Origin of the sequence: Ferrimonas aestuarii, assembly GCF_005116665.1 — a bacterium.
In the GTDB taxonomy this organism is placed as follows: Bacteria; Pseudomonadota; Gammaproteobacteria; order Enterobacterales; family Shewanellaceae; genus Ferrimonas; species Ferrimonas aestuarii.
Map to the genome: position 1 here is coordinate 115,343 of NZ_SWCJ01000006.1, position 53,602 is coordinate 168,944.

The following is a 53,602-nucleotide window of genomic DNA, read 5'->3' on the forward strand; positions in this document are numbered from 1 at the left end:
GTGATGCGGCTACCGATGACGACAACGACGGCCAGACCGACAACACTTTGGGCGCACCAACGAGCTACGCCGACGTAACCTACATCACCGGTGGTTACTTCAAGAAACTGCGCTGGTTCGATAACAATGGTCACATCGTGACCGGTACTGACGTGCAGTTTAACCTGTACGGCGAAGGCGATGACGTCATGAGTGGCTACCACGATAACGACATCGACATGATGTATGACTGCGGTAATTGTCACAATACCGGCTGGCGTCCATATGCCACTGGCAGCTACGAACATCGCCAAGATGATCTAGCTGGCATGGGTGGTAACTTTGCCTTCGCTGGCGTTCAATGTGAAGCCTGCCACGGCGCCGCCTCTGAACACGTTAAGGCTCCATCAAAAGACAACATCACCAAAGTCGCCACCCCACGTACTACGGCGTCTCTGCAAAGCGATTCAATGGGCTATGGTGAAGCGATGCACTGCGCAGAATGCCATACTCGTGATGGCAACCGAGAGGGCGGCGACCTAGGTAATAACTACGTCAACGGCTACACCACCGCTTTCCCTGACGGTGAAGAGTTTGGTGGTCGCATTGCGGTGAAAGGCGGCCTGCCTCGTCACCATCAGGGCCACGATGAGATGATGGGCATTGACCCAGATACCGGCGTCGCCATGGGCAAGCACTACAACGCTGGCATGAGCTGCTCTAGCTGTCACAACCCGCACCAATCCACCGTGAATATGGGCGCTGCGGACGGCCTACACGACACTGCCGTCAAAGCCTGTAGCACCTGCCACGCCGGTAAGGAGATGTCGGATCAAGGCATGCTAGGTCTGCACGCCAGCATGGATTGCACCACCTGTCATATGCCTGAAGTGGTTAAGAACGCCACCTCGACACTAACCAAAGCGGGCGTGACTTTCGGTGACCAGATGATCCACACCATGGAGATCGACCTATTCAATGACAAAGGCCAGATCACCGAAGACGGTAAGTTTATGTACCCTTACCTTCAAGACGGCTTTGCCTGTGGTGAGTGTCACGCCGAAGGCAGCAAGTTAGACCGCTTGGTCGAGCTTGGCGGCAAGATGCACAAGTAACTCACCCTATCATCATTATTTAATAGTGAAGCCGCCTTCGGGCGGCTTTTTTAGGTCTCTGATATACTGCCAACCCCGCTTCTTCAGACCAGCTCAAGCCGATGCTCGACCAACAACTGCGCCAGCTACTGTATGACGATGCCGATAGAATGGCAGCGCTCAGCGCGCTGCGCCAGTTATCACTGCCTGATGCCTATATCGGCGCTGGCTTTGTACGTAACCTAGTGTGGGACCATTTGCATGGCTATCAGGCCACCGTTCTAAATGATGTGGATGTGGTCTACTTTGACCCCAAACTGCGCTGGCAAGACTTGGAACTGGAAACTTCGCTGACCAAGCTGATACCAAACCTAAATTGGCAGGTAAAAAACCAAGCACTGATGCACCAAAAGCACGGTGATGCACCCTATCACAATACCGAAGATGCCATCCGTCGCTGGCCCGAACTGGAAACCGCCATCGCCGTCAGGCTCAATGATGACGACGATTTCGAGATTCTCGCCCCATTCGGGTTATCCTCCTTATTTGCTGGGCAGCTCACCCCTAATCCAGCTCGAGAGTATCAACTGTTTCTCAATCGAGTTCGCACCAAGAACTGGCTTACTCACTGGCCTAGATTATCTCTTGTGGAAGCCCAGCAGGGGGATATCAACCCGACAGTGCCAAAGCAAAACGCGTAGCTGGCCAACTCACCACAAACTTAGCACCGCCAAGGGACGACTCTTGCACCTCGATGCTGGCGTCCATTCGCGCCGCCGCGGCTTTGGCAATGGCCAGCCCCAATCCAAGCCCCCCCGTGCGTCGATTCCGGCTCTGATCCAAGCGAGCATAGGGCAAAAAGACGGTATCTCGATCCGCCTCAGGGATCCCTGAGCCATCATCTTCCACCACCAATACGCAGCGTTTTCCTAAGCAGCGGGTGTCTACGCTAACCTTGCTGGCAGCGTGGTTCACCGCATTTTTTATCAAATTGTCGAACACCAAACGCAGATAGACCGAGCTGCAGCTAAGCATCAACTTTTGACTCTGCTGCAGCTCAATGTGCCGCTGCTCAGGCATGGCCATCTCCCGCAACCGAGTTTGTAACCATGGGGTCAAGGTTATCGATAGCGGCGGGGTTTCATCGCCACCATCCACGGAAGCATTGAGTTTCGAGAACTCCACAACCTGATTCACCAACTCATTGACGTCGTCCACGTAGCGATCAATGTCTGCAGTCAACTGCTTGAGCTCCGGTTGCTCGGTGCGCTGCTGAATAAGACCAGTCGCCAGCTGAATTCGGCTTAGGGGGGTTCGAACCTCATGGGGAATAGCTTGGGCAAAAATATCTCGTTCACGCACCAGATTTTCAACATCGGTGGCCATCAAGTTGAAGCTGTGGGCCAGCTCATCCAGCGGCTTCTGCATGTTTTCATCGGCACGTACCTGAAGCTCCCCGTCGCCAAAGCGGCGCTGATAGCCAATAAGAGATCGAATCTGATCCTGAAGGTTTCGCACTACCAACATAATGGTGATGCCAATCAGCACCATGGCCATCACCACCAGAAACGGATACACACCAACGCCCAGCTCAAACTGTGACTCAAACTTGGACATGAACTTATGCTCTTCCGGCGTACGCTCTTCATCCAGTTTTTGGTAGATCGCCAAACTGGCATCGCTACTAGGGGAGATAAACACCGCCATCAGCTCCCCCTCTTCCAACTCGTAGTAATCCACCCCTTTGATGGCCTTGATGTAGTTACAGTTTTGACAGGGAAAGTAGCGCTCATCGCCGCTGAGCACCTTGAAAGAAAAGTCCAGCGTCAGAGGGTAGGCCAGCATATCTAGATCTTTCTGGCTGCCCTCATGCACCGCCTGAGAGACCTGCTGATGAAGGTAGTTGGCCTCATACACAAACAGCGAGAAATCACCGTCACGGTACAGGGACTCCACCACATACAGAGTAAGTAGTACCGTCAAACACACCACAAACAGAATACTGAGGTAGAGGCGCGTAAACAGCGTGAATTTAGGTATCCGCATTGATCAATTTATACCCCTGATTCCTCACGGTAATGATGGTTTGGTAGGGGGCTCGGTTATCACCAAGCTTCTTCCTAAGGGCGGAGATACGCATATCGATGGAACGGTCGCACAGGTCATAATCGATGCCACGGAGCGAGCGACAACACTGAGTTCGACTGACCACATCGCCAATATTCTCTATCAACAAGGTCAGCATCTGGTACTCAGACTCAGTCAGTGTCAGAGGCTGACCTCTAAACTGCACTCTTTGACTATGACGACACACCTCAAACTGAGATTTCGGCATCGGCCGGTGGCGACGTAATAGCGCGTCAATGCGAGCGGTTAAGACATGAGGCCGCAGGGGCTTACCCATGAAATCGTCGGCCCCCAGCTTCAATAAGCTCACCTCACTGACGTCATCGTCACAGGCAGTCAGCACCATAATGGCACCGGTGTAGAATTTGCGAGCCCGTTTACAGACCTCGATGCCACTCAACCCCGGTAACATCAGATCCAACACCACCAGATCTGGATTTTGCAGCTGAATGGCCGCCAATGCTTCGGTGCCGTTGTCGATCACCGCCACATTGAACCCTTCCGCTTCCAGATACATGGCAACCAAACGTGCGATCTCTTGATCGTCCTCAACCAGTAATATGTTTCCCTTAGTCACCTCGCCCCCAGCAGATCAATGCAATGATGATTTAATACTGTGCATCGACCTGCTAATTTAGGGGAAAGTTCACCTTTTTGTTACAGAAAATGTCATAAACGATCCCTTTATCACGTTACAGACTATTCACCGCAACCGTGGTATCACTGAAGACTAAAGACTCGATATCCACCAAGGTGTTATTACCATCACGGCCATCCACCATATCTTTGACACTGACCTCTTTACCATTTTTGCTGACTTCATATTCCGACGATGGACCAGAGAACAGCACTTTGTTGGTACCGGTGTTACCCCAAATATGGTTGTCGCGACCGTTCACTATCACATTGCTGTTTTTGCTGCCGGTTAAGCGCAGGTCTTTCAGGTATTGAGCATGATGGGTGTAGCCCAATGCCGCGTTGAATTTGAGGCTAAAGTCTCCCTCAAAACTGTCATCAATACGGGCGGTGTAGGTGAGATAAGGGTGGAAGAATTTGTTGTTCAGCAATTCTGCGCCACGGGGATCTTTGGTTGGGATCTGTTCACGAGTCTTGGCGACATACAGATTCCACATGCCATATTGCCCCTCGTGGGCTCCCCAAAGGCCATAGTAACTGTCGATGACAGAAGCCAGATACTCCTGGGACAGGCTATTTTCTTCAGTTAGCTCCTTAACCCAGCCCGCAGACTCCTCACCCCAAGCCCACTTTTTGTCCGTCAACGCGTACTCTTGCGCCGTACGGATCTCTGCTTGGTAATCTGGCAGTGCCCCATTGAATTGAGGGTTCTGATCTACGCCGATGCCATAGTCATGCACCAGATGTAGGATCTCCTCAAAGGTGGCATCTCGGTGATCGTAGTTTTGGTTGATGTACCAAGGGTGACCCTCTACTTGAATCTCTCCCGCATACAGGGGCTGTCCCTCGACCTCTGAAGCTGGGTTAGTGCCATCATCGACGCCATTGAGCAGCAACAAGATGGCGCCATTGTCTGCCATTTTATTGGCCACCGCGCTCTTATCAGCACCGTATTGAGAGCCGGGGTAATTAGTAAGATAGTGCTCAAGCACGTTCCGTGCGCGAACAATCTGGTTATCGGTCAGGGCATCCTGAACCACGATGTGAATCGCACCGCCATTGGGGGTGTCCACCTTGGTATAGCGGTCGAATTTCAACGCCTTGGTATAAGTAGACTGCAATGCTGTGGGGACTTCAGTAATCCCTAACTCATTGTCCGGTTTTGGTGTCGGCCCAGGAGTTGGGGTAGGCGTGGTGGAAGATGAAGAACTGCCTCCGCAACCATACAGCGCTGCCAAGACCATGGCTCCCATAGTTAACCCAATGACTTTCTTCATAATAATCCTTAAGAAAAAATGATGACGATCATTAAAGTAAACCAAGCACTGGATGGATGCTGTAAGGCTAAGTAAGCGACCCAGATTCGGGAACAACAGCCGCCAGCGGATGGGCTTTGAAGCGCTTACAAACGCTTACATAGCGAAAATCCCTAAACGTGCGGCGAACTGTCCCAATACGGCGGAGTACCGAACTGTTCAATGTAATAATCAATAAAGGCGCGCACCTTGGGCGCCAATAACTGCGAGCTAGGGTAGACCGCCCACACTGCGACATCTGATGCCAAAGGGTAATCCTCTAGCACGGGCACCAACTCACCACTTCTCAAGTGTTGATGCACATTCCAAGTGGCCTGCATTGCGATACCTACGCCGGCGACGCAGGCCTGCCTCATGGCCGTGCCATTATCGGTGCGAAAACTGCCCCTAGGCCGAATGGTTACCACCTCGGCATCATTCTGAAACTGCCACGTATCAATTCCGGTCAGCACAATGCAGTTATGTTGTGCCAGTTCCTCAAGTGACCTAGGCGTTCCATGTTTCGCCAGATACTCGGGGGAAGCACACAGCATGCGTTTATCTCGGGCCAACTTGCGAGCGATCAAGCTGGAATCTTTTAATGCCGAGTTACGAATGGCGATATCAAAACCGCCCTCAACCAGATCCACCACGGTATCGGTCAGTCGAAAGTCCACGGTTAGTTCTGGGTATCTACCCAGAAAGCCTTTTAGTTTTGGCATCATGTGCATGGTGGCAAATGACGCCGGTGCCGACACTCTCAGCGTACCTTTAGGCATGATGTTGCCCACACCTATCGAGGCTCGAGCCACCTCTACCTGAGCCAATACCTCCTGGGCATGAGGCAAAAAGGTCAGCCCCTCTTCGGTCAGTGACACTTTGCGAGTGGTGCGATGCACCAAACGCACTCCTAAGGCTGCTTCCAACTTATTGATGTGGGTACTGGCCACCGCAGGCGACAGCCCTAACTCCTGCCCCGCTGCACTGATGTTATGGGTGGCGGCAAGGCGCACGAACAGTCGTAGGTGCTCAAGATTCATCGTCTATTTTCTTCGTTTTGAATAAAGTGATTCGTCTGTAGCCGATATTATCAAAATGGCGGCGGGATAATAGACTTGGGTTATCGAGAATCACCGGTCACTCATGAGGAACATCAGGCCATGACGAAAACCATTTTGCTTACTGGGGCTACCGATGGCATCGGCTTGGTTACCGCAGAGATGCTGTTATCCCAAGGCCACAAGGCACTGCTACACGGTCGTAACCCCAATAAACTGCAGCAAGTTGAGCAACAACTAAAGCGTCGTCACCCTGATGCTCAAATTGAAATCTACCTTGCAGACCTTAGCGATCTGAAGCAAGTGGTCGCCATGGCTGACACCATTGCAGCTCAGCATGAACACTTAGATGTGCTGATCAATAATGCCGGTGTCTACCAACTGGCGAATCCAATCAGCCCTGAGGGTCAAGACTACCGTTTTATCGTAAATACACTGGCGCCTTATCTGCTTACCCAAAAGCTGCTGCCACTCATGAACGCGGCGTCTCGGGTGGTTAACCTCTCTTCCGCGGCGCAAGCACCTGTTTCACTGGAAGCGTTGCAAGGAAAACGTCCACTCTCCGATAACGCCGCCTACGCTCAAAGCAAACTGGCGATCACCATGTGGACCCGAGCGCTAAGCCAGCAGGTCGCTCCGATGATCGTGGCGGTGAACCCTAAGTCGTTCTTGGGCAGCAAGATGGTAAAAGAGGCCTATGGCGTTGTGGGTGGCGACCTTAGCATTGGCGCAGACATCCTGATTCGTGCCGCCCTATCAGAGGAATTTGCAGACGCCTCTGGCAAGTATTTTGATAACGACAGTGGCAACTTTGCTCCGCCCCACCCAGACGCTCTAGATAGTCATAAATGCGCTGCATTGATGGCTACGATTGAATCACTACTTAAGGACCGTTGATCGGTGAGGCTTGCTTTTCACCAGAGTGCCATCGATCTCGTTTTCCGTTTAATCGAGCGTGTGTTTTCAGCTTCGAGGCATCCTGAGGCGCCCCTAAGACAACTTCGGCTCCAGTATTGGAGCCGAGCAGTCGGTTAATAAGCGACAGGGTTTTGTCCCACCTCAATGTATTTGGGTGACTTATGTAGATACTTCCAGCGCCAGTAATACAACAGGTACAGCAAGTTAACTGCAAAGCTAAAGGCGGACACCGCTAACAGAGAGCCATCGGTTCGATAGGTGGGCACGGTGTGCACTTCCACGAAGGTCTTGAACGAAAAGCCGTACATCATGAAGATCGACAAAGTGAAAATTCGCGCCTGCATCCAGGTCCCTTTCTTAATGAAGATGGCTGGCAAGGTCGCCGCTGACAGCACCGCAATCTGAATCGAGGTCAGATCGGGGAAGCTGTTGTACACAAAAGTGATGTTCCAGACGTCATACACCAAAATGAAAATCAGCGTCATGCCGGGCCACAGCACATCTCGCTCTGGGGAGTCATCAGGATCAATGCCTGCCCAACGGGTCACCGCTAGCACACAAAAGATCCCAGCGAAGCCATTGAGAATATTTGGCAAATGACCGATGGAAAAGTCCTGCCCGACGGCTTCAAGGATGTTGATGATGAACAGCGCCGCAATGGTGAAACGCACCCACTTTTTACGGAACATCTGAGTGGTCGCCATCAAAATAAAGAACCAGCCATGAACAATCGGCGAGTAAAGCTTGGCCCATTTAAACCAAGCATCAATACCCACACCCATCCAATAAGGCAGCAGCACAATAGGTGCTACGGCAAACAGAGTGATCATCACCACTTTGGATTTTCGGGACAGTTCGTACACCAAGATACTGCCGATAAAGAACAGGATCAGATGCGTCCATGATGCCAGCGCGTTATTTTTGGTGATATTCACCGGCTTGCCTTCAACCACTATGTTCATGGTATCCGCATCGATGAAGGTGGCGATGCCAGTTTCAAATTCATGAATCTGGTCGCTTTTTTTAGACAGGATATGCAACTGGTCGCCTTCCAAACGCCAATGCTTTTCATCAATCACATTACGATCTGAATTTTGCAGCTCAATGGTAACTCGACCATCTCGGTAGAAATCCAGCAGATACAGACCATCGCCACTGCCCACTGGCCCTTCGGTGATAATCTGCCAGCGGCCCATCTGAAATGGGTCGACGTCGCTAGGCTCCGCTGCGGTTGCGCAGCCCAGAGTCATAATGATCAAATTGATGCATGCTATAAGCGTACAACTGAATCTTCTAAACACCTTCGCCTCCTTGGAAATTAGGTGAATTCAAGTTGTTCGCTTCCTCACTCCGTTGATCCCTACCCTAACCAAGCCCAGCCGACGATTACGTTACACGATCCTCAGCGAGGTGGATAAAAAGAAGCCAAATCAGCGTACTCCCCAACCAAATTAGAGTTATTGGTCTAGATCAAAAGCAGGTCACAATGTGGCTGTTTTTGTGAATCTCATCATCGTCACAGGGCCGCCGAATTAAGAGGCCGGTTTTAACCCCAACGACAACCGAGCGCCATGGAGCTGTGGCGCTTGGCCAATCTCCAGCGGCGTGTCCATCCACTGAGCAATGCGAGCGACAATGGCTAAGCCCATTCCATGCCCCGCATTGCCTCGACTCTGACGGCCACGCACGAAGGGCTTAAGCACTTTGGTTCGCTCGGCCTCATCGATTCCGTCGCCATCATCATCCACATGCAACCACAGGCGTTGGTCAGCGTTAGAGGTGGAAAGCACCACTTGCTGTCGACCAAACCGTAGGGCGTTACTTAGCAAATTGTTGACCTGCATCTTCAGATAACGAGGATCCGCCAACACCTCTCGATCGCGGCATGACGCCTCGAACCGAATCGTCATCTCCGTATCTTGATGCTCGGCCACACACTGCTCAACCAACTGAACAAGACTGACCTTTTGCCAGTCTGGAGTAATATTGGCTTCATCCAAGCGCGCGTATTGCAGCAGCAACGCCACCAACTCCTCCATGGCATCCAGATCTCTGCCCAGCCGCTGCAGATAACGCTGGCGCTGGCTGTCACTCTGCACCTCTTCTAAGGCTTCTAGGCCAAATCTAAGCCGAGCGATGGGCGTTTTGAGATCGTGAGAAACCGCCCGACTGAGCAACTTATTGTCTTCCAAAAGCTGCTGAATTCGGTCCGCCATGCGGTTAAATTCCTGCTCAATGGGGGCAATGTAGGAGATCCGTCCTGGGCTTACCCGCTGCTCCAATTGACCCATACCAAACGCCTGAGCCACTCTACTGAGGTTCACCAAGCTGCGAATCAGAGGCGAAACCCACAACAGCAAAATCAGTACAATGCCCGCATAAAACAGCACGGTAAACAGCTGATCAACGCCGCTCTCCTGTTCAGGGAATTGCAGACCCGTACTGATGCTCAGCACCCGTTGGGTATGGGGAAGGTGATAATGAAGCGAGATCCCCTCATCAGACTCCAGCACCAAAGGCTCCCCCGCCAGAAACCCCGGCTCGAGACTTGGTGGTAGCGCAAATGCCTTGAGTTCGGTGAATGACAACTGCTCAGGATTGTGCCGATTCCAACTGACAGCCGTGAGTTGCGACTGCTGTAAATCGTCATCCAGCGCTCGAGCCAACGACTCCCCTAAACGCTTCACCGCCGCCAGTTGCGCTGCCGAAGTCGGCCGATCTTGATCCTGTGAATAAACCGATGCCAACTCACTGATCGACCAACCCAAACCAGCGATGGCGACTAACACCACCAGCAACAGCGACAGGGTTAATCGCTTCACGCCTGCTCCTCACAGAAGAGATAACCTTTGCCGCGAACCGTTTTGATGATGTATGGCTGGGGCGGTGCTTCCTGCAACCGACGACGTAGACGAGATGCGCGGATGTCGATAGACCGATCCAAACCGTCGTACTCGATGCCACGTAATTTCTGGGTCAGCTCTTCACGGCTAACCACTTCACCGGCACGACTGGCCAGCAGCCACAGCAGATCAAATTCATTATCGTGAAGATCCACCTTTTCCCCAGACACCGTAACCACTTTGGCCACCGCATCCAGCTCCAGTTGATCGAACTTTAACAGCTCTTTGGCAGGCGCATCACTGGTGCGGCGCAGCAGCGCTTTGATGCGAGCCAACAACACCTTGGGGCGAACAGGCTTGGTCAGGTAGTCATCGGCCCCCACATCCAGCCCCATGATCTCGTCGCCCTCTTCACTGCATGCGGTCATGAACAGCACCGGGCCTTGATAGAACTGACGAGCCTCACGGCAAACTTCGAAGCCATCTTTTACCGGCATCATCACATCCAGCAGCACCAGATCCGGCGTCTCTTCCGCAATCATGGTCAAGGCATAATCTCCCTGAGAGGCCACCGAGACGCTGTAGCCGTGCTCAATCAGGTAGTCACTGATCCACTCAGCTAGCGAGTGATCATCCTCAACCACCAGAATATGATTGCTCATCAGAATAATCTCCAGCCAGAACGACTTTGCCGAGGCGCCTTATACACCCAGGTCACCTCAACTTTCACCTCCGCCAGCGGCGAGTTTTCTCCCTCACGGATCAAACTGTAGCGGGTGGTTTTATCCCCTTCAAAAGCCAGCAGGTAGCGCTGTCGATTGCGGCCATCCCAACACAGCAGTTGCTGGCGATCTTGAGCCTGCATCAGGCAATAGCGCCCCCGTTCTGGCGTTTTCCAGCTGAACTCCACGTCCTGATAGCAGATCTGGCCTTTGTGTAGGGCGATACAGCGTTCCGGAGTCGCGGTAAAGTGCACCTGTGTCTCGGTGGCCTGAGCATTCATGGTCAGCAGTAATAGCGTGCCCCATAGGGAGCGAATGAATAATGTCATCATCGCCCCCTAAAACACGTAGCTGATGGAAACGCTCGCCATGGAGCTGTGATCATCAACCACAAACGGGCTGTCACTGACTTCACCGGGTATCGACCAGAAGCGATAAAAGCCACGGAATACCAGGTTCTGAGTGATGGGGTACGCCGCCCCCACCTCAACACCAAAACTCAAAGAGGCGTCCGGCTTGTATTCGGGAAAGAGTGTGGTGGCTTCCTCGCGACTGACACCATAAAGGTGCTGATTCAGGGTCGCCGAGGCATACTCAACGCTGCCCAAGATATGAAAGTTCCAGTTTCTCACCTGCCAAGATTTGCCCAGACGGGCAGAGCCAAACACCCCTTGGTCATCGTAGTAGTCGGTCATCAGGCGCAGCTGCAACACATACTGGTTATCCCAGTAACGGGTAGCGCGAATGCCGGCCCCAACGTAGAGCGAGTCCTCTTCGGAAAGCAGATAGAGGTTGCGCTCAAATTCATCCAATTGAGACGGGTCGACACCATCGAGGCGGCTGTAGGATCCCATCAAATTGGCGGCCAACAGGTCCAGCGACCAGTTTTCTGAATTCCAGAAATTGAACCCCAGATTGATGCCATCTTGAGACTGATGGATCATCTCGGCAAACAGTCCCTTGTATTGATACACACCGCTGATCAGCAGCGACGGGATCAGGCTGTCTTCGTCCTCCAAACGGACGTCCGAACTCGACCCCAGGTAACTTAGTGAAGCGCCTAACTCAAAGTAACCGCCGTCTCCACTGTGCGCTGCGCCACCAGCAACACTTTCCACAATGTCACCAGCGAAGGCACTCGGTATCGTCATTGAAGTCGCCAATAACAGCGCCTGTATTGTTCTGCTGCCGCTCATATTCCCCCACCGGATCCGGCGATCCTAACTGCTCCATTTCGGTTACAACAACCGAATCGATAGTGACTATTCTACTCACAAATCAGAAACATCCTACGCTAGGATACATTCGGATACAGAGTTCAGTTCCGCGGGTGGATAAAGTGAGATCCAACACACAGTTAACCACCTGAGGAATTCACATGAAACAGATTGCACTTTTAGCTACCGCCGCGCTTCTCTCTGGCCACGCTTTTGCCGACGGTGATACCTACATCCGCAACGGCAACATCTACAGCCATCAAGGCCAGTATTTTGCTGGTGCGGGCGTGGTAACTGGCAGCAAATTCTACAAAGGACAGGATCACCAAACCGCAGCTTACTTAAATGGTGGCTACCACGGTGACGACTTCAACGCCGACCTATCCGGCATCAACTACCGCTTCTTCGGTAACAACGACAGCGCCCTGAATTTTAGTGTGTTTGCCGTTGCCAACCCGGGGATCGACTCCGATGATGCCGACATCCTAAAAGGGATGGATGACCGAGACATCAGCGCCGATTTGGGTATCAACGCCGACCTGCACCTAGCAAATGGCACCCTGAGCACCAAATTTCAGCACGATGTCACCGGTAAATATAAAGGTTATCAAGCAGACCTGACCTACTTCCACCCAGTGTCTCTCGGGTTTGGCGACCTCGTGCCTTTCGCTGGAGTGCATTACGCCAGCAAGGATTACGTCAACTACTACACCGGCGTTAAAGCGTCGGAAGCCGTTAAAGGCCGCCCAGCCTATCGAGGCGACGGTGACTTCAGTTACCACGCTGGGTATCAGATGGTCGTGCCAGTAACCAAGCATCTGGATGTGGTCCATAGCGCAGCTTACACCCGACTGGGCAGTGAAATGGGTGACTCACCACTTATCGACAGTAAGAACCAGTGGGCCACCTCTTTGGGCGTAACCTACAGCTTCTAATTGGATACAGGAGACCATCATGAAACGCTTGATGCAGCTGACACTGAGCTTGGGATTGGCGCTACTGATCAGTGCTTGTGCCACCTCTTACGACACCGAAAAGTCATTTTGGACCTTTGGTGAAGGCTTCGACACCGTACAGATCGCCCCCGACAGTTGGCAGATTAGCTTCGTGGGTAATAATGCCACCGACCGAGCACTGGCACGCCGTTACGTGCTGTTTAAATCGGCGGAGCTGTGCCAGCAGGCAGGTTACCCCTACTTCACCTTCACCAGTGAGCGGGTCGACCGAGATTCCGTTGGCCAAACGGGAATTGGAACTGACATCGACAAAGATTTCCTATTTGGCACCAGCAGCATCGAGAAACAGACCTCATTGATGGTCGAAGTGACTGGCCTTAAAGAGCAATCGAAAACCAGCCAAACTCGGATCTACTCCACCGACTACATCCTCAACCACATTCAGGTTGAAGGCTAACCGCCAAAACAATAAAGCCGCATCACTGCGGCTTGTTTCGATCTCAACAACAAAGAATGCATTCCCCTCACTGTGCACTGCCGTATGCCACCATGTTGTGGCACAATGCGCCGGTCAAATATCACAAGTGACTGAAAATTATTTAGTTAATACACGCACTTTTGCTACAAATCGTCGCAAATGCCGTTCAGTCACGGTAACGCTTCGTCAGCCTTGGGCTGAACGACACCCCGTTACCACACCAAACCGGAGTATCAATGAAATACCTAAGCAATACGGTTTTGCTCACCACCGCAATGCTGCTGTCGGCACCAAGCTGGGCGTACGATCTGTCCATTGAGATTTTTGAGGATGAGGAGCTAACCCTACTCAAAACCGCCGAAACCAGCGATGACGCCGAGGTGCTGAAAGCCGCCTCCGATCTGCTGATATACCAGTCCATGTACCAAGAAAACACCGATCGCGGCTATCAATACCTAAAGCAAGTTGCGGAAACTGGCGATCAAGAGGCGATGGTGGCCCTCGCCGACGCCTACTACGACAACGACGAATATGATCTGTCTTTGGCTTGGTATCACAAAGCCGAAGCGGGCCAAGATCCCTACGTCCTTTATAGCCTTGGGGTGATGTACTTCGACGGCGAAGGCACTGAGGCGGACATGGAGAAAGGCACTCAATACTATCTGCAAGCGGCCAAAGGCGGCAGCAGTGACGCCATGTACCAACTGGCGTTCTCCTACGACAATGGCGATGGCATCAAACAGAGCTATGAAAAATCCGCTTATTGGTTTGGTCAGGCGGCCGCTCTCGGCGACGTCAGTGCCGCTTACAACCTTGGCGTGGCCTACCTAAACGGTGAAGGTGTAGACAAGAGCTGCCCGAAGGCGATGGAGCTGTTCACAACCGCCATCAACGAAGAAAACCACGCGCTGTCCAACGCAAAAATGGGGGACATCTTCTACTCCAATCGCTACAAGAAAGCCTGCGGCCTATCAAAATCTGATTACAACCGTAGCTTCAACTACTTCACCGAAGCCGCAGGCCAAGGGGATGCGTACAGCCAATACATGATGGCGCTCTCCTACCTCAAGGGCCACGGTGTTGAAAAGGACAAAATCAGCGCTCTGGCTTGGTTCTATGTGGCTGATGAGTACGGCGATGAGGATGCTGGTCGTGAAATCATCAAACTGAAACTGCTGATGTCTGGCGAAGACATTGCCAAAGCCGAACAGCTAAAAGAGCAGCTATTGGAAGAGATCTGGTAATCACCAAGGTTAACCAGCACACCCAGAGGGAGCGCCTAGCGCTCCCTTTTTTGTGCCACCACGACCGCAAGCGAAGAAACCACGTTCGTTTGAACTACACTGAAAATCCCACCATAACGCCCCAGTCACAATCATCAGAAACCCTGAATAACCATTGAAATAATAAGTGCTTAAGCTCTAGTATAGTGATCATAAAATCACCAGCGATTGCTGGTGATTCCTCAAAACTCGACATTTGCAGGATGCAATGATGGCCACTCGCTCTTCCCGTTCTCTGATGCTGATCTCCCTCGCTGCTCTCACCCTATTTGGCTGCCAAGAACCTCAAACCACCATCGAGCCCAAGCTGGTGGTGGTGGAACAGGTGCAGACCGCCACCGTTCCCCTGTATGGCAATTACGTTGGTGTCACCCGGGCCTCTTTGGACGTGGAGGTCAGGGCTAGAGTCAACGGCTTCGTGGAGGAACGCATCTTTGTGGAAGGCAGCGCCGTCAAAGCGGGGGATCCCCTCTACCAGATCGACGACAAACCCTATCTGGTGGTGGTCAATCGACTTAAGGCCAAACTGGCGTCCCAACGCAGCATCCTAGAGAAAGCCCAACGAGACGTGGACCGTCTGCGGCCCCTGTATGAGCAAGACGCCGCCAGCCAACTGGACTACGACAACGCCCTGTCGTCTTTGTCTCAAGCCAAGTCTAATCTGGCCGCATCCAAGGCGGATCTAGAAGAAGCGCAGCTGGAGCTAAGCTACACCAAAATACTCTCCCCCATTAACGGCCTTGTTAGCCGCTCAGAAGTCGACATCGGCGCGCTCGTCGGTAGCCAAGGGCAATCTTTATTGACGCGGGTGCGCCAAGTGGATCCCATCTACGTTAACTTCAATATGTCGGCGCTGGATTACCTTAACGCACGCCGCCGCATCACCAGTGAACGTGCCAAGCGAGAGGCGGAGACCGAAGGCAAAACCGTGGAAGGTTTCGTGCAGATCACTCTGCCCGATGGCAGCGAATATCGCTACTGGGGCGACGTCAGCTTTACCGACCCCTCGGTGAATCCAGACACCGGCACCTTCGAAGTGCGAGCAGTGTTGCCCAACCCAGATCGAGAGCTGCTACCTGGGCAATACACCAACGCCCGCATCAAGCTCTCCGAATTGGAGAACGCCATCGTTATCCCGCAAAAGGCCACTCGAGTGGATCAGGGTGGGGTTTACGTCATGGTGGTGCTACCAGACAACAAGGTGGAGCGACGCTTCATTGTGATTGAGCATCAAGGGCAAGAGGGCGTGGTAGTGAAAAGCGGCCTTCGCGCCGGCGAGTTGGTAATCGTGGAGGGCATGCACCGAGTGCAGCATGGCCAGCTAGCCCAACCCCTAACCGCCGAAGAGTATCAGTCCAAAGAGGACGCCAAAGAGAAAGCCCAGGCGCTGGAACAGCAGCAGATTGAGCAACAACAGGCACAGGAGCAAGAGTGATGGCTCAGTTCTTCGTTAATCGGCCGATATTTGCCAGCGTCATCTCCATCGTCATCGTATTGCTTGGGGTGGTGGCCATGTTCCAACTGCCCATCGATCAATACCCCTACATCACCCCACCTCAGGTGAAGATCTCCGCCTCCTATCCCGGCGCAACGTCGGTGACTGCGGCCGAGTCGGTGGCAACGCCGCTGGAGCAGGAGGTCAACGGGGTGCCGAACATGATCTACATGAGCTCGAAGAGCACCAACTCCGGCAGCACCAATGTCACCATCACCTTTGATGTGGGCACCAGTCCAGATCTGGCTGCGGTTGACGTACAAAATGCCAGCCAGCAGGCCTTTGGTAGCCTGCCCATCGACGTGCAAACCGAAGGAGTATCGGTCTCCAAAGAAGCCTCGGTAGAGCTGTTAAAGCTGGCGCTGACCTCCGACGATGAACGCTTCGATGAGATCTACCTCAGTAACTACGCCACCATCAACATCACCTCAGCCCTGAAACGAATCCCTGGGGTGGGTCGCACCCGAAATACCGGCTCCCGCAGCTACTCCATGCGCATCTGGCTAAAGCCGGACATGATGGCTGGCTACGGCCTAACCACCTCGGATGTGATCGGCGCCATCAAGGCACAAAACAAAGAGAGCCCAGCAGGCACCATCGGCACCCAACCCAACAGTGACCAGCTGTCACTGACACTGCCGATCACCGCCGCAGGACGCCTCTCCAGCGTGCAGCAGTTCAATGAAATCATCGTCCGCGCCGATGCCAATGGTTCCCTGATCCGGCTGCGAGACATCGCTCGCATCGAACTGGGTTCCTCCGCTTACACCCTGCAGTCTCAGCTTAATGGCGCCAACGCCACCATTGTTCAGGTGTACCTGCTGCCCGGCGCCAATGCACTTGAGGTGACTCAGAAGGTCAAGGAGACCATGGCAGAGCTGGCCACCAAATTCCCTGCGGGCGTGCAGTGGCAGGTGTTCTACGACGCCTCGGAATTTATCGAAGACTCCATCGATGAAGTGGTCAAAACCCTAGTGGAAGCCCTGATTCTGGTTGTGGCGGTGGTCTATCTGTTTCTGCAGAACTGGCGCGCCACCCTGATTCCGGCCATTGCCGTGCCCGTGTCTCTGGTTGGCACCTTGGCGGCGATGTTGGCCTTTGGCTTTACCATCAACACCGTCAGCTTACTGGCTCTGGTGCTGGCCATCGGCATCGTGGTGGATGACGCCATTGTGGTTGTGGAAAACGTGGAACGGCTGATGAAAGAGCAAGGACTCAGCGCTCCAGCAGCTACCCGAGCGGCCATGAAAGAGCTCTCCGGTGCCCTGATAGCCACCAGCTTAGTTCTGGCGGCGGTATTCGTGCCCGTGTCTTTCCTCGCTGGCATCACCGGCATCATGTATCGAGAGTTTGCGGTGGCGATCACTGTGTCGGTGCTACTCTCGACCCTAGTGGCTCTGACCTTAAGCCCCGCCCTGTGCGCCATCTTGCTCACCAATGAGGAAGCCAAACCCAACGCCCTATTCCGCTGGATAAACCGAGTGCTGGACAACGCCACCAACCGCTATGTCGCCCTAGTTGGCCTGACTCAGTCCAACGCCAAACGCAGCTATCTGGCCTTTGCCATCATGGTGGGCGGTGTGTACCTCATCATGAATCAGCTGCCCGCCAGCTTCATGCCCGATGAGGACCAAGGGCGCTTTTTCATCGACATGACTCTGCCAGATGGCTCTACGGTCAATCGTACCCAAGAGGTGCTAAAAAAGGCCGAGCAGCATGTGATGGCTCACCCAGCGGTCGCCTACTCCTTTACCCTCGCGGGGGAGAACCGCCGCTCCGGCTCCAACCAAGCCAACGGTCAATTTGAGGTGATCCTCACCCCTTGGGAGCAGCGCAAGACTCAAGGGGACACGGTCAAGAAGGTGATGCACCAGATCCAAAACGACCTGCATCAGGTGTTGGAGGCGGAATTTAGCCTGTATCTGCCGTCGGCAGTGCCCGGCTTGGGCAACGGCTCCGGCGTGGAGATGGAGCTGCAAGACACCTCAGGCAACAACTTTGAAGGGCTAATCGAAAACGCCAAAGAGTTGGTGGAACAACTCAAGCGCCAGCCAGAAGTCGCCCGCGCAGGACTGTCCCTGCAATCAGCGATCCCGCAGTTGCGGCTGTCGGTGGATGAGGCCAAGGCGATGGCCATCGGCGTTACAGTATCCGACATCTACAGCACCATCAAAACCTTCACCGACTCCTCCACGGTCAACGACTTCAACCTGTTTGGCCGGGTGTATCGAGTCAAGATCCAAGCGGAGCAGGAATACCGCCAGTTCCCGGATCAGATCAAAGACTTTTACGTGCGCTCGAGCAGCGGAGCCATGGTGCCCATCGGCGTGTTGGCCAAATATGACTACAGTGTTGGCCCAGCGGCGGTAACCCACTACAACATGTTCTCCAGCGCCTCCATCAACGTCACTCCAGCACCGGGGTACGCCACCGGCGATGTGATCAAAGCCATCGAGCGCGTCGCCAAGCCTTTGCTGCCCAACACCTTCCGCTACGAGTGGAGTGGCCTGACCTATCAGGAGGTGCAATCCGCCAACCAAACAGGCATCGCGGTCACCCTTGCCCTGGTGTTTGTGTTCCTGTTCCTCGCGGCACTTTATGAAAGTTGGACCATGCCAGTGGCGGTGCTGCTGATCGCCCCCGTCGCCATGTTGGGAGCGGCATCAGCCACCATGATCAGCGGCATGGAGAGCAACCTGTTCTTCCAAATCGCCTTTATCGCCCTCATCGGCATGGCCGCCAAGAACTCCATCCTGATTGTGGAGTTTGCCAATCAACTGCACCAACAGGGGCGCTCTCGCATCGACGCGGCGCTGGAAGCGGCGGCGCTACGATTCAGGCCAATTTTAATGACCTCCATGGCCTTCATACTCGGGGTCTTGCCCTTGGTGCTGTCCACTGGTCCTGGCGCGGTCAGCCGTCAATCCATCGCCATCCCCATTCTTGGCGGTATGATTCTGGCAACCAGCATTGGCATCGTGCTGGTGCCCCTGTTCTTTGTCACCTGCGCCGGTTGGCTGCGCTCCCGCAACCAGCCCGCAACTGCTACCGAAGAATCCACCGAGGAGGCACGCCCATGAGACTGTTGCCCCTAACCCTTATTGTGGCTCTTAGCGGCTGTGCCGTTGGCCCCGAGTATCAGCGACCTCAACTGCCGCTGCCGGAGCACTTCGATGCCACCCCAGGCACCGAATTACATCTAGGCACCTTACCTTGGCGTCAGTTCTTCCTTGACCCTCAGTTGCAGCAATTGATCGACAAGGCCCTGCAAGACAACTTAAGCCTTGAGCAAGCTCGCTCGCGATTGGTGGCGGCCAGAGAACAAACCACGGTCACCGACGCCGCGCTCTACCCAGAATTTAGCCTAGGGCTCAATGCAGAACGAGACAGTGAAAGTGGCTTAACCAACAGCGATCCGGAGATCTCCGATACCTTCAATCTGGATGGCATGATGAGCTGGGAGATTGATCTGTGGGGAGCCAATCGCCGCCGCAGCGAAGCCAGTTACGCTCAGCGGCTCAGCAGCGAACAGCAGTTGAATCTGTCTACCTTAAGCCTCATCAGTGACGTTGCCAGCCGCTACTATGAATGGCTGGACATTGAGCAGCGCTATCGCATCTCGGAGGAGACCGCCAGATTACGGCTTGAGGAGGTGAAGCTGGCCAAACTTCGAAAACAAAACGGCATGATCTCCGGCTTAGAGGTTCGTCAGGCCGAGGTAGAGTATCAATCGGCTCGCACCACCTTGCCCGAGCTGGACTTCGATCGCCACCAAAAACAGAACCAACTAAAGCGGCTTTTAGGCAGTTATGAACTGCAAACCCAATACCAATTGCCTCAAGGACTGAGTGCCCTTGGGGTGCCTCAGGCGCTGGAAATTGGCGTGCCTTCGGATCTACTCAGTCAGCGACCCGACGTCGCCATCGCCGAACAGCAGCTGATCGCCGCCAACGCGTCTCTTGGCGTGGCAGAAGCGGCGCTGCTGCCCAATTTTACCATCAGCGGAAAATACGGTTTTGAGAGCAACACGCTTTCGGACGTACTCGACAGTGAAGGGGTAACTTGGAGCCTCGTTGGCGGCCTCACGCAGCCACTGTTTAATGCTGGCAAACTCAATGCACAAAAGCGCATCGCTGCTGAAACGCTCAAGCAAGCACAATTGGCCTACCGCGATACGGTACTTACCGCCTACACCGAGGTCAGCGATGCCCTTGCCGGTGTACGCCGAGCTCAAACCGCCATGGAAGCCCAGCAGGAGTTGGTCAACGCGTCTCAAGAATACGTGCGTCTGGCTCGGCTCAGGTACAAAAATGGCGTAGCCACATCGCTGGATCTCATGGATGCCCAGCGGCAGTTATTCAGCGCCCAGTTGGCGTTAAGCCAACTGCAGCGGGACCAACTGCTGGCTCACATCAGCCTGTATCGGGCACTGGGGGGCGGCTTAAGCGGCTAGGGGAACTTGGCTGCTGCAGCCCATGTTTGCGATGTTTGCCCTAGTTGGACTCGATCCGATAACTGCCAGTCAGATACCTGCCTGGATAGTAAAAGCGAATTTTCACCCCGTCATCGCGCTCCGCAAACAACGACAGGCTGTCCGCTGGCTCAGCCTTCAGGGAACGCCAGTGGTGACCACGCAGCTCAGATTTTGCCATCAGCTGCTGATCGCGCTTAATGTCGCCATAATAGACGTTCCAAGCGCCAAGTTGCCCTTGCTGCTCACCCTCAAACAATGCCAATAAGCCAAAGCCGTAGCCACCGCTCATGTAAGGAACTGACGCTGCCACCTTCACTCCGCTGTCTACCACTTGGGTGATCTGGGTTGGTGCAAACTCTCCCCAGCAGTTTAGGCCGCCCTGTGTGGTCACCCCGCAGGCATCCACGGTGGTGTGGCCGCCGATAAGCTGGCGATATTCGCCCGGCACTTGATAAGCAACGCCGTTTCGCCCCCATTGCCAGATCTCTCCATCATTGGTCAGTGCCTGCAGCGCCGACTCCGTTGCGCTAATGGTCACCACACCCCGTTGCAGATGATGGTAGATCTTGAGCAAGCTAGGCCAGTCAGCCGCCTGCTCATCATGCCAGTTGGCCTCTTCAATCAGATAGCCACCCATTAGCCGAGAGCCCCAACTGATCAACTGACCATTACCCAAGAGCGCGGCCGTCGCCCCATGATTGTGAACCACCTCAACCGCGCCATTGTCCATCAGCTGCATCAACTCAAGATCACTGGGAATGCAGTTGCGCTTTTGCTCGTTCACCACCACCGCAGCATCGCCAAACTTCCGCTGAATCACCCAGCCACAGTGGGTCGGCCACACTTTATCGATGTTGCCCTGGAGGTAGATGTCATTGCCTTCAGGCAGCAACACATGGTGCTCAGGCAAAATAAAAGAACCATCTTGAAGTAAGCGCCCCGATTTGCGCTTTGGCGCATTAACCGAGTTGTGTTTTAACCAGCTCTGCGCTGGCTGGCTGCCCTGTTGCGCCGCACGCTGATACCAGGGATAAGCATACTTACGTTGCTGAGGATCCAACGCCAAACTCTGGGCTACCGCCAGCTGAGATGGCACATGACCGCCAATCGCCGCCTCCTTTTGCCATAACCGCTGAGCCTCAGAATCACCCCGATTTTGGCTATGCTGTGCCATCCATACCATGGCATCCACGCAACCTTGAGTTGCCGACATCCGCATGAGTCGAACTCGTTCAGACGGTTCTAAAGGTGCATCAAGGTACAGGTCATACATCCCCTGAGGATGACCGGAATAGGCCGCCAACTGCAGATAATGATTGGCCTGCTGCCGATCCTTGTCGGTACCTCGGCCGAGGAGGTAATGCTGATACAGCTGATAATTGATCTCGGCAGAGGGCTCAGTATTCAAGGCGATCTCCAGCGCGTCGTCATACCGGCCCTGTTGATAGTAGTGCTCCGCCAGCAGGGTCTCGGCATAGGCTCGCCACGCCGGAAGCTCCGAGCTGGCGTTTTTTAGGAGCGCCTCCCCTTGAGCCTGCTGCGCTTTGGAATCTGAACTCAAGTACAACTCAGCCAGATGCACATCGGCTTCGGTTACCCCGCGCTGAGTAACTCGGCGAAACAGACGTTCCGCCTGCTTGAGGTCTTTGGCTACCGTCCAACCATGGGCATAAGCCAACCCCAACCCAATGGCACCGTAGGGCGAAAGCTCGCCCTCTTTCTCTGCATCCACAAACGCCTCGACGCAGGTCTTCGACAACCGATAAGCGTAGGTGTTTAGGCAATGCCACGCCTGCACATCCAAGTGGTCTTCAGGAAGGTACAGTGACGCAACCTTAGGCAGTGCTGGCAGATTAATGCTGGGCTCACCCAAAACCCACAGATCCACCATCTTCAGCTGGGCCCATTCGTTGTTGAGATTGGCGGCCATGCGCAGATAGTGATAACCCTTGGCGCTATCGGCGTGGGGAAGCTCTCCTTCTAGATGCAGATAGGCCAGACGAGCCACCGCTTTCGGATAGGGCTTATCCTTAATGGCCAGCTCATACAGAGGCAGCAGCTTCTCCTGCTCCTCGGGAGAGGCGGAGTCGCTGTCGTAAAATGAGGCTAATACCAAATTTGCCCATGGACTGCGGTGGCGAGCGGCGGCGAGCTCCTGTTTCATCTGCAGACGCTGAGCGTCGGTTTTCGTCGGCAACCGCTGAAACTCGGTAAGTCGATCATCCAGTGCTTGCTGCTGCTCAACCACGGAAGCGCAGCCACTGATCAGCAAACTCAACGCCAGAAGAGCCCAAAGGAGATTAGGAAATTTCAAAACGGTGCCTTACGAATAGGGAAGTTAGAGGCCTAAAAACGTCAGCAAGGCGCACCGCGGTTAGCTCAAACCGCGGTGCACCTGCCTCCTCTAGGTAGGGCGACTCAGTCGTCGCAATAGTGATATTGCAGCTGACTCCAATCGGTGCCATCGCCATCTAGGGCGTCCAGCGGCAGACTCAGCAGTGAGCTGCCATGATCACGGTGCATTAGGTGCAGCAATGCCACCCGCCCCTCAGGCAGAAATGGCCGATGATAGTCACCCAATTGCGGCAGCAAACCGAAGTTATAGCTGTCTCGCTCAGCCTCCATGGCTTCAGTGGTTGGCGTTAGCAACTCAGGGAGGCGCTGCAACGCCTGTGCATCCACCACTTGGGGCAGCTGTCGATAGCCCTGCCACTTTAGGGCTTGTCCGGACACCTCTGTCCTTAGCCAGCCACTGCATAACTTCCGAGACGGCATCAACAGCCAACCGGTTTGATCCATGGGCAGTTGCGGCCAGAACAGCGCCAACGGTGAGCCCAAGTGTGGTTCATCGTCTTCGTCGCTCGGCGGCGTCACATAGACCTGCAATAGACCGCTGGTGGGCAGCGGGTGAGACAGGGCACTGTGGTTGAGCTCATCGAAGTTCAACTGCAACAGCAGCACTTTGCTGGGGTGAGCCTCAAGCTCGGCGGGCAATGAAAGCTGAGGCAGGTAGGGCTCACCGCCCCAATGACTCTGCCACGGCTGCAGCAACGGCTGACCATTGATGGCAAAACCACTGCCAAGCTGTGGTAACAGCCCCTTGAGGGCATCGATGGAGCGACGTTGGCTCAGCGCCTGATGAAACTTGCCTTGCCAATACTCAGCACCAGCCACTCCCTCTTCGCAGCCATATTGCCGCTCATGAGCCTGCATCAGCAGCAGATAAGGTGCGGCTCGATACTGTTTTTCTAATAACTGAGCCGAACTGTCGGTGGCCGCCGGATACAGCTCGGTAAGCTCCAGTCTGATGTCGTCATAGCGGCATAGCTGCGGATCCGCCCCCTGATTCAGCAACCACTCAATGGCTCTGGCACTGGGAGTCGGCTTGCTCAGCACCACCGCCAACGCCGTGCGCCCCTGCTTGTCACAGGCGTTAACATCACCACCTTCAGATAACAGCTGCTCGAGCGCTTCACGCTGCTCAGCAAAGCTGCTATCGCCTTTAATCTTTTTAAATGTTTGAAACCAGATGTCGCTCATCTACCACCCACCTATAGCGTTATTCACTGATTATAAAGGAGTTTTATAACTCAACAAAGGTGTCAAAGCGATGAGCCAAATTCAGCAGCAGACCAATGCAGGGCTATGGCGCAGAGGCGCTATTCCATCAGCTCATTAAGCATGGGGCCGGGATTATTCAAAAAGGCCTTGGTAATTTGGTAGTGTTCGGTGTCTTCGTATTTGATTGGCTCAATCCCACTCGTGCTGATCTGATAAATCAACGCGCCTGGGTACGCCATCAAGATTGGGGAATGGGTAGCGATAATAAACTGCGATTGTTGATTGATGAGCTGCGACATTCGGCTCAGCACTGCTAACTGCCTTGTTGGGGATAAGGCCGCTTCAGGCTCGTCGAGGATATAGAGGCCTTGCCCACCAAAGCGCTTAATCATCAGTGAAAGGAAAGACTCACCGTGTGACTGATGGTGCAAGGATTTCCCACCGTAGGAGTCTTTAATCAGCGGCCCAGCATAAGGGTCCTCATCGAGTTCATCGATGTTTGTCGCCACATTGTAGAAGCTCTCTGCTCTCAGAAAGAAACCATCTCGATATCGCTTATAAGACTTCGACATCCGCAAAAACTGGTTCAACTCAGAATGGGTATGTCGGGTACCAAAATTAAAATTTTTGGTTCCCCCTTCGGCGTTGAAACCCAAGCCGACGGCTATCGCTTCCAATAGGGTGGATTTACCACTGCCATTCTCACCAACAAAAATGGTTACCTCTTTTGCAAACTCAACCCTATCAAGGGTTTTGATCGCAGGAATAGAAAACGGATAGACATCAAAAGAGCTAACTTGGTCTCGCTTGAGGGTCATCTGTTGTAAATAGGGCAATGGATTCATATCGCAGGCTCGATTAATCGCTCACAATGCTCGAACACTCCAGAGGGTTCTCAAGCAAATCATTTCAGAGCCCGACCACCTTAACGATCGAGCTGACAATTAACATACAGCGACAATCTTTAAAAACAATGAGTTAGATCATTAGTTATGAATAAGAATTATTTACGCATTCTGCCCAGCAACGAATCCTGACGCCCACGCCCACTGGAAATTAAAGCCGCCGAGCCAACCGGTCACGTCCATCACTTCGCCAACGAAATAGAGCCCGGGTACCGATTTGCACTCCATGGTCTTGGAAGAGAGCTCGTCAGTATCCACTCCGCCAAGGGTAACTTCGGCGGTGCGGTAGCCTTCATCCCCAGCCGGTTTTAGCTGCCATGCATTAATGGCACTGGGAATCGCTTCCAGTGTGGCTTTATTCAGCTGACCCAAGGCCTGATTTTGCCAACCGTGATAGGCGATCAGCGCTTCCGCCAGACGCGCTGGGAAGTGCTCTGACAGCCAAGTTTGCAGTTGGCGTTTGGGGTTGGATTGGCGAGCCTCCGCCAGAGCGTCAGCCACATCTACCGATGGCAACAGGTCGATGGTGACCCCTTCGCCTGGCTGGCGATAGTTAGACGCTTGCAGTACTGAAGGGCCAGACACGCCACGGTGGGTGATCAGCAGCTGTTCGGTAAAGCTTGGGCCACGATTAGCGGCAATGCTGGTGGTCAAACTGATGCCGGAGAGCGGCTCGAAATGCTGCTTCTCTTGCGGCTGCAGGGTAAAAGGCACCAGGCCGGCACGGGTGGGTTTTAGCTTGAGGCCGAACTGCTCCGCCAGCTTGTAGCCGTATGGGGTAGCGCCCAGTTTCGGCATCGACAACCCGCCGGTGGCCACCACCAGAGATTCAGCCTGAATGCGGCCGATGCTGGTGGCAACGCTAAAACCGCCGTCGGATTGGCTGACCGAGTCAATCTCGGTGCGCAGGCGGATCTGCACCTGGCCGTTGTCGCACTCTTTGAGCAACATAGCAACGATCTCTTTGGCACTGTCGTTACAGAACAGCTGGCCATGATCCCGCTCGTGATACTCAATGCCATGGCGCATCACCATGTCGATAAAATCCCACTGGGTGTACTGCGCCAATGCGGATTTCACGAAATGTTTGTTGCTACACAGATAGTTAGCAGGCTCAACATAGAGGTTAGTGAAGTTGCAACGACCGCCACCACTGATGAGGATCTTCTTGCCCGCCTGCTTGGCGTGATCAATCACCATCACTTTGCGGCCTCGGGCGGCGGCAGTGGCGGCAGTCATCAATCCTGCGGCACCTGCGCCAATCACCAATACGTCGGTCTGCAAACTCATTACTCTATCCCACTACTCGAAAACAAAAAGGGATGCCCATGGCATCCCTCTATCATAACCTGCGGTGCTATTTTACTCCGACTTAGGGTCTCGAGACAGCAATTGTTTCGCCACCTCTTTTACCGGCTTACCTTGATACAGCACTTGATAAAGCTGTTCGGTAATCGGCATCTCAACCCCAACGCGCTGAGCCAACATAAACACCTCTTTGGTGTTGCGGTAGCCTTCGACCACCTGACCAATTTCGGTCATGGCGGTATCGACGTCTTTGCCTTGGCCTAAAGCCAAACCAAAACGGCGGTTACGGGATTGGTTGTCGGTACAGGTCAATACCAGATCGCCCAGACCGGCCATGCCCATGAAGGTGTTCTTATCGGCACCCAGAGCACAACCTAAGCGGCACAGCTCCACCAAACCTCGAGTGATCAAGGCGGTACGAGCATTGGCACCAAAACCGATGCCATCAGACATGCCAGCGCCAATGGCGATGACGTTCTTCACGGCACCACCGAGCTGCATACCAATGAAGTCGGTATTGCGATACACACGCAGCCAAGTGCCACAGTGCATCAGGTTGGCCATGTCTTCGGCAAACTCATCGTCGGTAGACGCTAGGGAGATTGCGGTGGGCAAACCTGCCGCCATCTCTTTGGCAAATGTCGGACCCGACATCACCGCCAGCGGCATCTTTTCGCCGAGGATTTCGCGAGCGACATCCTGCAGCAAACGACCCGATTCCGGCTCTAATCCTTTGGTGGCCCACACCACTCGCGCGTCATCACGCAGCAGTGGCTGAGCTTGTTTAAGCACCAGAGCGAATACATGACTAGGTACCACCACCAACACGTTGCGGCTGGCTTTAAGGGCGGTTTCAAGATCGGCTTCTACTTCCAATTGCTCGGGGAAATCGACGCCTGGGAGAAACTCCTCATTACGACGCTCCTGCTGCAACTTGGCCATGTGGTCAGGCAGGTGCCCCCACATAATGGTGCGGTGACCATTGCGGGCCAGAGAAATAGCAAGGGCGGTGCCATACGACCCCGCCCCTAAAACCGTTACTGCGGCTTGTTCAGTCAACTGAAAGCTCCTAATTAGGCTTCAGCTTGCTCACCAGCTTCTTGGGCGCGCTGCTGCATGTACTGAGCAAACATCGCGTCGAAGTTAACTGGAGCCAGGTTCAGTGGAGGGAAAGTACCACGGTTTACTTGGCTAGCGATCGCTTCGCGAGCGTATGGGAACAGGATGTTCGGGCAGCCAGCACCCAGAGCGTGGGCCAGCTGTGGCTCAGGCAGGTTAGCAATGGAGAAGATACCCGCTTGCTGTACTTCGCACAGGAACGCCACTTCGTCTTCAACTTTGGTGGTTACGGTGATGTTCAGAACCACTTCGTAAACGTCGTCAGCCAGCTTGTTGCTGCGAGTGTCCAGGTCCAGCTTAACTTCTGGCTTCCACTCTTTCTGGAAGATGGCTGGAGAGTTAGGAGTCTCGAAAGACACGTCTTTGGTGTATACGCGCTGAATTTGGAATTGTGGTGCCGCTTGCTGCTCGTTTGCTGCTGCGTTGTTCTCTGCTTCTGCCATTTTGTCTAATCCTAAAAAAAGTTTGTTTTATCGTTCTCGGCGTCCAGTACCTTAGGCGATAGTCGGCGGTCGCGCCTGTTGCCTGTTGCCAGTCCTTTGCCTTTCAATTTTGTGATTGCGCGACCCAAAGCTTACGCTTTAGCGCTTTTTGCGCACTACCAGCAAGTTAGCAGCTTTCCAGTCGGTCATGCCACCTTGCAAGCTGAAAACGTGTCCAAAGCCCGCTGAAACCAACATTTGCGCCGCTTGTACGGAGCTCATGCCAGCGTTACACACAACTATAATGGGAGCGTCTTTGTGCTTTTCAAGGGCAGACAGCTCATTATTTTTAATTTCTGATAACGGCAGGTGGATGGCGTTAGCGATGTGACCTTTGCGGAATTCGTCATCACCACGAACGTCTACAACCACCGCGTCCTCTTTGTTGATCATACGAACCGCTTCCGCAGCAGGTATGTTTTTCACTTTAGAGAACAGGGATTTAACCGTCATAAACACCACGGCGGCCAACAGACCCACCCACGCGGCACTCAACATTGGGTGACGGCTAAGAAAATCGATATATTCCTGCATGTATTCGCCTAGTTTATTTAAAGTCAGTCGGGCTGAAAATCGCCAGTATACCCCGTTTTAACCGCAAAGAAAGGCAACATACCCCTGATTTTGTGGCCAACACACGACTCCTTAATAGGGATTCTCATTACGAACTGGCAAAAAAAAATGGATACGTTGTAAACTGGTTGCAGTATTTTTCTCAAAAGCCTGTTTATCAGGCCGCAAGGAACCTCCATGACTAAGCGTAAAGCTCCCCTTGCCCTTCTAATCCTTGATGGATGGGGCCACCGTGTTGACGCCGACGATAACGCAATCAGCCGCGCCAACACCCCTAACATGGACCGCCTCTTTAGCGAGTACCCTTCCACCCTGATCTCCGGATCGGGTAAAGACGTTGGCTTGCCCGACGGTCAGATGGGTAACTCTGAAGTAGGCCACATTAACCTAGGTGCAGGACGCATCGTTTATCAAGAACTGACCCGTATCGGTAAAGCCATCGAAGACGGCGAGTTCAACCATAACCCAGCGCTGGTGAGTGCCATCGACAAAGCCGTTGCCAACGGCGGTGCCGTGCACCTGATGGGCCTGTTGTCTCCCGGTGGTGTGCACAGCCACGAAGACCACATCGAAGCCGCAGTGCGACTGGCCGCCAGCAAAGGCGCCACCGTTTATCTGCACGCCTTCCTTGATGGCCGCGATACGCCACCTCGCAGTGCTCACGATTCTCTAGTGCGATTCGACGCGCTGTTTGCCGAGCTCAATTGCGGTGCCATCGCCTCCATCGTAGGTCGTTACTACGCCATGGATCGCGACAACCGTTGGGATCGAGTTCAGACCGCTTACGACCTGCTGACCCAAGGCAAATCTGAAGCGCGCTTTAGCTCCGCCACCGATGCGCTGCAAGCCAGCTACGACAACGACCTGAACGACGAATTTGTTGCCGCCAGCGCCACCACCGAAAACGGTGCCATCAATGATGGCGACGCGGTGGTGTTCATGAACTTCCGTGCCGACCGTGCCCGCCAGCTGACTCGCGCCTTCGTCGATGCCGACTTCAACGGTTTTGAAAAAGAGAAAGCCCCGAAACTGGCTGACTTCGTGATGCTGACCGAATACGCCGCAGACATCAAAACCAGCTGCGCCTTCCCACCGGCTTCTCTGAAGAACACCTTCGGCGAACTGATGGCATCTCAAGGCAAAAAACAGCTGCGCATCTCAGAAACTGAGAAGTACGCTCACGTTACCTTCTTCTTCAATGGCGGCGTAGAAACCCCATTTGAAGGCGAAGAGCGCATTCTGATTAAGTCTCCAAACGTAGCCACCTACGACCTACAACCGGAGATGAGCAGCACCGAGCTGACCGATAAGCTGATCAACGCCATCGAAAACGGCGATTTTGATGCCATTATCTGCAACTACCCGAATGGTGACATGGTTGGCCACTCCGGTGATTTCAATGCCGCAGTGAAAGCCTGTGAAGCCGTTGATAGCTGCATCGGCCGAGTAGTGGAAGCGATCAAAAACGCCGGTGGCGAGTGCCTGATCACTGCCGACCACGGCAACGCCGAACAGATGAAGAACGCGGCTACGGGTCAAGCACACACTGCCCACACCAGCGAACCTGTGCCATTCATTTACGTGGGTCGCGATGCCGACGTGCGCAGTGGTGGCCGTCTGTCTGACGTAGCACCGACTATGCTGCACTTGATGGGTCTTGAGATCCCGCAAGAGATGACCGGTACGCCGATCATGCAGCTGAAAGGCTAATCGTAATCATGACGACGCCATGGCGACGCATCTGGCCTGCCCTTGTTGTGGCAGGCCTATTTTGTTTACCTGCTTCTGCCAGTCAGGAGGAGGTAGACAAACAACAGCAACAACTTAAGCAGTTGCAGCGGGAGATTGCCGAAAAGCAAGCCGAGCTGATTAAACAGCGCAGCAGCCGCAACAACACCACTCAAAAGTTAAAACAGGATGAGCGCGCCATTAGCAAACAGGCCGCAGCCATCAAAGCCAACCTCACCAAGCTCAACGGCTTGAATGCGGATCTGGCACAACTGACCAAACAACAAAACGCCTTAGAGCAAACCTACCAAGGCCAGCAGCAGCAGTTGGCAGCCCAGATCAAAGCCTCTTGGATCTCAGGCAAAGGCGAAGTAGGTCAACTACTGCTAAATCAAGACAGTGCCGATAAACAGCGCCTGCTTACCTATTATCAATACCTCAACCAAGCCCGCATCGATGCCATGGAGGCAATCAAAGCCACCAAAATCGCCTTAGAGGCCAACCACCAAGCGCAGCTAGAGCATCGAGACCAGCTTAAAAAGACCCAATCTAAATTGGACCGCCAGCAACTGGATCTGAAAAAGCAGAAACAACAGCGGCAACGCACTCTGGCCAAGATTGAAGACGAACTGCGCCAAAGTAATCGCAGCCTTAGTCGACTTGAAGTCGACAGTGAAGTGCTGTCTCAAGCGATTGAGGAAGCCCTCATCGCATTGGCCAATCAACCGCTAAAGTTGGACGGCTTGGCCAAGCTCAAGGGTAAGCTCGCGTGGCCGATATCTGGAAAAATCAGCAAAAAATTTGGCAGCCATCGTCAAGGCCAGCTGCGCTGGAATGGTTTGGTGATCAGCGCATTAGAGGGGCAAGATGTGAAAGCCGTTGCCCCAGGTCAGGTGGTGTTTGCCGACTGGCTGCGTGGCTATGGCATGGTGGTGGTGGTCGACCACGGCAAAGAATACCTCAGCCTATATGGGCAGGCGCAAAGCCTGCTGAAAAACGTGGGTGACTCGGTCAAAGAGGGTGAAGTGATCGCCTTAAGTGGAAAATCCGGAGGCTTAGCCCAGAGCGGTCTATACTTTGAGATTCGCCATCAGGGGCTCGCTGTGAATCCCAGTCCTTACCTAAAACGTCTCTGACTTTAGACTACACTGAATCACAGCCCCTAAAAAAATGACCAGAGGGAAACGCCATGTCGCGTGTGTATGCCTTACTGGTCGGCATCCTTTTGACGCTGCCTGTCAGCGCAAAGGAGCACAGGGAGGTGGCGACGCCGACTGTCGAGGAAGTTCAACAGCTACTGTCATCGGTTCAAGATCTGGTTGAGTACTACTACGTAGACTCGGTGGATCGCCAAAAAATGGTTGAGGGAGCCCTTAAGGGGATGCTGACCTCATTGGATCCTCACTCAACCTATCTCTCTGAGCAAACCTTGGAACTGCTTAGAGAAGCCAACCGGGGCCACTATTATGGCTACGGCATAGAGGTGAGTGTGGAAGAGGGTCAGATTCAAGTGATCACCCCGCTGGCCCACAGTTCCGCCGCCCTAGCCGGCGTGATGCCCGGCGACATCCTGATGCAGGTGGACCACATCGTGGCAACCCCTGAATCTTTGGATGAACTCATCCACTACATCAAGGCGTCCAGCCAAGATGATAAAGCCCTGCAGGTTACTCTATCGCGCAACAGCACTGACGATCCCGTCATCGTGATGCTGGAGCCAAGTAACATCACCATCGACAGTGCTCAGTTCTTCGAGTTGGGTAACCAAGTGGCGTACGTTCAGATCACCAGTTTCAATCGACAAACCGCCACTCAGGTGGCGCAATTTGCTCGTCAAATGAAAGCGCTTGGCAATCAACAATTGGTGCTGGACCTGCGCAACAACCCAGGCGGGCTATTTGATTCTGCAGTGCAGATTGCTGATATGTTCCTGAGTAGTGGATTGATCGTGTCAACGCACGGACGCTTTTTGGACGCCAATAGCGACTACTACGCCTCAGATTCGATGCTATTCGATAATATTGAGGTGGTGATCCTAATCAACGAAGGCAGCGCATCAGCGGCAGAAATTCTGGCTGGAGCCCTGAAAGATCACGACCGCGCCACCTTGATGGGACAACAATCCTTCGGGAAAGGCACCGTACAAAGTTTGATTCCTCTACTCAGCGAGCAGGGCGCCATTAAACTCACAACCGCCCGCTACGCCACCCCAAGTGGTGAGTTTATCAATAAGGTCGGCATTACCCCTGACATCAATGTGTTGGTGGAGAAATCCACAAAGCCCCATATAATGACCGCTCAACAGGCTAAAGAAAATTGGCAGAAAGACAGCCAGCTATACGCCGCTTACGACTGGTTATTACAAGACAGGGATTGATGGAGTCGACCACTAAAGCATTACTAGCACTGGTTTTAAGCTTGTTGTCCGTTACCGTGAATGCGGCGAAATTGGCCCTAATCATTGATGATGTGGGCTATCGCCGCACCGACGTTGGGGTATTAAGTCTCCCCGTACCGGTAACCTTGAGCGTGCTGCCCCACACCCCTTGGGGTAACGAATTGGCCATCGAGGGCTGGCGTCGAGGCCATGAGATCATGCTGCACCTACCAATGGTGGCCGAAGCGGGCAACAAACTAGGCCCCAGCGCCATTACCGCGTCCATGGACGAGTGGCAGATTGCGCTGACCATTAAGCGCGCCCTTGCAGACATCCCTTTTGTAACCGGCCTGAATAATCACATGGGCAGTCAACTGACCCAGCAGCGACAAGTGATGGACAGGGTCATGACCGAGGTAAGTAAACAGAAACTCTACTTTATCGACAGCCTCACTACACCGGAGTCCACCGCGTTTGAAGCCGCGCAGAATGCCGGTATTCCCAGCTTGAAGCGGCATGTATTCCTCGACAATCAACTTGATGAGGCGTATCTGCAACAGCAACTACAACAGGCCATCGACATCTCAAGGCGTTATGGCAAAGCCATTCTGATTGGTCACCCCTACCCAGAAACGTTGGCATTCCTGGAAACGGCATTGCCCAAGCTCAAGCAGAAGGACATACAACTGGTCACGCCGTCGTCACTGCTCTCCAAGCAGCAGCGAGCCCGATTAAAAACGGTGGCTCCTGCCACCGCTTATCTGCACAAACTAAGCTCCGCCCTATAAGAGCTAAACCTGCTTAAGGGTTATCTGTTCCAGCTCAGTTAAAGTCCTCATGGCGAACTCATTGGAGTTACCACAGACCCAGTCGCACGCCTTAAAGTCACTGCACACCTGAGGCCGCTCCGGCTTACCAAAGACTTGGCACAGGTTGTTGTCGTCCAAGTGACGACAACGCTCGCCAGCGGGCTTATTCAGCGAACTGATGGATGGTGCGATGCAACAGGCGCCACAACCCAATCGACACTCCATATTCCTCTCCTAAAAACAGTTCGGGCCGGCAAAGCCGACCCGAAAAATTAGATGCTAAGGACAGAGACGTATCTCTTGTTTCCCTAGTCGTCCATCAACTGCTTCAGCTTCTTGATGGCGTTTTTCTCCAGCTGGCGAATTCGTTCTGCCGACACCTGATATTTGTCAGCCAACTCCTGCAGTGTCACTTTGCTGTCTTCAAGCCAGCGGGTGCGCAGAATCTCCTGGCTGCGCTCATCCAAGGTGCGCATGGCAGAGTAAAGGCGATCTCGAGCCTGAGCTTCATGATCTTCCTGCTCAATCTCATCCGCATGGTTGGAGCTGTGATCTTCTAAGAAGTGCGCAGGGGCAAAATTCGCGTCAGGGTCGTCCGGCTCATTAGGAATATCAAACGCGGCATCTTGAGCCGCGAGACGAGATTCCATCTCCAGCACTTCCGATTCACTCACGCCCAAGGTTTCCGCCACAGTAGAAACTTCATCGGCAGTAAACCAGCCTAGGCGCTGTTTAGCTTTACGCAGGTTAAAGAACAGTTTGCGCTGCGCCTTGGTGGTGGCCACCTTAACAATGCGCCAGTTCTTCAGCACGTATTCGTGGATTTCCGCTTTGATCCAGTGCACTGCAAAGGAAACCAAACGAACACCCACTTCCGGATCGAAGCGCTTCACCGCCTTCATCAGGCCGATGTTGCCCTCTTGAATCAGATCCGCTTGAGGCAATCCATAACCGGAATAGCTCTTGGCCACATGAACGACGAACCGCAGGTGAGACATGATCATCGCCTTCGCCGAATCGATGTCGCCTGTTTGGCGCAATCGAACCGCAAGCTGATATTCCTCTTCTGCAGACAGCATTGGGATGCTATTGACCGCCTGAATATAAGATTCAAGACTGCCACCGCCCTGAGGGACGATCATCAAACCCATTGCTTGGTTAGCTTCGCTCATGGATACCTCTAAAACCTAATCGGCCTGCGAGTCTAGCATGAAAGCAGGTGTGCTTCACGTCACAGCTGCAATCGCTTATTGGGGTTCAATAGCTCGTAAATGACGGCTCACCGATACCCAAGCCCCTAACCAGCTTAGGGTTATGGAGGTAAAGACTAAGGTTAGTAGATCAGAGCCTGATAAACCTTGTAACGTAAATTGTGTCTGATAGCTGTCGATCACCTCGGCTAAGGCGATCTCAAACCAGAGCAGCATCGAACTGGCAAGCATGGCCGCAATCAACGCCGCCAGCAAGCCGTACCACACGCCAGCATAGAGGAAAGGGCGACGAACATAGGCATCGGTGGCGCCCACCAGTTTCATCACCCGAATCTCGTCCTGACGCTGAGTGATCGCCATGCGAATGGTATTGGCAGTAATCAAAATGACCGCAAGCACCAGCAAGCTGGCCATGCCCCAAGCCATCTTCTCTAAACTGGCAATCATAGTACGAAGCTGCTGTAGCCAATCCAGATCCAAACGAGCCAACTCGACTTCATTAAGCCCTTCCAGCTTGGATTTCAGCCGCTCAAGCGCCTCCAGCTCACGATGACGATTACTGGGTATTACGGTGATCACCGCTGGCAATGGGTTGTTATCTAAGTAGTTCAGCGCCTCAGAGAACTGCGACAGTTGCTGAAACTCCTGCAGCGACTGATCCGCAGACTGATAGGAAAAGCTGGCAACCTCCGACATGCCCGAAAGCCGAGTCTGCAGAGAAGCCAACCGATTAGGGCTGACATCGGCCTTCAGAAACAAACTGATCTCGGTAGGATCGGTCCACTGCTGCTGAAGTTGATGGCTGTTATTAACGATCACCCCAAGTACGGATGGCAAGCTTAAGCTGATGCCCAGCACCGCCACCGTCAACAAGGTGGTCATCGGCAATCGCCACAGATCCCCAAGACTGGCCACCGACTGACGGCAGTGGTTTTGAAGCCCGGTTTTAAGTCGATGCAGAATGCTCATGATGCTGGCCCCTGATAGGCTTCGCTGATCATGCTGCCATCTTTCAACGTCAGCGTGCGATAGCGCATGCGGGCGATCAATCCCAGATCGTGGGTGGCGATCAACACCGAAGTGCCTGCTCGGTTAAAGGTTTCAAACAGACGCATGATCTCCACCGACAAGCTGGGATCCAAGTTACCGGTTGGTTCATCCGCCAGCAGCAGTTTAGGTTTGGTCACGATGGCACGGGCAATGCCAACGCGTTGCTGTTCACCACCAGAGAGGTGTTGAGGCTGAAATTTGATCTTATCGCTCAGCCCCACTAGATCCAGAGCCGCTTCGACTCGTTTCTCAATCTCTTTGGAGCTAAACCCTTCAATCAATAGCGGCAATGCCACGTTGTCGCGAACCGATTTATCCATCAACAGGTTGTGATCCTGAAAGATGATGCCAATCTTACGCCGCAGATAGGGCACCTTTGAGCGGGACAGGGTAGCAATATCTTGACCATCCACCATCACTTTACCGGTGGAAGGGGTCTCAATGGCGGTAACCAATTTCAACAAGGTACTTTTACCCGCACCACTGGGGCCGGTTAAAAACGCCATCTCTCCCCGGCCAATGCTGAAATTGACCTGATTGAGGGCCCGAAAGCCCCCAGGGTAAACCTTACTGACCTGCTCAAAGCGAATCATGCTCTACTCTATTATTCTTCGGTAAAGAGGGCCTCGATAAAGGCATCGTTCTCAAATGGACGAAGATCATCAATACCCTCACCAACACCAATGTAACGTACTGGAATTTCAAACTTATCAGCTAAAGCGAAGATAACGCCACCTTTTGCTGTGCCATCCAGCTTGGTCAGTGTCAGTCCTGTGAGCGGCACCGCTTCATTGAACAGCTGCGCTTGGCTAATGGCGTTCTGGCCAGTGGAAGCGTCTAGGGTCAACATCACCTCATGGGGCGCGTTCACATCCAGCTTCTTCATAACACGAACGATCTTAATCAGCTCGTCCATCAGGTGCGCTTTGTTTTGCAGGCGACCCGCGGTATCGGCGATCAACACGTCCACACCACGGGCTTTGGCTGATTGCACCGCATCAAAGATAACCGATGCACTGTCGGCACCGGTGTGCTGAGCGACCACGGGAATGTCGTTGCGCTCTCCCCACACTTGAAGCTGCTCCACCGCCGCCGCACGGAAGGTATCTCCCGCCGCCAACATCACTGACTTACCTTCAGCCTGGAACTGTTTCGCCAGCTTACCAATGGTGGTGGTCTTACCCACGCCATTCACGCCGACCATCAAAATTACGTATGGACCATCGGCGTTTTCAATCACCAGTGGCTTATCCACCTTCTCCAGAGAGGTTTTCAATTCACTTCTGAGGTGGGTAAACAGCGCGTCGCTGTCTTTCAGATCGCCAAAGCTGGCCTTTTCCGTCAATGAATCAATGATTCGAGTGGTGGTTTCAACCCCTACGTCGGCCAACAGCAGCTGAGTTTCCAGCTCTTCGAACAACTCATCGTCGATCTTCTTGCCGCGGAACAGTGCTAGGAAACCACCACCGATGTTCTCTCGAGTCTTCTTAAGGCCGGCCTTTAGGCGAGCAAAGAAACCTCCAGATTCCTGAGGGGATTCCTCTTCGGCTTCAGCCTCCGCTTTCACGCGAGCTTCTTCCTCGGCACGAGCCTTGGCTTCTGCTTCCGCCTTGATGCGAGCTTCTTCCTCGGCGCGAGCCTTGGCTTCTGCTTCCGCCTTCACGCGAGCTTCTTCCTCGGCGCGAGCCTTGGCTTCTGCTTCTGCCTTTACGCGGGCTTCTTCCTCGGCGCGAGCCTTAGCTTCTGCTTCCGCCTTCACGCGAGCTTCTTCCTCGGCGCGAGCCTTGGCTTCTGCTTCTGCCTTTACGCGGGCTTCTTCCTCGGCACGGGCTTTAGCTTCAGCTTCCGCCTTGATGCGAGCTTCTTCCTCGGCGCGAGCCTTGGCCTCTGCCTCAGCCTTAACGCGAGCTTCTTCTTCCGCTTGAGCCTTGGCTTGCGCTTCTGCCTCAACCTGAGCTTGTTCTTCTACTTCGTTGGCTTGCTGCTTTTTATTGCGGTTAAACCAAGAAAAAATGCCTTTCGCCATCTTTAAAAACCTTTACTGTTTTTCACGTTCGCTTCGGGGCAGTGTCATATCGTCTGGCGTTTTGATTGAAAGCCAGCTCTCTCAATCAAAACGCTCGCTTCTCTGCGTTAGTTTCAGAGCCTCGCCCCTGTTACAATAGCGAGTTTTTCAAGCGCCATAGTCTACCCACAATTGCCGCAAAATCCGAGGAATCCATGGCCAGAGGCTCACGAACTCAAAAATCTCGCCCTGCAAACAAGGGCAATGCCGGTCAGGTACGCATCATCAGCGGACTTTATCGGGGTCGAAAACTGCCAGTAGCCGATCTTCAAGGGCTAAGGCCAACCACCGACCGTGTCCGTGAAACCCTATTCAACTGGCTGCAAGGGGATACCCAAAATGCTCGGGTACTGGACTGCTTTGCCGGAAGCGGTGCCTTAGGTTTTGAAGCCCTCTCCCGCCATGCCAAATGGGTCACCCTATGTGAGCTCAACTCTGGAGCGGCAACCAATCTGAAACGCAACCTCGCCACTCTGGGCGCCAGCAATGGCGAAGTAAAACAGGGCGACAGTTTGTCCATTTTGGATAACGGCACCAATGAACTCTATGATCTGGTATTCGTCGATCCGCCATTTCGCCAAAACTTGGCTCAGGCCACGTTAGACAAGCTGGAAACGAAAAACTGGCTGGCCAACAATGCTCTTATCTATGTCGAAGTGGAATCGAAACTCACCGAACTGACTCCACCAGCCCATTGGCAACTTTTGAAAGAGAAGGTTGCCGGGCAAGTGTGCTACCGCCTGTATCAACGAGGTGAAGCATGAACCCGCTTCTAAAAAAGATGGGCATGACACTGATGCCCTGGGCTTGGCTAATTATGCTTATCAACCTTGCTTGGCCGCTGCCATTTTCCGAGTTGATTCTATTGGCCTTTCTCGTCACCGTTACCGGCCATCTCTGTTTGGCACTGGCTTGTGGCTTTGGCCAACAACGGGGACTCAATGCCAGCTTAAGGGTATTGGTATTTGGTCTGTTTGCATTCTGGGAAGATAACGACTCAAGCACAAAGTAGCGGCTTACCGCAGCAGCGGTTACGCCCTTGCTGCTTTGCCAACAGGAGCTGCTCATCCAAGGTTTGGATATTTTCACTGGATAGCTGGGATTGATTCCAACCGCCGTAGCCGATGGATACAGTAAAGGCCAGCTCCTCTTGATCCAGCATTAATGGGGAAGCGATAACCAGCAGACGAATCTTCTCCGCCAGCATCGCCAAATTGCGAGGTGAGATCGCGGGAAACAGCAGTAAAAACTCCTCGCCCCCCCAACGCACCGCTAAATCTTGTCGGCGAATAGCACCTTGGATCAAGTCAGCAAAATGCTTGAGCAGTTTGTCTCCTACGATGTGACCATAGGTATCGTTGACCCCTTTGAAACGATCCAGGTCCAACATCATCATACCCAAGGGAATCTTATCCTGAGACTTGCCGCTCAACCGGTGGCCAAGAGATAGCAGCCCATCCAACTGCTGCTCCAAACCTCGGCGATTATTAAGCCCTGTGAGCGGATCGGTAATGCTGTCGTTGGCCAAGCTTTTGCCGACCGCCAACAGGCTCAAATCAGACTCAATGATATTGACCACGGACTGCATCAAAGCCAACCATTGATGACAATGAGGCCGCGCTTCTGGAGCCCAGATACAAAGCGTACCAAACAGATAACCATTTGGCTGTCGAACCGGTAGACCTAAATAGCTAATAATACCCGCATCCGTTTCACGGCTATTTGCCCATTTCGGATCGGCCCATGCATCATCGACCGATAAATATCGGCCTGTCTTCATGACTTGCTCACAGTAGAGGCTGAAGATGGAAAATTGTTCGCCGGCTTGCACCGCTTTTGGGCAGGTATCATTGGTAGCCAAAATGCGCATCTCTTTGCTGTCACAGCGAGACAAGTAAGCCCCCTGCATCCCTGTGGCCTGACTCAGCATATTCAGCAAATGCACCCACTGTTTCTGCGCGTGAGACTCCAGTGCGCCAATGATCTGTACCTCTTCCACCAACAGACCTCCTGCCTATTTCACTCTAGCTTGATTCCCTTATTACTTCTCTAAACATAATCAAGTTTCTTAATCCGCGCTAATAAAAGAAATTGATTTCACTTCACTTTGAGCACTTCGAACTCAACTCATGCTGCTATTGGGTTTATTAAATTCAATTTTTATGTAAATTGCGGCGCTCTATATTGAAATAATCTAATAGAAAGATAAGGTAGAGGGATATTTTATTCCCGAGCATTCCGGATACAAAAATGAAAAAAATACCGGTAGAACAGCTCAAGGTCGGTATGTATGTTGAGCGCTTCCCCGAACACCCCGCGCTTAACATGGTCAAGAAGGGCTTCGTTAACGATAAGTCCATTTTGCGCCTGCTTCAGAGCCTGGACATTGCTCATGTCATTATTGATCCAGACAAACGTCAGACTTTGGCATCCACTCAGGAAGCCAAGGCCACACCACAAGCACCTCAACGAAAAGCCGATCTAAAATCGGAACTGCCTAAAGCCAAAAAACTGCTGACGCAAGCAAAGCAGTTGCAAGCCAAAATGATGTCTGACGTTAAGTTAGGCCAACAGATTGAGCTGGCTCCGGTAAACGCCATGGCCGATGACTTTATCGGTAGCGTATTCCGCAACCAAAGTGCACTGGCCTGCTTACGCTTAATCAAAGACAAAGATGACTATCTGCTAGAACACTCCATCGGCGTAACCATCCTGATGACCCTGTTCGCGCGCTTTTTAGGTTTTACTGGCACCACATTGCATCAGCTTTGTGTTGGCTCATTGCTGCACGACATTGGAAAGATTCGCATCCCAGAAGCGATCCTCAACAAACCAGGAAAACTCACCCCGGAAGAGTTCGAGGTGATGAAAAGTCATGCGGCACACAGTTACACCATCATTCAAGCCACGCCGGGAATCAGCAAGGTCAGCTTGGATGTGGCGGCAATGCACCACGAAAAGCTAGATGGCAAGGGCTACCCCCGAGGCCTCAAGGGCGACGAGATCACCAAAGCCGGTCGGATGATTGCCATCTGTGATATCTACGATGCCATGACCGCCGATCGGGTCTATCACAAAGGCATGCCTCCCACGGTGGCACTAAAACGCCTACTCGGTATGACCCCCAACTCTCTGGATCAGGAACTGGTGGTCAAGTTTATTCAGTGTATCGGGGTGTTCCCTGACGGCTGCATGGTGGAACTGAGTAACCAAAAACTGGCTATCGTACTCGACGGTCAGGACAGAAACCCTAAAAAGCCTTTGGTTAAAGTGATCTACAACCTCAAGAGCCACACCCATAGCATGGCCACCGAAGTTGAGTTGGAAGCCACCAACGAACACGTCGTCCGTGCAGTGGATCCTCGCGACTATAAGCTCAAATTGGAAAACTACCTGTAGCGACGCACTCCAACGCGCCGAATACTCTGAATTTAAACGGCTTGGTAACCCGCTATCGGGTATACTGTTGGCCAAACTAGACAGGGTCAAACACTTGGGGTACTGTACGCACCCCAATTGAGAACGGTTATCATTATGAATTATCTAATCGCCAGCTTACTTATCTTGGCGGTCGGTCCCATTTTGCATCATGGCTTGCGCAAACAACGGGGCATCATCAACGCCATAGGCGCGTTTGTAATGGTGTCCCTTGGCGGCCTGATGCTGTTCGATGTATTGCCTCAGGTGATCTCCCAAGGGGGAGTGCTCGCTCTCGGGTTCGTCTTACTCGGACTATTCGGCCCAAGCTTGTCGGAGAAACTATTCCGACGCCACTCCGCATTTACCCATAACCTGACCGTTGCGTTAGGGATCTTTGGTCTGCTCTTACACGCAGTCACCGACGGCAGTGCGCTATTTATGGCAGCCAATGAGCAGGGGCCAATGCTATTGGCACTGGGGATCATTCTGCACCGCATGCCTGCAGGTCTGGCGATCTGGTGGTTGTTGCGCCCAGCTTACGGCCGCATTATCGCCTCAGCGGCCCTCGCCGGAATGATGCTTACCACCATCATCGGCTATGGCGTTGGCCCGGAGCTGCTGCACATCATGAATGCCGACCACATTGTCTACCTACAAGGCTTTGTGACGGGTTCCATCATGCACGTACTGTGGCATCGGCCCCATGAACATCATCACGATCATGGCCATGATCACGGCCACAGCCACGGCAAACTGCCCAAGCTGCATTCCAGCCACTGGATTGGCGGCGGCTTAGGACTGTTGTTCCTGGTGCTGCTGATGACCGCCCACCCAGATCATGGCCACAACGAGGCCAGCGAGCATCTGGAGATCTCCCACAGCGGCCACGTTCACTAAGGGATGAGTACCTTTAGTGATGAAATGTTAGTCAGGCCCTAACCCGTATGGTCATTGATGATGCGCCAATAACCATCGATTTTCCTGAACACCAAGCTGAACTCACCCTTAGGCTGATCATGCTTACGGGTGAGTTGCCATCGGCCCACCACCAACGCCAACTCGTCCGATAGCATGGTGATCGATTCCAGCTCAAAATCGAGCTTACCCATGGTATCTCGATCTGGGTAACGGCTTAGGTAACCATCCAGCACCTTTTGCCAGCCATACTTAATCTTACCGCTGGAGATAAAACGCAGCTGCTCACTCTGCCAGTAACCCTGCATGTAACCTGGGATATCCCCTTGATTCCAAGCCTGTTGCTGCTGCATCAACACTTGGCGAACTTCAGATTCGTTTGCCCATGCACTACCACTTAAAAACAGCGCAATGACCAATAGATAGTGTTTCATCCCCTTCATCCTTTGAACTTCCTGTATCCCTGTGGGGTTATACTTACTCCAATGTAATTTTTGAAACACTACCTAAGATATGAAACAAGGTCTATCTCAAGCCCTGCTCAGATGGCTTGGCTGGAGCATCAAAGGCACCATCCCCAACCATGGGCACTTTGTCATTATCGTGGCTCCCCACACCAGCAATTGGGACTTTCCATTGGGAGTGTTGGTGCAGTGGTCTCTAGGGATGAACGCCAACTTCATTGGCAAGCACCAACTGTTCCGTTGGCCATTCGGTTGGTTTTTTCGCGCCCTTGGTGGCTTTCCGGTGAACCGAGGGGAGAAGAACAATCTGGTCAACACTGCGGTTGACCTGCTGCAAACCCAAGACAACTTCATTTTGGCTCTGGCCCCAGAAGGCACTCGAAAGCCCGTTAGCCGCTGGAAGACTGGCTTCTACCACATCGCCAATCAGGCACAGGTGCCCATCTACTGTGTTGGTTTTGATTTTGCCAGTAAGCAGATCGTGATTCGAGAGCCCCTCACTCCAAGTGGTGATATCGTGCCGGAGATGAATGAAATCTTGAATTTCTTCCGAGGTATAGAAGGAAAATATCCTCAACCAGTACCGAACTACCAACCAACGCAAGATGGAAAAACGCCATAAAAAAACGCCGCCCTCAAAAGGGCGGCGTTTTCATTGTCAACTTAACCTGCCGGATGAAAATCCTGACCGGTCGGTCGCTGCATCGGCTTAATATCAAACTGTGGCAACACCGCCAACAGATGATCGAAGATGTCTGCCTGAATGCCTTCATACACCGCCCAGCGGGTATCGTTAGTAAAGCAGTACAGTTCCATGGGGATACCTAACTCAGTCGGTGCCAGTTGACGCACCATCATGGTCATTTCAGGGTTTAGCCTTGGGTTGTGCTGCAGATAGGCATCCAGATACGCCCGCAAACAGCCAAGGTTAGTCAAACGGCGACCATTAACCGGCATATCCAGATTGGCTTGCTCGATGTTGTCTTGCTTGATCTCCGCCAGGCGCTGTTCAAGATAGGGAGCCAGCAAATTGATCTTAGTTAACTTGGCCAGCAGTTCATCATCCACAAAGCGCACCGAATTCAGATCCAGGTGCACCGAGCGCTTAATACGACGACCGCCGGATTCCTGCATGCCTCGCCAGTTTCGAAACGCATCGGTGGTCAGCGCATAGGCAGGAATCATGGTGATGGTTTTATCCCAGTTTTGCACCTTCACCGTGGTTAGGGTCACCTCCAATACTTCGCCATCGGCACCGTACTTAGACATCTCAATCCAGTCGCCAGCACTTACCATGCGGTTGGCCGCCAACTGAATTCCAGCCACAAACCCTAAAATGGTGTCGCGGAATACCAACATCACCAAACCGGTGGCCACACCCAAACCAGACAGCAAGTACAGTGGTGATTTGTTTAGCATGATGGCGAAGAAGAAGATCAGCGCCACAATAAACAGGAACACCTTACCCAGCTGCACAATGCTCTGCATCGGCAGACGACGACCAGAGGTCGTTAGCGCCGCCGCACTGCGGATGGTATCAAGGCCAGCAAACAGCGCTCGCATCAGCATTGCCAGCATCACTAGCTCAAGCAAACGGGTTGCCATGTGATCCCAGAATGGCCAATGGTTAAACACCATGGGCGTAAACAGATCCAGCACCGCAATGGGCGCGATCTGGGCAATTTTCTCCAATAGGCTATGGCGAGTCAGCGGCGCATACCAGATGGAACTGCCCCGCTCCATCAAACGCTTAGCGCCTCTTACTAAGATACGAATGGCAATGAAATAGACCACGCTGGCAGCCGCAAAAGCGACAAACAACAGCAATCCCAAGGTAAGCAGATCATTAGCCTGAGTGGGGATGCCCAAAGAGGTTAACCAATCTGCAATTATCGGACGCAGTCTACTCTGAACTTCTTGTTCCATAAGAGCCTCTTACAAATGAGGGTGTAACTTTTGTGCCAGCATACGCAGTCATTCACCAAGAAAAAAGCCTCGCATTCGCGAGGCTTGATCCAATTCAGTAATTAGGCAGTTTAGCCCAAACTTGGTAACACGCTTTGTGGCATCAATGGGTTGTACAACCCGCTGTAAAGCAGTTCAGTCGCTTGAGTGATGTCCGGCGCAAAGTAGCGGTCTTTATCGTAGAAACTGACACGCTCACGCAATTGAGCTTTGGCGGTTTCCACCGACTTACTGGCTTTCAGCGGCTTGCGGAAATCCAAGCCCTGGGCGGCAGCCAACAGCTCTACTGCCAACACGCCACGGCTGTTATCCGCCATGTCTCGCAAACGGCGAGCAGCGAAGGTCGCCATGGAAACGTGATCTTCCTGGTTTGCCGACGTTGGCAAGCTATCAACCGACGCTGGGTGAGCCAAAGTCTTGTTTTCACTGGCCAATGCTGCGGCGGTTACCTGAGCAATCATAAAGCCGGAGTTCACCCCACCGTTGTCCACCAAAAATGGCGGCAGGCCAGATAGGTTACGGTCAATCAGCAGGGCAATGCGACGCTCAGCCAGAGCCCCAATTTCACTGATGGCAATCGCGAGGTTGTCTGCAGCCATTGCGACAGGTTCGGCGTGGAAGTTACCACCAGAGAGGATGTCGCCCTCATCGGCAAACACCAATGGGTTGTCGGTAACGCCATTGGCTTCCACCAGCAGCACCTCGGCGGCTTGACGGATCTGGGTCAAACAGGCGCCCATCACCTGAGGCTGGCAACGCAGAGAGTACGGGTCTTGCACCTTCTCACATCCTGCGTGGCTATCTCCAAGCTCAGACACATCGCCCAGCAGGTGACGGAATACGGCAGCGGAGTCAATCTGCCCCTTCTGGCCACGGACTTCATGGATACGAGCATCAAAAGGACGACGACTACCCAACGCGGCTTCCACGCTCATGGCGCCAACGACCGAACCTGCAGCCCACAAGTCTTCCGCACGGAACAGACCTTGTAGCGCCAGTGCCGTAGAGGCTTGGGTGCCGTTCAGCAGCGCCAAGCCCTCTTTCGGAGCCAGCTCGATTGGTGCCAGACCTGCGATGGCCAAGCCCTCGGTGGCTGGCATCACTTTACCCTGATGGCGAACTTCACCTTCGCCGAGCAGCGGCAGCACCATGTGTGACAATGGCGCTAGATCCCCAGATGCACCGACTGAACCTTTCTCAGGCACGATGGGGTAAACCTCGGCATTAACCAAGGCGATCAATGCTTCAATCACTAGGCGACGAATGCCAGAGAAGCCACGGGCCAAGGAGTTGATCTTCAGCACCATCATCAGGCGCACGGCGGCGTCGCTCATCGGCTCGCCGGTACCGGCGGCGTGAGACAGCACGATAGAGCGCTGTAGCAGCGCCAGATCTTCTTTATTGATACGGGTGTTGGCCAGCAGACCAAAACCGGTGTTGATGCCGTAGACCACGCGGTCTTCATCAATTACCTGTTGCACCGTTGCCGCAGAGCGGTCAATGGCAGCATGGGCATCGTCATGCAGAGCCAGCTTAATGGCGGCGTTATCAATATCGCGCAGCTGCGCTAGGGTCAGGCTACCAGGCTTTAGGGTTAGAGATAGCATTAGATGTCTCCCTTGTTGAGCATAGGCAGATCCAGCCCCTGCTCTTCGGCGCAGTTTTTGGCAATGTCGTAACCGGCATCGGCATGACGCATCACCCCAGTAGCAGGGTCATTCCAAAGTACACGACTGATGCGAGCATCCGCCTCATCACTGCCATCACACAAAATCACAATGCCAGAGTGCTGGGAGAAGCCCATGCCTACGCCACCACCGTGGTGCAGGCTCACCCAAGTAGCGCCACCTGCGGTGTTCAGCATGGCGTTCAGCAGCGGCCAATCGGATACTGCATCAGAGCCATCCATCATCCCTTCGGTTTCTCGGTTCGGCGATGCTACAGAGCCGGAGTCCAAGTGATCTCGACCAATCACCACCGGCGCTTTCAGCTCACCGTTTTTCACCATCTCGTTAAAGGCGCGGCCCAAACGAGCGCGGTCTTTCAAACCAACCCAACAGATACGAGCCGGCAGACCTTGGAAGTGAATACGCTCACGAGCCATGTCCAGCCAGTTATGCAGATGCGGGTCATCTGGGATCAGCTCTTTCACCTTCTGATCGGTCTTATAGATGTCTTCTGGATCCCCAGACAGGGCAACCCAACGGAATGGGCCGATGCCTTCGCAGAACAACGGACGGATGTAGGCAGGAACAAACCCTGGGAAATCGAAGGCATTGTTTACGCCCTCTTCCAGCGCCATCTGGCGGATGTTGTTACCGTAATCCAGAGTCGCGGCGCCACGAGATTGCAGGGTCAGCATCGCCTGAACCTGAACCGCCATCGATGCCTTAGCCGCTTTCACTACTGCCGCTTCATCTTGCTGGCGCATCTCGGCGGCTTTCTCCATGGTCCACCCCTGCGGTAGGTAACCATTCAGAGGATCGTGAGCAGAGGTTTGGTCAGTCACCACATCTGGGGTCACGCCTTTTTCTACCAGTTCACCGAAGATGTCGGCGGCGTTAGCCAGCAGACCAACGGAAACCGGCTTACCTTCGACCTTGGCTTGTTCAACCATCGCCAGCGCTTCATCAAGGCTGTAGGCTTTCTTGTCAACGTAGCCGGTACGCAGGCGGAAATCGATTCGGCTCTCATCACACTCTACGGCGATCATCGAAAAGCCAGCCATGGTGGCAGCCAGAGGCTGAGCTCCGCCCATGCCACCAAGACCACCGGTCAGCACCCAGCGGCCAGCCGCCACACCATCAAAGTGTTTCTTAGCCACCGCCACAAAGGTCTCATAAGTGCCCTGAACAATGCCCTGAGTACCGATGTAGATCCAGGAACCGGCAGTCATCTGGCCATACATCGCCAGACCCTGCTTATCCAGTTCGTTAAAGTGCTCCCAGTTGGCCCAGTGTGGTACCAAGTTGGAGTTTGCGATCAGCACCCGAGGGGCATTTTCGTGAGTTTTAAATACACCCACTGGTTTGCCGGATTGCACCAGCAGGGTTTCATCCAGCTCCAGACGTTTCAGGGTGGCGACGATCTGATCGAAGCACTCCCAGTTACGAGCCGCACGACCAATGCCGCCGTAAACCACCAACCCTTGAGGGTGTTCGGCAACGTCTGGATCCAGGTTGTTCATCAGCATGCGCAGTGGCGCTTCAGTCTGCCAGCTCTTGGCATTGAGCTCTGTGCCTCGCGGTGCACGAATGACACGACTGGCGTCAAAACGGGGATTATCCTTATTATTAGTACTCATGGTGACTTCCTCACTTTTCCATAATCAGATGCCCACCGAGTCGATATCGACTGCCGGGGTGGGTCAATCTGGCAAAACTCACGGTACCGGAGCGACTCCAGGTACGGCGAACAATCCTTAGGCAGGGCGCTCCCTGCGCAATCTGTAATTGGGCTGCCAAGGCGTCATCGGCGGCAATGGCCTCCACTTCGTGGTGCGCCTCGGTCAGCGGTGCTTGTTGACTGAGATATTCATGGGGCGTGTGGCGCTCAAAGGTCTGCTGCAGATAGTCAGGCACCAACTGCAAGTTGACGTAGCGATGCTCCAACTGAACGGGCAATGCCTCTTCGAAGTGCAGCAAGCTAGAGAAGCCCACTGACTCCCCCTCTTTGATGCCTAGGGCGATGGCCACTTCAGTATTGGCAGCCACCACTTCCAAACGGAGCAGCTCCATCTGGTGTTGATGGCCACGTTCACGAACCTCGTCGGCGATATTACGAATGTTGAGCATCGACCCTTGAGATTTCAGCTGCGCCACGAAGGTGCCTCGACCTTGGCTACGCACCAATACGCCCTGCTCCACCAATTCGGTAAGGGCGCGGCGAGCGGTCATGCGACTGCAGTTAAACTGCGCTGCCAAACGGTTTTCTGAAGGCACTCGATGGTGTTCAGGCCAGTGTCCCTGCTCAATTTGAGCCACAAGGTGCTGCTTAATGTCGATGAATTTGGCTGCCAAAATCGCCTCAGTCTGGTTTCAAAGCAGGCCAAAAATGACACAAACAACTTGTATATACAAGATGGTAAAGACAAAATAGTGCAGGCAAAATGTTCCAAACAATTACCCATAAAGGATGTGAAGCATGGATTGGGATCAGCTCTGGTTAGACGTAAACGTGGCTACCATGGACCCTCAACAGCCCGGTGAATTTGGTGAAATTACCGATGCCGCTCTGGCAGTTAAAGATGGCAAAATTGCCTGGATTGGCCCCAAATCTGAGCTACCCGAATTCGACCCCTTCCTTACCCCAGTCATCCAAGGAAAAGGCCAATGGCTAACCCCTGGATTGATTGATTGCCACACCCATTTGATCTTCGCCGGTAGCCGAGCCCATGAATTTGAAGCCCGACTGAAAGGCGGCAGCTATGAAGAGATCGCCCGTGCCGGTGGCGGCATTTTGTCTACGGTAAAAGCCACTCGCGAAGCCAGTGAAGAAGACCTGTTCCACCTAGGGCGTCAACGCATGAACGCCCTACTCAATGAGGGCGTCACCCACGTGGAGATCAAATCCGGCTACGGTCTGGATATGGACACCGAAGAGAAGATGCTCAAACTGGCACGCTACCTTGGTGAAGTGCACCCCATCGACGTCAGCACCACCTTCTTAGGCGCTCATGCGATTCCAAAAGAGTATGCAGGTCGCAACCAAGAGTACGTGGATTTCGTATGCCAAACCGTACTGCCGAAACTGGCTGAGCAAGGCCTAGTGGACGCCGTCGACGTATTTTGTGAAACCATCGGTTTTGATCTGAAACAGACAGAACAGGTGTTTAATGCGGCCAAACAATTTGACCTGCCCGTGAAGCTGCACGCCGAGCAGTTGTCCAACATGGGCGGCTCGGCCCTAGCGGCGAAACACCAAGCCTTATCGGTAGACCACATCGAGTGTCTGGATGAAGACGGTGTTAAAGCGATTAAAGACTCCGGCACCGTTGCTGTGCTGCTTCCTGGCGCCTTTTACTTCCTGAAAGAGACTCGTAAACCACCAGTGGATCTGCTCAGAAAGCATGGGGTACCAATGGCCGTAGCCTCAGACTTTAACCCAGGCAGCTCCCCTCTGTGTTCCGCGCTGTTGATGCTCAACCTCAGCTGCACCCTATTTGGCCTAACTCCTGCGGAAGCACTGGCTGGCATTACCCGCCACAGCGCTGCGGCACTGGGCCTGGATAAGCGAGTTGGTCAGCTCAAGGTGGGAATGGATGCCGATATCGCCCAATGGCAAATTGGCCACCCAGTTGAGCTGGCTTGGCAATATGGACAACGCCCCTGTGTTGCTGTCTACAAACAGGGCAACTCAGTGCGATTACCTTAAGTAAATCACTGGCATTGAATGTGCCTCGGCGCTACTATTTGCCCTAGACACAAGATAATTATTTGTAGGGACTATGGGAATTCAAGCCGTTATCGTCGATACCGCAGGTACCACCACGGATTACGACTTTATTCAAAAAGTGTTGTTTTCTTACTCAGCCGAGCAGATGGCGGAGTTTTTGAAGGAAAATCAGCAGAAAGTCGTGGTTTCTCACTGTATTGAGGACGTAAAAGAGTTGGCAGGCGAAGCCGACGCTGACCTTGATCGTGTCGTTACCATTCTGCTGGAGTGGATCGAACAGGATAAAAAGGCCACGCCTCTGAAAACCCTACAAGGTCTTATCTGGCGCCAAGGTTACACCAAGGGCGATTTTGAGGGCCACGTTTACCAAGACGCACTGGAAGGCCTAAAGTCTCTCAAGGAGCAAGGTAAGCGAATCTACAGCTACTCCTCTAGCTCCAATGAAGCTCAAGAGCTGCTGTTCCAACATAGTCAGTTTGGTGATCTTCGAGCCCTGTTTCATGGTCACTTTGATACCCACGTGGGCCAGAAAGTGGTGTCACAGGCCTACCGCAATATCATCAATACCATCAGCATGTGGCCGAATCTGATCTTGTTTGTGTCTGACAATGTGGAAGAGCTTAATGCCGCTAAAGATGCAGGCCTAAAAACCTGCCAGATCGTGCGCTCTGATAAAGTACGAATCGGCAAGCACCCTGTCATCAAAGACTTCAGCGAGCTGAAGCTAAGCAGCTTCTAAGCCAGTAGCGAAATACGAAAAAGCGGGCACTTTTTGCAATGTTGCATTAGTGCCCGCTTTTTATTTCTCAGTCTAGATCCCTACCAAGGCTTATCAGCCATCAATGCTCCCAAAGACTCGCGAATTGGCTCTGGAATCGGTGCGGAGCACTCATTGGCATAATCGTAATGCACCATTGCCACTTCAGCCTGAGCCACCACTTGATTTTGCTGCAACGCTTGATGCCAAATCTGCAACGAACTGGAGCCAATGCGGCTAATGCCGGTGCGCACTTCCACATCATGGCCATAAAAAGTTGGGCGTAGATAATCAACCTTAAATCCCGCCAAGATCAGGTTCCACTCTCGTGGGTTTAAGTTCGGAACAAAGCAGCGAAAGATTGGGGTTCTGGCCTCTTCGAACCACACAGGTATTGAGGTGTTATTGATATGGCCTAACGCGTCCGTTTCTGAAAATCGCGGTGCTAATTGAGTGGTTAGCATAAAGACTCCTTTTTATGCGCTGCGTTTCTAATAACCAAAAAGGGTGCCCTTAGGCACCCTTTACGTCAATGATTTCAGCGATTATTTAATTGAGGCTTTCTTAGCTTCTACGAACTTCTTCGCCTTCGCATACATAGATTCAATTTCGGCTTCGAAGCGCTCGTTAATCACTTTACGGCGCAGCTTTAAAGTGGGCGTTAGCTCACCACGCTTCATACAAAACTCACGAGGCAGCAGAGTAAACTTTTTTACTTGCTCAAACTTGGCCAGCTCCTTTTGGACCTCTTTCAAGCGTTTCTCGAAGTGTTCTACCACCTCACTGTGCTGAATCAGTTCTAGCTGATCCTTATATTTGATGCCCTTCTCTTTGGCCCATACTTCCAAGGATTCAAACGCAGGAACAATCAATGCAGAGACGTAGTTACGAGCTTCAGCAATGATCGCCACCTGTTCGATAAGTGGGTCACGACCCACCATGCCTTCCACGCGCTGTGGCGCGATGTATTTGCCGTTGGAGGTCTTCATCAACTCTTTGATGCGATCAGTAATGTGCAGAACCCCATGCTCATCAATATGGCCCGCATCACCAGTCTTAAACCAACCGTCTTCAAAGGAGGCTTCGGTCTCTTCAGGGCGATTGTAGTAGCCGCGCATCACGGTATCGCCCTTAACCAGTACCTCATCGTCTTTGCCAATCTTGATTTGCACTTCTGGCAATGCCGGACCGGTGGCTTTTAAGTTAATTTGTCCAGGACGACCACAGGTGATGGTCGCTGTTGTTTCGGTCATGCCATAACCACAAATCAGAGTAACGCCGATAGAGTGGAAGAATTCATGCACCTGCTCATCGATCTTGGCACCACCACAAGGCATAAAACGTATCTGGCCACCTAATACGCCCCGCAATTTACGCAATACCAGCTTATTGGCCAGATTCACCTTTAGCTGGCCAAACAGACCCAACGCCTTACCACCATTCTGAGATAGGAACTTACGGTTGCCTTGATTTACTGCCCAATGGAACAGAGCACGGCGACTGGCTGGCGCATTGGAGACCTTATCGGCTACCGCAGAGTAAACCTTCTCAAAGAAACGCGGCACAGCACACATGGTATGAGGCTTAAACTCAGTCAGCGCCTGTTGAACCTGCATAGGGTCTTCCAATAGCCCTACTTGAGCGCCCTGACTTAGTGCATACAGAGTCCAGCCACGCTCGAACACGTGAGACAGTGGCAAAAATGCCAACGTACGATCTCCGGCACCAAAATCCAGAATCTCAACGTGCTGACGGGTGGTGCTGGCAAAGTTGCGATAATCCAGCATCACCCCTTTAGGTTCACCAGTGGTGCCCGAGGTATAAATAAGAGTAAGCAGGTCGTCGAGAGAGCGCTCGTTAATGCGTTTGATCAGCTCATCCGCATGCTCCGCTACGTCAAGCTCCAGCAAGGATTGGTAATCATGCTGCTCAATGTCCAACTCCACTCGCTCGATGCTAGGCTTCATCAATACGATATGGCTTAGCTGTGGGCACTCGGATAACACTGCGACGGTCTTATCGTACTGCTCTTGATCGCCAACAAAAACCACCTTTGCCTGTGCATCATTAATAATATAACGAGCTTGATCAGCGGTGTTGGTTGGGTAGATAGGCACAACAACGGCGCGGGCTTTCATACCGGCACAATCTGCAGTAATCCACTTCTCGGAGTTTTGCGCAAACAGGGCTATTTTTTCTTGAGGCTGCATACCGAAATGCATCAACACTTTAGCCAACTGATTGATCTGGCGGTTAAAGTCTGCCCAAGTGACATCGTGCCAAAGCGCGTCGGCGCGATAAGAGATCGCCGCGAAAGAAGCCCGCTCCTTGGCTTGTTTCTCGATCAGTTCAACAAGATGGTGAAATTTCTTAGTTTGGGCCACGATTACACTCCAATCGCCAGATCAATTTAGCGTACATGCGTACACTGAGTGAGGGTGATATTACCCAACTATTTCAAAACAAGTAAGCTAAATATCGCCGAATTTGTGCGGTCTAACACGTTTTATAGTGACTGATCGGATCAGTTAATAGTGAATTATTTTGCCTTTTCCGAGGCTTAGTTGTCAGATCGGTAAAATGGTTGGTTATGCATCAAAAAAGCAAGGATTCTATAACGCAATTTGAATGGCCTAGGGTGGAGGAGGAAGACGCCTTTAGGATAAGCAGATAGCGTATTCCAACCTTTCCCTCCAACGCTTGCGGCCGTAAGCCGGTATCCATTGGCACTGGCTAGTTCTAGGATCTCTAGGCCAAGACCCACGCCAGAGAGATTACGTCTGTTTCTAAATGCCAGTGTGTCGTCCTGAAATGCGTTGACACTTTTCAGTTAGAGCCAGTTGCATCAGCAACTGGCTTTTCCATGCACCTCGTTTGGGGTTTTCATTCCCAGGCTAAGGTGCGGTCTCAAGTTGTTATAGGTC

49 protein-coding genes (1 of these 49 only partly in view) are annotated in these 53,602 nt (G+C 53.1%); 20 read left to right on the forward strand and 29 right to left on the reverse strand.

Going from position 1 to position 53,602, the window contains the following annotated elements:
- Nucleotides 1-1,094 carry the 3' portion of an Ig-like domain-containing protein gene (locus tag FCL42_RS10670; protein WP_136863403.1) on the forward strand. The gene continues 535 nt to the left of window position 1, outside the view, so 1,094 of the gene's 1,629 nt are visible here — the last part of the coding sequence; its start codon lies off the left edge, out of view; its stop codon occupies nucleotides 1,092-1,094.
- Between the two features lie 101 nt (nucleotides 1,095-1,195).
- Nucleotides 1,196-1,774, forward strand: coding sequence for a nucleotidyltransferase family protein (locus FCL42_RS10675; protein WP_136863404.1), 579 nt, complete (start codon nucleotides 1,196-1,198; stop codon nucleotides 1,772-1,774).
- On the opposite strand, the gene FCL42_RS10680 is transcribed toward FCL42_RS10675, so the two are convergent.
- From FCL42_RS10680 to FCL42_RS10695, 4 genes are all read right to left on the reverse strand, one after another.
- Complete coding sequence (locus FCL42_RS10680) at nucleotides 1,743-3,119, reverse strand: ATP-binding protein (RefSeq protein WP_136863405.1); 1,377 nt, start codon at nucleotides 3,117-3,119, stop codon at nucleotides 1,743-1,745. The two genes, FCL42_RS10675 and FCL42_RS10680, sit on opposite strands and share 32 nt — an antisense overlap.
- Nucleotides 3,106-3,777: a response regulator transcription factor gene (locus FCL42_RS10685; RefSeq protein ID WP_136863406.1), complete on the reverse strand. Its 672-nt coding sequence runs from the start codon at nucleotides 3,775-3,777 to the stop codon at nucleotides 3,106-3,108. The genes FCL42_RS10680 and FCL42_RS10685 overlap by 14 nt, the downstream gene beginning before the upstream one ends.
- A gap of 115 nt (nucleotides 3,778-3,892) precedes the next feature.
- Nucleotides 3,893-5,113 carry a hypothetical protein gene (locus FCL42_RS10690; RefSeq protein WP_229359837.1) on the reverse strand — a complete coding sequence of 407 codons (1,221 nt, stop codon included), beginning with the start codon at nucleotides 5,111-5,113 and terminating at the stop codon, nucleotides 3,893-3,895.
- A 152-nt stretch (nucleotides 5,114-5,265) separates the two neighbouring features.
- Nucleotides 5,266-6,171, reverse strand: coding sequence for a LysR family transcriptional regulator (locus FCL42_RS10695; protein WP_136863407.1), 906 nt, complete (start codon nucleotides 6,169-6,171; stop codon nucleotides 5,266-5,268).
- Nucleotides 6,172-6,291: 120 nt separating this feature from the next.
- Here FCL42_RS10695 and FCL42_RS10700 point away from each other — a divergent pair, with 120 nt between their 5' ends.
- A complete protein-coding gene (locus FCL42_RS10700; RefSeq protein WP_136863408.1) occupies nucleotides 6,292-7,086 on the forward strand; it encodes an SDR family NAD(P)-dependent oxidoreductase in 795 nt (264 codons plus the stop codon).
- A 134-nt stretch (nucleotides 7,087-7,220) separates the two neighbouring features.
- On the opposite strand, the gene FCL42_RS10705 is transcribed toward FCL42_RS10700, so the two are convergent.
- The 5 genes from FCL42_RS10705 to FCL42_RS10725 all read right to left on the reverse strand — a co-directional run bounded on the left by FCL42_RS10705 (nucleotide 7,221) and on the right by FCL42_RS10725 (nucleotide 11,823).
- Nucleotides 7,221-8,357: a DUF5692 family protein gene (locus tag FCL42_RS10705; protein ID WP_136863409.1), complete on the reverse strand. Its 1,137-nt coding sequence runs from the start codon at nucleotides 8,355-8,357 to the stop codon at nucleotides 7,221-7,223.
- A gap of 282 nt (nucleotides 8,358-8,639) precedes the next feature.
- On the reverse strand, nucleotides 8,640-9,929 hold the full coding sequence (locus FCL42_RS10710) for an ATP-binding protein (protein ID WP_136863410.1): 1,290 nt from the start codon (nucleotides 9,927-9,929) through the stop codon (nucleotides 8,640-8,642).
- A complete protein-coding gene (locus FCL42_RS10715; RefSeq protein WP_205729257.1) occupies nucleotides 9,926-10,612 on the reverse strand; it encodes a response regulator in 687 nt (228 codons plus the stop codon). The genes FCL42_RS10710 and FCL42_RS10715 overlap by 4 nt, the downstream gene beginning before the upstream one ends.
- Nucleotides 10,612-11,001, reverse strand: coding sequence for a DUF3019 domain-containing protein (locus tag FCL42_RS10720; RefSeq protein ID WP_229359838.1), 390 nt, complete (start codon nucleotides 10,999-11,001; stop codon nucleotides 10,612-10,614). Before FCL42_RS10720 ends, FCL42_RS10715 begins: the two co-directional genes overlap by 1 nt.
- 9 nt (nucleotides 11,002-11,010) lie before the next feature.
- Nucleotides 11,011-11,823, reverse strand: coding sequence for a MipA/OmpV family protein (locus tag FCL42_RS10725; protein WP_229359839.1), 813 nt, complete (start codon nucleotides 11,821-11,823; stop codon nucleotides 11,011-11,013).
- Nucleotides 11,824-12,050: 227 nt separating this feature from the next.
- Here FCL42_RS10725 and ompV point away from each other — a divergent pair, with 227 nt between their 5' ends.
- From ompV to FCL42_RS10755, 6 genes are all read left to right on the forward strand, one after another.
- Nucleotides 12,051-12,824, forward strand: coding sequence for an outer membrane protein OmpV (gene ompV, locus FCL42_RS10730; RefSeq protein ID WP_136863414.1), 774 nt, complete (start codon nucleotides 12,051-12,053; stop codon nucleotides 12,822-12,824).
- Nucleotides 12,825-12,843: 19 nt separating this feature from the next.
- Complete coding sequence (locus FCL42_RS10735; RefSeq protein ID WP_136863415.1) at nucleotides 12,844-13,302, forward strand: CC0125/CC1285 family lipoprotein; 459 nt, start codon at nucleotides 12,844-12,846, stop codon at nucleotides 13,300-13,302.
- Between the two features lie 257 nt (nucleotides 13,303-13,559).
- Nucleotides 13,560-14,567 carry a tetratricopeptide repeat protein gene (locus FCL42_RS10740; RefSeq protein ID WP_136863416.1) on the forward strand — a complete coding sequence of 336 codons (1,008 nt, stop codon included), beginning with the start codon at nucleotides 13,560-13,562 and terminating at the stop codon, nucleotides 14,565-14,567.
- Nucleotides 14,568-14,817: 250 nt separating this feature from the next.
- Nucleotides 14,818-16,041, forward strand: a complete 1,224-nt coding sequence (locus FCL42_RS10745; protein WP_229359840.1) for an efflux RND transporter periplasmic adaptor subunit — start codon at nucleotides 14,818-14,820, stop codon at nucleotides 16,039-16,041.
- Complete coding sequence (locus tag FCL42_RS10750; RefSeq protein WP_136863418.1) at nucleotides 16,041-19,181, forward strand: efflux RND transporter permease subunit; 3,141 nt, start codon at nucleotides 16,041-16,043, stop codon at nucleotides 19,179-19,181. Before FCL42_RS10745 ends, FCL42_RS10750 begins: the two co-directional genes overlap by 1 nt.
- Nucleotides 19,178-20,554 carry an efflux transporter outer membrane subunit gene (locus FCL42_RS10755; protein WP_136863419.1) on the forward strand — a complete coding sequence of 459 codons (1,377 nt, stop codon included), beginning with the start codon at nucleotides 19,178-19,180 and terminating at the stop codon, nucleotides 20,552-20,554. The genes FCL42_RS10750 and FCL42_RS10755 overlap by 4 nt, the downstream gene beginning before the upstream one ends.
- A 40-nt stretch (nucleotides 20,555-20,594) precedes the next feature.
- On the opposite strand, the gene FCL42_RS10760 is transcribed toward FCL42_RS10755, so the two are convergent.
- From FCL42_RS10760 to FCL42_RS10790, 7 genes are all read right to left on the reverse strand, one after another.
- Complete coding sequence (locus FCL42_RS10760) at nucleotides 20,595-22,889, reverse strand: SEL1-like repeat protein (RefSeq protein ID WP_136863420.1); 2,295 nt, start codon at nucleotides 22,887-22,889, stop codon at nucleotides 20,595-20,597.
- Between the two features lie 104 nt (nucleotides 22,890-22,993).
- Nucleotides 22,994-24,115, reverse strand: coding sequence for a DUF1963 domain-containing protein (locus FCL42_RS10765; protein ID WP_136863421.1), 1,122 nt, complete (start codon nucleotides 24,113-24,115; stop codon nucleotides 22,994-22,996).
- A gap of 119 nt (nucleotides 24,116-24,234) precedes the next feature.
- The gene (locus tag FCL42_RS10770) at nucleotides 24,235-24,981 is read right to left on the reverse strand and encodes an AAA family ATPase (RefSeq protein WP_136863422.1); all 747 of its coding nucleotides are present in this window, start codon (nucleotides 24,979-24,981) and stop codon (nucleotides 24,235-24,237) included.
- A 162-nt stretch (nucleotides 24,982-25,143) separates the two neighbouring features.
- On the reverse strand, nucleotides 25,144-26,331 hold the full coding sequence (locus FCL42_RS10775) for a BaiN/RdsA family NAD(P)/FAD-dependent oxidoreductase (protein ID WP_136863423.1): 1,188 nt from the start codon (nucleotides 26,329-26,331) through the stop codon (nucleotides 25,144-25,146).
- A 72-nt stretch (nucleotides 26,332-26,403) separates the two neighbouring features.
- Nucleotides 26,404-27,408, reverse strand: a complete 1,005-nt coding sequence (gene gpsA, locus FCL42_RS10780) for an NAD(P)H-dependent glycerol-3-phosphate dehydrogenase (RefSeq protein WP_136863424.1) — start codon at nucleotides 27,406-27,408, stop codon at nucleotides 26,404-26,406.
- Nucleotides 27,409-27,422: 14 nt separating this feature from the next.
- Nucleotides 27,423-27,911 carry a protein-export chaperone SecB gene (secB, locus tag FCL42_RS10785; protein ID WP_136863425.1) on the reverse strand — a complete coding sequence of 163 codons (489 nt, stop codon included), beginning with the start codon at nucleotides 27,909-27,911 and terminating at the stop codon, nucleotides 27,423-27,425.
- A gap of 138 nt (nucleotides 27,912-28,049) precedes the next feature.
- A complete protein-coding gene (locus FCL42_RS10790) occupies nucleotides 28,050-28,484 on the reverse strand; it encodes a rhodanese-like domain-containing protein (RefSeq protein ID WP_136863426.1) in 435 nt (144 codons plus the stop codon).
- A 216-nt stretch (nucleotides 28,485-28,700) separates the two neighbouring features.
- Between FCL42_RS10790 and gpmM the strand changes: the two genes are divergently transcribed.
- Genes gpmM through FCL42_RS10810 form a run of 4 tightly spaced genes read left to right on the forward strand, consistent with a single transcriptional unit; the run spans nucleotide 28,701 to nucleotide 33,416 of the window.
- Nucleotides 28,701-30,233 carry a 2,3-bisphosphoglycerate-independent phosphoglycerate mutase gene (gpmM, locus tag FCL42_RS10795; protein ID WP_136863427.1) on the forward strand — a complete coding sequence of 511 codons (1,533 nt, stop codon included), beginning with the start codon at nucleotides 28,701-28,703 and terminating at the stop codon, nucleotides 30,231-30,233.
- 8 nt (nucleotides 30,234-30,241) lie between these two features.
- Nucleotides 30,242-31,387 carry a murein hydrolase activator EnvC family protein gene (locus FCL42_RS10800; protein WP_136863428.1) on the forward strand — a complete coding sequence of 382 codons (1,146 nt, stop codon included), beginning with the start codon at nucleotides 30,242-30,244 and terminating at the stop codon, nucleotides 31,385-31,387.
- 53 nt (nucleotides 31,388-31,440) lie between these two features.
- Nucleotides 31,441-32,628, forward strand: a complete 1,188-nt coding sequence (locus tag FCL42_RS10805) for a S41 family peptidase (RefSeq protein ID WP_136863429.1) — start codon at nucleotides 31,441-31,443, stop codon at nucleotides 32,626-32,628.
- Nucleotides 32,628-33,416: a divergent polysaccharide deacetylase family protein gene (locus FCL42_RS10810; RefSeq protein WP_136863430.1), complete on the forward strand. Its 789-nt coding sequence runs from the start codon at nucleotides 32,628-32,630 to the stop codon at nucleotides 33,414-33,416. The genes FCL42_RS10805 and FCL42_RS10810 overlap by 1 nt, the downstream gene beginning before the upstream one ends.
- Nucleotides 33,417-33,419: 3 nt before the next feature.
- Here the strand turns inward: FCL42_RS10810 and FCL42_RS10815 are convergent, their stop codons facing one another.
- From FCL42_RS10815 to ftsY, 5 genes are all read right to left on the reverse strand, one after another.
- A complete protein-coding gene (locus FCL42_RS10815) occupies nucleotides 33,420-33,662 on the reverse strand; it encodes a YkgJ family cysteine cluster protein (protein WP_136863431.1) in 243 nt (80 codons plus the stop codon).
- A gap of 83 nt (nucleotides 33,663-33,745) precedes the next feature.
- Entirely contained in the window at nucleotides 33,746-34,609 is an 864-nt protein-coding gene (rpoH, locus tag FCL42_RS10820) for an RNA polymerase sigma factor RpoH (protein ID WP_136863432.1), read from the reverse strand.
- A 75-nt stretch (nucleotides 34,610-34,684) separates the two neighbouring features.
- Nucleotides 34,685-35,617, reverse strand: coding sequence for a permease-like cell division protein FtsX (gene ftsX / locus FCL42_RS10825; protein ID WP_136863433.1), 933 nt, complete (start codon nucleotides 35,615-35,617; stop codon nucleotides 34,685-34,687).
- Complete coding sequence (gene ftsE, locus FCL42_RS10830; protein ID WP_136863434.1) at nucleotides 35,614-36,291, reverse strand: cell division ATP-binding protein FtsE; 678 nt, start codon at nucleotides 36,289-36,291, stop codon at nucleotides 35,614-35,616. Before ftsE ends, ftsX begins: the two co-directional genes overlap by 4 nt.
- A gap of 11 nt (nucleotides 36,292-36,302) precedes the next feature.
- Entirely contained in the window at nucleotides 36,303-37,724 is a 1,422-nt protein-coding gene (gene ftsY / locus FCL42_RS10835) for a signal recognition particle-docking protein FtsY (RefSeq protein WP_136863435.1), read from the reverse strand.
- A gap of 194 nt (nucleotides 37,725-37,918) precedes the next feature.
- On the opposite strand from ftsY, the gene rsmD reads away from it, so the two are divergent.
- Both rsmD and FCL42_RS10845 read left to right on the forward strand, forming a co-directional pair.
- The gene (gene rsmD / locus FCL42_RS10840; protein WP_136863436.1) at nucleotides 37,919-38,527 is read left to right on the forward strand and encodes a 16S rRNA (guanine(966)-N(2))-methyltransferase RsmD; all 609 of its coding nucleotides are present in this window, start codon (nucleotides 37,919-37,921) and stop codon (nucleotides 38,525-38,527) included.
- Nucleotides 38,524-38,775: a hypothetical protein gene (locus FCL42_RS10845; protein WP_136863437.1), complete on the forward strand. Its 252-nt coding sequence runs from the start codon at nucleotides 38,524-38,526 to the stop codon at nucleotides 38,773-38,775. The genes rsmD and FCL42_RS10845 overlap by 4 nt, the downstream gene beginning before the upstream one ends.
- On the opposite strand, the gene FCL42_RS10850 is transcribed toward FCL42_RS10845, so the two are convergent.
- Complete coding sequence (locus FCL42_RS10850; protein ID WP_136863438.1) at nucleotides 38,761-39,762, reverse strand: sensor domain-containing diguanylate cyclase; 1,002 nt, start codon at nucleotides 39,760-39,762, stop codon at nucleotides 38,761-38,763. The two genes, FCL42_RS10845 and FCL42_RS10850, sit on opposite strands and share 15 nt — an antisense overlap.
- Nucleotides 39,763-40,013: 251 nt before the next feature.
- Between FCL42_RS10850 and FCL42_RS10855 the strand changes: the two genes are divergently transcribed.
- Both FCL42_RS10855 and FCL42_RS10860 read left to right on the forward strand, forming a co-directional pair.
- Nucleotides 40,014-41,162, forward strand: coding sequence for an HD-GYP domain-containing protein (locus tag FCL42_RS10855; RefSeq protein ID WP_136863439.1), 1,149 nt, complete (start codon nucleotides 40,014-40,016; stop codon nucleotides 41,160-41,162).
- Nucleotides 41,163-41,297: 135 nt separating this feature from the next.
- Nucleotides 41,298-42,080, forward strand: a complete 783-nt coding sequence (locus FCL42_RS10860; protein ID WP_136863440.1) for a ZIP family metal transporter — start codon at nucleotides 41,298-41,300, stop codon at nucleotides 42,078-42,080.
- Nucleotides 42,081-42,118: 38 nt separating this feature from the next.
- On the opposite strand, the gene FCL42_RS10865 is transcribed toward FCL42_RS10860, so the two are convergent.
- Nucleotides 42,119-42,532 (reverse strand): YybH family protein, encoded by a 414-nt coding sequence (locus tag FCL42_RS10865; RefSeq protein ID WP_169308366.1) that lies wholly within the window; start codon nucleotides 42,530-42,532, stop codon nucleotides 42,119-42,121.
- 79 nt (nucleotides 42,533-42,611) lie between these two features.
- Here FCL42_RS10865 and FCL42_RS10870 point away from each other — a divergent pair, with 79 nt between their 5' ends.
- Nucleotides 42,612-43,184: a lysophospholipid acyltransferase family protein gene (locus FCL42_RS10870; protein WP_136863442.1), complete on the forward strand. Its 573-nt coding sequence runs from the start codon at nucleotides 42,612-42,614 to the stop codon at nucleotides 43,182-43,184.
- 41 nt (nucleotides 43,185-43,225) lie between these two features.
- Here the strand turns inward: FCL42_RS10870 and FCL42_RS10875 are convergent, their stop codons facing one another.
- The 4 genes from FCL42_RS10875 to hutC form a co-directional block, all read right to left on the reverse strand.
- Nucleotides 43,226-44,488: a mechanosensitive ion channel family protein gene (locus FCL42_RS10875; protein WP_136863443.1), complete on the reverse strand. Its 1,263-nt coding sequence runs from the start codon at nucleotides 44,486-44,488 to the stop codon at nucleotides 43,226-43,228.
- A 110-nt stretch (nucleotides 44,489-44,598) separates the two neighbouring features.
- Nucleotides 44,599-46,134 carry a histidine ammonia-lyase gene (hutH, locus tag FCL42_RS10880; RefSeq protein WP_136863444.1) on the reverse strand — a complete coding sequence of 512 codons (1,536 nt, stop codon included), beginning with the start codon at nucleotides 46,132-46,134 and terminating at the stop codon, nucleotides 44,599-44,601.
- The gene (hutU, locus tag FCL42_RS10885) at nucleotides 46,134-47,831 is read right to left on the reverse strand and encodes a urocanate hydratase (RefSeq protein WP_136863445.1); all 1,698 of its coding nucleotides are present in this window, start codon (nucleotides 47,829-47,831) and stop codon (nucleotides 46,134-46,136) included. Before hutU ends, hutH begins: the two co-directional genes overlap by 1 nt.
- A 10-nt stretch (nucleotides 47,832-47,841) precedes the next feature.
- A complete protein-coding gene (gene hutC, locus FCL42_RS10890; protein WP_136863446.1) occupies nucleotides 47,842-48,549 on the reverse strand; it encodes a histidine utilization repressor in 708 nt (235 codons plus the stop codon).
- 121 nt (nucleotides 48,550-48,670) lie between these two features.
- Here hutC and hutI point away from each other — a divergent pair, with 121 nt between their 5' ends.
- Nucleotides 48,671-49,900, forward strand: a complete 1,230-nt coding sequence (hutI, locus tag FCL42_RS10895; protein ID WP_136863447.1) for an imidazolonepropionase — start codon at nucleotides 48,671-48,673, stop codon at nucleotides 49,898-49,900.
- Nucleotides 49,901-49,973: 73 nt separating this feature from the next.
- Nucleotides 49,974-50,660 (forward strand): acireductone synthase, encoded by a 687-nt coding sequence (gene mtnC, locus FCL42_RS10900; protein WP_136863448.1) that lies wholly within the window; start codon nucleotides 49,974-49,976, stop codon nucleotides 50,658-50,660.
- A gap of 80 nt (nucleotides 50,661-50,740) precedes the next feature.
- Here mtnC and FCL42_RS10905 read toward each other — a convergent pair whose 3' ends face one another.
- Both FCL42_RS10905 and FCL42_RS10910 read right to left on the reverse strand, forming a co-directional pair.
- A complete protein-coding gene (locus FCL42_RS10905; protein ID WP_136863449.1) occupies nucleotides 50,741-51,142 on the reverse strand; it encodes an acyl-CoA thioesterase in 402 nt (133 codons plus the stop codon).
- Between the two features lie 81 nt (nucleotides 51,143-51,223).
- On the reverse strand, nucleotides 51,224-53,062 hold the full coding sequence (locus FCL42_RS10910) for an AMP-dependent synthetase/ligase (RefSeq protein WP_136863450.1): 1,839 nt from the start codon (nucleotides 53,060-53,062) through the stop codon (nucleotides 51,224-51,226).
- Between the last annotated feature and the right edge of the window lie 540 nt (nucleotides 53,063-53,602).

Bases quoted from the DNA above. Each gene is read 5' to 3' on its own strand.
- FCL42_RS10875 (WP_136863443.1), bottom strand. From the start codon at position 44,488: ATGGAACAAGAAGTTCAGAGTAGACTGCGTCCGATAATTGCAGATTGG.
- FCL42_RS10745 (WP_229359840.1), top strand. From the start codon at position 14,818: ATGGCCACTCGCTCTTCCCGTTCTCTGATGCTGATCTCCCTCGCTGCT.
- FCL42_RS10855 (WP_136863439.1), top strand. From the start codon at position 40,014: ATGAAAAAAATACCGGTAGAACAGCTCAAGGTCGGTATGTATGTTGAG.
- ompV (WP_136863414.1), top strand. From the start codon at position 12,051: ATGAAACAGATTGCACTTTTAGCTACCGCCGCGCTTCTCTCTGGCCAC.
- FCL42_RS10765 (WP_136863421.1), bottom strand. From the start codon at position 24,115: ATGAGCGACATCTGGTTTCAAACATTTAAAAAGATTAAAGGCGATAGC.
- rsmD (WP_136863436.1), top strand. From the start codon at position 37,919: ATGGCCAGAGGCTCACGAACTCAAAAATCTCGCCCTGCAAACAAGGGC.
- FCL42_RS10700 (WP_136863408.1), top strand. From the start codon at position 6,292: ATGACGAAAACCATTTTGCTTACTGGGGCTACCGATGGCATCGGCTTG.
- FCL42_RS10725 (WP_229359839.1), bottom strand. From the start codon at position 11,823: ATGACGATACCGAGTGCCTTCGCTGGTGACATTGTGGAAAGTGTTGCT.
- hutI (WP_136863447.1), top strand. From the start codon at position 48,671: ATGGATTGGGATCAGCTCTGGTTAGACGTAAACGTGGCTACCATGGAC.
- FCL42_RS10905 (WP_136863449.1), bottom strand. From the start codon at position 51,142: ATGCTAACCACTCAATTAGCACCGCGATTTTCAGAAACGGACGCGTTA.
- gpmM (WP_136863427.1), top strand. From the start codon at position 28,701: ATGACTAAGCGTAAAGCTCCCCTTGCCCTTCTAATCCTTGATGGATGG.
- FCL42_RS10695 (WP_136863407.1), bottom strand. From the start codon at position 6,171: ATGAATCTTGAGCACCTACGACTGTTCGTGCGCCTTGCCGCCACCCAT.
- FCL42_RS10870 (WP_136863442.1), top strand. From the start codon at position 42,612: ATGAAACAAGGTCTATCTCAAGCCCTGCTCAGATGGCTTGGCTGGAGC.
- ftsY (WP_136863435.1), bottom strand. From the start codon at position 37,724: ATGGCGAAAGGCATTTTTTCTTGGTTTAACCGCAATAAAAAGCAGCAA.
- FCL42_RS10705 (WP_136863409.1), bottom strand. From the start codon at position 8,357: ATGACTCTGGGCTGCGCAACCGCAGCGGAGCCTAGCGACGTCGACCCA.
- ftsE (WP_136863434.1), bottom strand. From the start codon at position 36,291: ATGATTCGCTTTGAGCAGGTCAGTAAGGTTTACCCTGGGGGCTTTCGG.
- secB (WP_136863425.1), bottom strand. From the start codon at position 27,911: ATGGCAGAAGCAGAGAACAACGCAGCAGCAAACGAGCAGCAAGCGGCA.
- FCL42_RS10680 (WP_136863405.1), bottom strand. From the start codon at position 3,119: ATGCGGATACCTAAATTCACGCTGTTTACGCGCCTCTACCTCAGTATT.
- mtnC (WP_136863448.1), top strand. From the start codon at position 49,974: ATGGGAATTCAAGCCGTTATCGTCGATACCGCAGGTACCACCACGGAT.
- FCL42_RS10720 (WP_229359838.1), bottom strand. From the start codon at position 11,001: ATGACATTATTCATTCGCTCCCTATGGGGCACGCTATTACTGCTGACC.
- FCL42_RS10845 (WP_136863437.1), top strand. From the start codon at position 38,524: ATGAACCCGCTTCTAAAAAAGATGGGCATGACACTGATGCCCTGGGCT.
- FCL42_RS10750 (WP_136863418.1), top strand. From the start codon at position 16,041: ATGGCTCAGTTCTTCGTTAATCGGCCGATATTTGCCAGCGTCATCTCC.
- FCL42_RS10815 (WP_136863431.1), bottom strand. From the start codon at position 33,662: ATGGAGTGTCGATTGGGTTGTGGCGCCTGTTGCATCGCACCATCCATC.
- FCL42_RS10755 (WP_136863419.1), top strand. From the start codon at position 19,178: ATGAGACTGTTGCCCCTAACCCTTATTGTGGCTCTTAGCGGCTGTGCC.
- FCL42_RS10770 (WP_136863422.1), bottom strand. From the start codon at position 24,981: ATGAATCCATTGCCCTATTTACAACAGATGACCCTCAAGCGAGACCAA.
- FCL42_RS10790 (WP_136863426.1), bottom strand. From the start codon at position 28,484: ATGCAGGAATATATCGATTTTCTTAGCCGTCACCCAATGTTGAGTGCC.
- FCL42_RS10740 (WP_136863416.1), top strand. From the start codon at position 13,560: ATGAAATACCTAAGCAATACGGTTTTGCTCACCACCGCAATGCTGCTG.
- FCL42_RS10805 (WP_136863429.1), top strand. From the start codon at position 31,441: ATGTCGCGTGTGTATGCCTTACTGGTCGGCATCCTTTTGACGCTGCCT.
- FCL42_RS10860 (WP_136863440.1), top strand. From the start codon at position 41,298: ATGAATTATCTAATCGCCAGCTTACTTATCTTGGCGGTCGGTCCCATT.
- hutU (WP_136863445.1), bottom strand. From the start codon at position 47,831: ATGAGTACTAATAATAAGGATAATCCCCGTTTTGACGCCAGTCGTGTC.
- ftsX (WP_136863433.1), bottom strand. From the start codon at position 35,617: ATGAGCATTCTGCATCGACTTAAAACCGGGCTTCAAAACCACTGCCGT.
- FCL42_RS10715 (WP_205729257.1), bottom strand. From the start codon at position 10,612: ATGAGCAATCATATTCTGGTGGTTGAGGATGATCACTCGCTAGCTGAG.
- FCL42_RS10810 (WP_136863430.1), top strand. From the start codon at position 32,628: ATGGAGTCGACCACTAAAGCATTACTAGCACTGGTTTTAAGCTTGTTG.
- hutH (WP_136863444.1), bottom strand. From the start codon at position 46,134: ATGCTATCTCTAACCCTAAAGCCTGGTAGCCTGACCCTAGCGCAGCTG.
- FCL42_RS10775 (WP_136863423.1), bottom strand. From the start codon at position 26,331: ATGAGTTTGCAGACCGACGTATTGGTGATTGGCGCAGGTGCCGCAGGA.
- FCL42_RS10690 (WP_229359837.1), bottom strand. From the start codon at position 5,113: ATGAAGAAAGTCATTGGGTTAACTATGGGAGCCATGGTCTTGGCAGCG.
- FCL42_RS10865 (WP_169308366.1), bottom strand. From the start codon at position 42,532: ATGAAACACTATCTATTGGTCATTGCGCTGTTTTTAAGTGGTAGTGCA.
- FCL42_RS10675 (WP_136863404.1), top strand. From the start codon at position 1,196: ATGCTCGACCAACAACTGCGCCAGCTACTGTATGACGATGCCGATAGA.
- FCL42_RS10800 (WP_136863428.1), top strand. From the start codon at position 30,242: ATGACGACGCCATGGCGACGCATCTGGCCTGCCCTTGTTGTGGCAGGC.
- rpoH (WP_136863432.1), bottom strand. From the start codon at position 34,609: ATGAGCGAAGCTAACCAAGCAATGGGTTTGATGATCGTCCCTCAGGGC.
- FCL42_RS10735 (WP_136863415.1), top strand. From the start codon at position 12,844: ATGAAACGCTTGATGCAGCTGACACTGAGCTTGGGATTGGCGCTACTG.